The sequence below is a fragment of the Vogesella oryzae genome, assembly GCF_902829295.1.
GTDB lineage: Bacteria > Pseudomonadota > Gammaproteobacteria > Burkholderiales > Chromobacteriaceae > Vogesella > Vogesella oryzae.
The window spans coordinates 53371-108262 of the sequence record NZ_CADEPL010000010.1; the positions used below are offsets into that span (position 1 = coordinate 53371).

General features: G+C 64.7%; 58 protein-coding genes (2 of these 58 running past the window's edge). 41 read left to right on the forward strand and 17 right to left on the reverse strand.

Features of this window, described 5'->3' with window-relative positions:
• From HU218_RS03950 to HU218_RS04060, 23 genes are all read left to right on the forward strand, one after another.
• A protein-coding gene (locus tag HU218_RS03950) for a pteridine reductase (RefSeq protein WP_174873637.1) crosses the window boundary here: on the forward strand, window positions 1–166 show its final stretch. Its footprint begins 587 nt before the window's first position; 166 of the gene's 753 nt are visible here — the last part of the coding sequence; its start codon lies off the left edge, out of view; its stop codon occupies window positions 164–166.
• A gap of 122 nt (window positions 167–288) precedes the next feature.
• A complete protein-coding gene (ttcA, locus tag HU218_RS03955) occupies window positions 289–1275 on the forward strand; it encodes a tRNA 2-thiocytidine(32) synthetase TtcA (RefSeq protein ID WP_174873638.1) in 987 nt (328 codons plus the stop codon).
• Window positions 1276–1321: 46 nt separating this feature from the next.
• Window positions 1322–2065 (forward strand): polyamine aminopropyltransferase, encoded by a 744-nt coding sequence (locus HU218_RS03960; protein ID WP_246210716.1) that lies wholly within the window; start codon window positions 1322–1324, stop codon window positions 2063–2065.
• A 110-nt stretch (window positions 2066–2175) separates the two neighbouring features.
• Window positions 2176–3234 (forward strand): Gfo/Idh/MocA family protein, encoded by a 1059-nt coding sequence (locus tag HU218_RS03965; protein ID WP_174873640.1) that lies wholly within the window; start codon window positions 2176–2178, stop codon window positions 3232–3234.
• A 1-nt stretch (window position 3235) separates the two neighbouring features.
• Window positions 3236–3805, forward strand: coding sequence for an acyltransferase (locus tag HU218_RS03970; protein WP_174873641.1), 570 nt, complete (start codon window positions 3236–3238; stop codon window positions 3803–3805).
• 35 nt (window positions 3806–3840) lie between these two features.
• The gene (locus HU218_RS03975; RefSeq protein ID WP_174873642.1) at window positions 3841–4938 is read left to right on the forward strand and encodes a DegT/DnrJ/EryC1/StrS family aminotransferase; all 1098 of its coding nucleotides are present in this window, start codon (window positions 3841–3843) and stop codon (window positions 4936–4938) included.
• A complete protein-coding gene (locus tag HU218_RS03980; protein WP_174873643.1) occupies window positions 4939–5286 on the forward strand; it encodes a DUF3147 family protein in 348 nt (115 codons plus the stop codon).
• A complete protein-coding gene (locus tag HU218_RS03985) occupies window positions 5283–6575 on the forward strand; it encodes a lipopolysaccharide biosynthesis protein (RefSeq protein WP_174873644.1) in 1293 nt (430 codons plus the stop codon). The genes HU218_RS03980 and HU218_RS03985 overlap by 4 nt, the downstream gene beginning before the upstream one ends.
• Complete coding sequence (locus HU218_RS03990; protein WP_174873645.1) at window positions 6568–7086, forward strand: acyltransferase; 519 nt, start codon at window positions 6568–6570, stop codon at window positions 7084–7086. The genes HU218_RS03985 and HU218_RS03990 overlap by 8 nt, the downstream gene beginning before the upstream one ends.
• Window positions 7080–8306, forward strand: a complete 1227-nt coding sequence (locus HU218_RS03995) for a DegT/DnrJ/EryC1/StrS family aminotransferase (protein WP_174873646.1) — start codon at window positions 7080–7082, stop codon at window positions 8304–8306. Before HU218_RS03990 ends, HU218_RS03995 begins: the two co-directional genes overlap by 7 nt.
• Window positions 8303–9382, forward strand: a complete 1080-nt coding sequence (locus tag HU218_RS04000) for a glycosyltransferase (RefSeq protein ID WP_174873647.1) — start codon at window positions 8303–8305, stop codon at window positions 9380–9382. The genes HU218_RS03995 and HU218_RS04000 overlap by 4 nt, the downstream gene beginning before the upstream one ends.
• Before the next feature lie 17 nt (window positions 9383–9399).
• Window positions 9400–10503 carry a glycosyltransferase family 4 protein gene (locus HU218_RS04005; protein ID WP_174873648.1) on the forward strand — a complete coding sequence of 368 codons (1104 nt, stop codon included), beginning with the start codon at window positions 9400–9402 and terminating at the stop codon, window positions 10501–10503.
• A gap of 10 nt (window positions 10504–10513) precedes the next feature.
• Complete coding sequence (locus tag HU218_RS04010; protein WP_174873649.1) at window positions 10514–11209, forward strand: DUF1345 domain-containing protein; 696 nt, start codon at window positions 10514–10516, stop codon at window positions 11207–11209.
• Window positions 11210–11249: 40 nt separating this feature from the next.
• Window positions 11250–12476 (forward strand): glycosyltransferase family 4 protein, encoded by a 1227-nt coding sequence (locus HU218_RS04015; protein WP_174873650.1) that lies wholly within the window; start codon window positions 11250–11252, stop codon window positions 12474–12476.
• Between the two features lie 39 nt (window positions 12477–12515).
• On the forward strand, window positions 12516–13556 hold the full coding sequence (locus HU218_RS04020; protein WP_174873651.1) for an acyltransferase family protein: 1041 nt from the start codon (window positions 12516–12518) through the stop codon (window positions 13554–13556).
• 73 nt (window positions 13557–13629) lie between these two features.
• Window positions 13630–14793: a DegT/DnrJ/EryC1/StrS family aminotransferase gene (locus HU218_RS04025; protein WP_174873652.1), complete on the forward strand. Its 1164-nt coding sequence runs from the start codon at window positions 13630–13632 to the stop codon at window positions 14791–14793.
• Window positions 14793–15443, forward strand: coding sequence for a sugar transferase (locus tag HU218_RS04030; protein WP_281357109.1), 651 nt, complete (start codon window positions 14793–14795; stop codon window positions 15441–15443). The genes HU218_RS04025 and HU218_RS04030 overlap by 1 nt, the downstream gene beginning before the upstream one ends.
• Window positions 15444–15462: 19 nt before the next feature.
• On the forward strand, window positions 15463–17349 hold the full coding sequence (locus tag HU218_RS04035; protein WP_174873653.1) for a polysaccharide biosynthesis protein: 1887 nt from the start codon (window positions 15463–15465) through the stop codon (window positions 17347–17349).
• A 239-nt stretch (window positions 17350–17588) separates the two neighbouring features.
• Window positions 17589–18902: a dicarboxylate/amino acid:cation symporter gene (locus tag HU218_RS04040; protein ID WP_174873654.1), complete on the forward strand. Its 1314-nt coding sequence runs from the start codon at window positions 17589–17591 to the stop codon at window positions 18900–18902.
• Between the two features lie 100 nt (window positions 18903–19002).
• Window positions 19003–19914 (forward strand): LysR substrate-binding domain-containing protein, encoded by a 912-nt coding sequence (locus HU218_RS04045; RefSeq protein ID WP_174873655.1) that lies wholly within the window; start codon window positions 19003–19005, stop codon window positions 19912–19914.
• Window positions 19915–20083: 169 nt separating this feature from the next.
• On the forward strand, window positions 20084–21487 hold the full coding sequence (aspA, locus tag HU218_RS04050; RefSeq protein ID WP_174873656.1) for an aspartate ammonia-lyase: 1404 nt from the start codon (window positions 20084–20086) through the stop codon (window positions 21485–21487).
• A 157-nt stretch (window positions 21488–21644) separates the two neighbouring features.
• Complete coding sequence (locus HU218_RS04055; RefSeq protein WP_174873657.1) at window positions 21645–22127, forward strand: GNAT family N-acetyltransferase; 483 nt, start codon at window positions 21645–21647, stop codon at window positions 22125–22127.
• A gap of 53 nt (window positions 22128–22180) precedes the next feature.
• The gene (locus tag HU218_RS04060; protein WP_174873658.1) at window positions 22181–22549 is read left to right on the forward strand and encodes a hypothetical protein; all 369 of its coding nucleotides are present in this window, start codon (window positions 22181–22183) and stop codon (window positions 22547–22549) included.
• A gap of 64 nt (window positions 22550–22613) precedes the next feature.
• Here HU218_RS04060 and HU218_RS04065 read toward each other — a convergent pair whose 3' ends face one another.
• Both HU218_RS04065 and ubiD read right to left on the reverse strand, forming a co-directional pair.
• The gene (locus HU218_RS04065) at window positions 22614–22967 is read right to left on the reverse strand and encodes a YggL family protein (RefSeq protein WP_174873659.1); all 354 of its coding nucleotides are present in this window, start codon (window positions 22965–22967) and stop codon (window positions 22614–22616) included.
• Window positions 22968–23045: 78 nt separating this feature from the next.
• Window positions 23046–24521, reverse strand: a complete 1476-nt coding sequence (gene ubiD / locus HU218_RS04070) for a 4-hydroxy-3-polyprenylbenzoate decarboxylase (RefSeq protein ID WP_174873660.1) — start codon at window positions 24519–24521, stop codon at window positions 23046–23048.
• Window positions 24522–24671: 150 nt separating this feature from the next.
• On the opposite strand from ubiD, the gene HU218_RS04075 reads away from it, so the two are divergent.
• Together HU218_RS04075 and HU218_RS04080 are read left to right on the forward strand one after the other, a co-directional pair.
• Window positions 24672–25274 (forward strand): OmpW/AlkL family protein, encoded by a 603-nt coding sequence (locus tag HU218_RS04075; protein ID WP_174873661.1) that lies wholly within the window; start codon window positions 24672–24674, stop codon window positions 25272–25274.
• Window positions 25275–25397: 123 nt separating this feature from the next.
• Entirely contained in the window at window positions 25398–26492 is a 1095-nt protein-coding gene (locus tag HU218_RS04080; RefSeq protein WP_174873662.1) for a VanZ family protein, read from the forward strand.
• On the opposite strand, the gene HU218_RS04085 is transcribed toward HU218_RS04080, so the two are convergent.
• Complete coding sequence (locus tag HU218_RS04085; RefSeq protein ID WP_174873663.1) at window positions 26466–27095, reverse strand: pyrimidine 5'-nucleotidase; 630 nt, start codon at window positions 27093–27095, stop codon at window positions 26466–26468. The two genes, HU218_RS04080 and HU218_RS04085, sit on opposite strands and share 27 nt — an antisense overlap.
• 117 nt (window positions 27096–27212) lie before the next feature.
• Here HU218_RS04085 and HU218_RS04090 point away from each other — a divergent pair, with 117 nt between their 5' ends.
• Complete coding sequence (locus HU218_RS04090; protein ID WP_281357110.1) at window positions 27213–27755, forward strand: type 2 periplasmic-binding domain-containing protein; 543 nt, start codon at window positions 27213–27215, stop codon at window positions 27753–27755.
• Window positions 27756–27860: 105 nt separating this feature from the next.
• Here HU218_RS04090 and HU218_RS04095 read toward each other — a convergent pair whose 3' ends face one another.
• Window positions 27861–28775: a LysR family transcriptional regulator gene (locus HU218_RS04095; RefSeq protein ID WP_174873665.1), complete on the reverse strand. Its 915-nt coding sequence runs from the start codon at window positions 28773–28775 to the stop codon at window positions 27861–27863.
• An 86-nt stretch (window positions 28776–28861) separates the two neighbouring features.
• Here HU218_RS04095 and HU218_RS04100 point away from each other — a divergent pair, with 86 nt between their 5' ends.
• The 3 genes from HU218_RS04100 to HU218_RS04110 all read left to right on the forward strand — a co-directional run bounded on the left by HU218_RS04100 (window position 28862) and on the right by HU218_RS04110 (window position 30720).
• A complete protein-coding gene (locus HU218_RS04100; RefSeq protein ID WP_217450707.1) occupies window positions 28862–29212 on the forward strand; it encodes a protocatechuate 4,5-dioxygenase subunit alpha in 351 nt (116 codons plus the stop codon).
• A gap of 2 nt (window positions 29213–29214) precedes the next feature.
• Window positions 29215–30054, forward strand: coding sequence for a class III extradiol dioxygenase family protein (locus HU218_RS04105; RefSeq protein ID WP_174873667.1), 840 nt, complete (start codon window positions 29215–29217; stop codon window positions 30052–30054).
• A 177-nt stretch (window positions 30055–30231) separates the two neighbouring features.
• Window positions 30232–30720, forward strand: coding sequence for a universal stress protein (locus HU218_RS04110; RefSeq protein WP_174873668.1), 489 nt, complete (start codon window positions 30232–30234; stop codon window positions 30718–30720).
• A gap of 36 nt (window positions 30721–30756) precedes the next feature.
• On the opposite strand, the gene HU218_RS04115 is transcribed toward HU218_RS04110, so the two are convergent.
• Window positions 30757–31506, reverse strand: coding sequence for a TlyA family RNA methyltransferase (locus HU218_RS04115; RefSeq protein ID WP_174873669.1), 750 nt, complete (start codon window positions 31504–31506; stop codon window positions 30757–30759).
• A 112-nt stretch (window positions 31507–31618) separates the two neighbouring features.
• On the opposite strand from HU218_RS04115, the gene HU218_RS04120 reads away from it, so the two are divergent.
• Together HU218_RS04120 and HU218_RS04125 are read left to right on the forward strand one after the other, a co-directional pair.
• Window positions 31619–32251 carry a YceH family protein gene (locus HU218_RS04120; protein ID WP_174873670.1) on the forward strand — a complete coding sequence of 211 codons (633 nt, stop codon included), beginning with the start codon at window positions 31619–31621 and terminating at the stop codon, window positions 32249–32251.
• Between the two features lie 33 nt (window positions 32252–32284).
• Complete coding sequence (locus HU218_RS04125) at window positions 32285–32998, forward strand: S4 domain-containing protein (protein ID WP_174873671.1); 714 nt, start codon at window positions 32285–32287, stop codon at window positions 32996–32998.
• 77 nt (window positions 32999–33075) lie between these two features.
• Here the strand turns inward: HU218_RS04125 and HU218_RS04130 are convergent, their stop codons facing one another.
• The 3 genes from HU218_RS04130 to HU218_RS04140 all read right to left on the reverse strand — a co-directional run bounded on the left by HU218_RS04130 (window position 33076) and on the right by HU218_RS04140 (window position 37609).
• On the reverse strand, window positions 33076–33456 hold the full coding sequence (locus tag HU218_RS04130; protein ID WP_174873672.1) for a cupin domain-containing protein: 381 nt from the start codon (window positions 33454–33456) through the stop codon (window positions 33076–33078).
• A gap of 124 nt (window positions 33457–33580) precedes the next feature.
• On the reverse strand, window positions 33581–35461 hold the full coding sequence (locus HU218_RS04135) for an MFS transporter (RefSeq protein WP_174873673.1): 1881 nt from the start codon (window positions 35459–35461) through the stop codon (window positions 33581–33583).
• 93 nt (window positions 35462–35554) lie between these two features.
• Complete coding sequence (locus tag HU218_RS04140) at window positions 35555–37609, reverse strand: prolyl oligopeptidase family serine peptidase (RefSeq protein WP_174873674.1); 2055 nt, start codon at window positions 37607–37609, stop codon at window positions 35555–35557.
• Between the two features lie 151 nt (window positions 37610–37760).
• Here HU218_RS04140 and HU218_RS04145 point away from each other — a divergent pair, with 151 nt between their 5' ends.
• On the forward strand, window positions 37761–38261 hold the full coding sequence (locus tag HU218_RS04145) for an Ivy family c-type lysozyme inhibitor (RefSeq protein WP_174873675.1): 501 nt from the start codon (window positions 37761–37763) through the stop codon (window positions 38259–38261).
• A gap of 27 nt (window positions 38262–38288) precedes the next feature.
• On the opposite strand, the gene HU218_RS04150 is transcribed toward HU218_RS04145, so the two are convergent.
• The gene (locus HU218_RS04150) at window positions 38289–39200 is read right to left on the reverse strand and encodes a LysR family transcriptional regulator (protein WP_174873676.1); all 912 of its coding nucleotides are present in this window, start codon (window positions 39198–39200) and stop codon (window positions 38289–38291) included.
• Window positions 39201–39321: 121 nt separating this feature from the next.
• Between HU218_RS04150 and HU218_RS04155 the strand changes: the two genes are divergently transcribed.
• Complete coding sequence (locus HU218_RS04155) at window positions 39322–40014, forward strand: carboxymuconolactone decarboxylase family protein (protein ID WP_174873677.1); 693 nt, start codon at window positions 39322–39324, stop codon at window positions 40012–40014.
• A 59-nt stretch (window positions 40015–40073) separates the two neighbouring features.
• Here HU218_RS04155 and HU218_RS04160 read toward each other — a convergent pair whose 3' ends face one another.
• The gene (locus HU218_RS04160) at window positions 40074–41255 is read right to left on the reverse strand and encodes an FAD-dependent oxidoreductase (protein ID WP_174873678.1); all 1182 of its coding nucleotides are present in this window, start codon (window positions 41253–41255) and stop codon (window positions 40074–40076) included.
• Between HU218_RS04160 and sigJ the strand changes: the two genes are divergently transcribed.
• Window positions 41254–42303 carry an RNA polymerase sigma factor SigJ gene (gene sigJ, locus HU218_RS04165; RefSeq protein WP_174873679.1) on the forward strand — a complete coding sequence of 350 codons (1050 nt, stop codon included), beginning with the start codon at window positions 41254–41256 and terminating at the stop codon, window positions 42301–42303. The two genes, HU218_RS04160 and sigJ, sit on opposite strands and share 2 nt — an antisense overlap.
• A gap of 21 nt (window positions 42304–42324) precedes the next feature.
• Here the strand turns inward: sigJ and HU218_RS04170 are convergent, their stop codons facing one another.
• The 5 genes from HU218_RS04170 to HU218_RS17000 all read right to left on the reverse strand — a co-directional run bounded on the left by HU218_RS04170 (window position 42325) and on the right by HU218_RS17000 (window position 45967).
• Window positions 42325–43083 carry a sulfite exporter TauE/SafE family protein gene (locus HU218_RS04170; protein ID WP_174873680.1) on the reverse strand — a complete coding sequence of 253 codons (759 nt, stop codon included), beginning with the start codon at window positions 43081–43083 and terminating at the stop codon, window positions 42325–42327.
• Complete coding sequence (ltaE, locus tag HU218_RS04175; RefSeq protein WP_174873681.1) at window positions 43080–44108, reverse strand: low-specificity L-threonine aldolase; 1029 nt, start codon at window positions 44106–44108, stop codon at window positions 43080–43082. The genes HU218_RS04170 and ltaE overlap by 4 nt, the downstream gene beginning before the upstream one ends.
• Before the next feature lie 172 nt (window positions 44109–44280).
• Window positions 44281–44505 carry a hypothetical protein gene (locus tag HU218_RS04180; RefSeq protein WP_174873682.1) on the reverse strand — a complete coding sequence of 75 codons (225 nt, stop codon included), beginning with the start codon at window positions 44503–44505 and terminating at the stop codon, window positions 44281–44283.
• Window positions 44506–44603: 98 nt separating this feature from the next.
• On the reverse strand, window positions 44604–45362 hold the full coding sequence (locus HU218_RS04185) for an oxygen-binding di-iron domain-containing protein (protein WP_174873683.1): 759 nt from the start codon (window positions 45360–45362) through the stop codon (window positions 44604–44606).
• Entirely contained in the window at window positions 45359–45967 is a 609-nt protein-coding gene (locus HU218_RS17000; RefSeq protein ID WP_281357111.1) for a methyl-accepting chemotaxis protein, read from the reverse strand. The genes HU218_RS04185 and HU218_RS17000 overlap by 4 nt, the downstream gene beginning before the upstream one ends.
• Window positions 45968–46154: 187 nt before the next feature.
• Here HU218_RS17000 and HU218_RS04195 point away from each other — a divergent pair, with 187 nt between their 5' ends.
• Entirely contained in the window at window positions 46155–46940 is a 786-nt protein-coding gene (locus HU218_RS04195; RefSeq protein WP_174873684.1) for a tRNA threonylcarbamoyladenosine dehydratase, read from the forward strand.
• A gap of 7 nt (window positions 46941–46947) precedes the next feature.
• Here the strand turns inward: HU218_RS04195 and HU218_RS04200 are convergent, their stop codons facing one another.
• Both HU218_RS04200 and HU218_RS04205 read right to left on the reverse strand, forming a co-directional pair.
• On the reverse strand, window positions 46948–47691 hold the full coding sequence (locus HU218_RS04200) for a substrate-binding periplasmic protein (RefSeq protein WP_174873685.1): 744 nt from the start codon (window positions 47689–47691) through the stop codon (window positions 46948–46950).
• 40 nt (window positions 47692–47731) lie between these two features.
• On the reverse strand, window positions 47732–49366 hold the full coding sequence (locus HU218_RS04205) for a methyl-accepting chemotaxis protein (RefSeq protein WP_174873686.1): 1635 nt from the start codon (window positions 49364–49366) through the stop codon (window positions 47732–47734).
• 174 nt (window positions 49367–49540) lie between these two features.
• Between HU218_RS04205 and HU218_RS04210 the strand changes: the two genes are divergently transcribed.
• The 6 genes from HU218_RS04210 to HU218_RS04240 form a co-directional block, all read left to right on the forward strand.
• A complete protein-coding gene (locus HU218_RS04210; RefSeq protein ID WP_174873687.1) occupies window positions 49541–50323 on the forward strand; it encodes a 3-hydroxybutyrate dehydrogenase in 783 nt (260 codons plus the stop codon).
• A gap of 121 nt (window positions 50324–50444) precedes the next feature.
• The gene (locus HU218_RS04215) at window positions 50445–51041 is read left to right on the forward strand and encodes a Maf family protein (RefSeq protein ID WP_174873688.1); all 597 of its coding nucleotides are present in this window, start codon (window positions 50445–50447) and stop codon (window positions 51039–51041) included.
• Window positions 51042–51064: 23 nt separating this feature from the next.
• Window positions 51065–52561 carry a ribonuclease G gene (rng, locus tag HU218_RS04220; RefSeq protein ID WP_174873689.1) on the forward strand — a complete coding sequence of 499 codons (1497 nt, stop codon included), beginning with the start codon at window positions 51065–51067 and terminating at the stop codon, window positions 52559–52561.
• A gap of 136 nt (window positions 52562–52697) precedes the next feature.
• Entirely contained in the window at window positions 52698–53480 is a 783-nt protein-coding gene (gene cysE / locus HU218_RS04225) for a serine O-acetyltransferase (RefSeq protein ID WP_174873690.1), read from the forward strand.
• Window positions 53481–53838: 358 nt separating this feature from the next.
• Window positions 53839–54681, forward strand: coding sequence for an isopenicillin N synthase family dioxygenase (locus HU218_RS04235; RefSeq protein WP_174873692.1), 843 nt, complete (start codon window positions 53839–53841; stop codon window positions 54679–54681).
• A gap of 177 nt (window positions 54682–54858) precedes the next feature.
• Window positions 54859–54892, forward strand: the 5' portion of a protein-coding gene (locus HU218_RS04240) for an acyltransferase family protein (protein ID WP_174873693.1). Its footprint extends 2042 nt past the window's final position; the window shows 34 of its 2076 coding nt (coding positions 1–34); it begins with the start codon at window positions 54859–54861; the stop codon falls past the right edge of the window.

Sequence of the window (54892 nt, forward strand, 5' to 3'; positions counted from 1 at the left end):
GTCGTTCGATGCCGGCGAGCGTGCCGCCATCGAAGCCTCCATTCCGCTGGCGCGCAGCGGCCAGCCGGAAGATATCGCCCGCGCGGTGGCGTTCCTGCTGTTCGACACCGACTACGTCAACGGCCAGATTCTGGCGGTGGATGGCGGCCGCAGCGTCGTGCTGTAGCCGTGAGCTGGCCGCCGCTTGCGGCCAACCTTTGCTGCCGTGCAAAAAATTGGCGGCCACATGGCAAAAACCGTTCCGATCGGACTAAAATAGCCGGTTTTTCAATTTCTTAGCCGTACCTCATGTCCGAACAACTCCGCGATGCCGATGCCAAGGCCAAAAAGGCCAGCTTCGAAGGCAACAAACTCACCAAGCGTCTGCGTCACCACGTAGGCGATGCCATCAACGACTTCAACATGATCGAAGAGGGCGACCGCGTGATGGTGTGCCTGTCCGGCGGCAAGGACAGCTACACCTTGCTGGACATCCTGCTCGGGCTGCAGAAGTCGGCACCGATCAACTTCTCCATCGTGGCGGTGAACCTGGACCAGAAGCAGCCGGGCTTCCCCGAGCATGTGCTGCCGGATTACCTGCAGTCCATCGGCGTGGAGTATCGCATCGTCGAGGAAGACACCTACAGCATCGTCAAACGGCTGGTGCCGGAAGGCAAGACCACCTGCAGCCTGTGCTCGCGCCTGCGCCGTGGCATCCTGTACCGCGTGGCCGACGAGCTGGGCGCCACCAAGATCGCGCTGGGCCACCATCGTGACGACATCCTGCACACCTTCTTCCTGAACATGTTCTACGGCGGCAAGCTTAAGGCCATGCCGCCCAAGCTGGTGTCGGACGACGGCCGCCATATGGTGATCCGCCCGCTGGCCTACTGCCGCGAAAAGGACATCGAGCGTTACGCCACGTTACGCGAGTTCCCGATCATCCCGTGTAATCTGTGCGGCTCGCAGCCCAACCTGCAGCGCCAGGTGGTGAAGGAGATGGTCAACGACTGGGACAAGCGCTTCCCGGGGCGCGTGGAGAGCATGTTCCGCGCCATGCAGAACGTGGTGCCGTCGCACCTGGCCGATACCGGCCTGTTCGACTTTGCCGGCCTGCAGACCGGCGATGTCCCGTTCGAAGGCGGCGATACCGCCTTCGACAAGGAAGAATTCCGCGACACGCTGGCGCTGGCCGAGGACGATGGCGACGACGTTGCCGCCGAGAAGCCGCGGCGCACCATCAGCATTCTGGATTCGCGGCCGAAGGCGAGTACGGGAGACGGTTGTGGCGCATAGAGCCCTGCATCCGTTCCGCCGCCGCGTGCGCAAGGGCGTGGATGCCATGCCGGAGGTGGAAATCTCCGAAGCCGACAACATCCGCTCGCTGCACCTGGGCTCGGAAACCATCCAGAGTTCGATGAACCTGGATGATCCGCCGGATCTGGTGCTGAGCTACAGCCGCGCCATGATGGCCTTCCTGCTATGGTACGACGATCCGCGCCACATCCTGCAGATCGGTCTCGGTGGTGGCTCCTTCGCCCGCTGGATCGACGAATATCTGCCGGACGCGGTCAGCGTGGCGGTGGACATCAACCCGCAGGTGATCGCGGTGGCGCGTTCGTTTTTCCAGCTGCCGGAAGAAGGAGACTTCTTCGAGATCGTCGAGGCCGACGGCGCCGAATACGTGAAGGTGTTCCGCGAATCCACCGACGTGATCATGGTGGATGGCTTCGACGGTTTGCAGATCGTCGACGAGCTGACCACCGAGGCCTTCTTCGAGGACTGCTATCGCGCGCTGACGCCGAATGGTGTGTTTGTGACCAACTGGTGGAGTGGCGACAAGCGCTACCAGCAGTTTGTCGAACGGCTGCTGGCGGTGTTCGAAGGTCGCGTCATCGAGCTGCCAGCGGTCAGCCACGGCAATATGGCGGTCATGGCGGTCAAGCAGACTCCGTCGCCGCTGGATCTGGACGCGCTGGAGAAAAAGGCGGATGAACTGGAAGGCCGCTTCGGCCTGGAGTTCTGCGACTTCGTCAGCCGCATGAAAGATGTGAATCTGCACAGCAATAATCGCCTGCTGCTGTAAGCGCAGCAGGCAACAAGCTGGCCGCCGCGTGCGGCCAATGATATTGTTGTCAGTTTTCATGACGACTGGCTGGCTGGTAGGCTACGGGCCGGCCAAGCAAGGAAAGCACAATGATCAGCTACGAAACCATTACCGACCGCAAGATACGCTTCGCGCTGGTCGGCTGCGGCCGCATTGCGGCCAACCATTTTGGCGCCATCGAACAGCACGCCGAGCGCTGCGAGCTGGTGGACGTGTGCGATACCGACCCGGCAGCACTGGCCGCCGCGGTGGCGCGTACCGGCGCCCGCGGCCACGCCAGCTTGCGCGAGCTGCTGGCCAGCAGCGATGCCGACGTGGTGATTCTCACCACCCCGTCCGGGCTGCATCCGCAACAGGCGATCGACTGCTTCGCCGCCGGTTTCCACGTGATGACCGAGAGGCCGATGGCTCCCCGCGGGCACGAGGGCGTGACGATGGTGAAAGCCGCCGCCCAGGCCGGCAAGCGCCTGTTCGTGGTAAAGCAGAACCGCCGCAACGCCACCCTGCAGCTGCTCAAGCGCGCGGTGCAGGAAAAGCGCTTCGGCCGCATCTACATGGTGAACATCAACGTGTTCTGGACCCGTCCGCAGTCCTACTACGACCAGGCCGACTGGCGTGGCACCTGGGAGTACGATGGCGGCGCCTTCATGAACCAGGCCAGCCACTACGTCGATCTGATCGACTGGCTGATCGGCCCGGTGGAAAGCATGCAGGCCTACACCGCCACGCTGGAGCGTGACATCGAGGTGGAAGACAGCGGCGTGGTCAGCCTGCGCTGGCGCTCCGGTGCGCTGGGCAGCATGAACGTGACCATGCTCACCTATCCGAAAAACCTGGAAGGTTCGATCACCATCCTCGGCGAGAAGGGCAGCGTGCGTGTCGGCGGCGTGGCGGTAAACGAGATCCAGCACTGGGAGTTTGCCGAGCCGCACGCCATGGACGCCGAGATCCAGGGCGCCAGCTACGCCACCACCAGCGTGTACGGCTTCGGCCACCCGCTGTACTACGACAACGTGATCAACGTGATGCGCGGTGAAGCCGAGCCGGAAACCGACGGTCGCGAAGGCCTGAAGTCGCTGGAACTGCTGATCGGCATGTATCTGTCGGCCCGCGACGGCAAGCGCATCAGCCTGCCGCTGGAGTACTGAGATGGCAGCCTACACCGTGCATCCCACCGCCATCGTTGACGATGGCGCCGTGATCGGCGACGACACCCGCGTCTGGCACTGGGTGCATATCTGCAGCCAGGCGCGCATCGGGGCGCGCTGCTCCTTCGGCCAGAACGTGTTCGTCGGCAACGATGTGATCATCGGCGACAACGTCAAGGTGCAGAACAACGTGTCGATCTACGATGCGGTGACGCTGGAAGACGATGTGTTCTGCGGCCCGTCGATGGTGTTCACCAATGTCAACAACCCGCGCAGCCATGTCAGTCGCAAGCACGAATACCGCCGCACGGTGGTGAAACGTGGCGCCACCATCGGTGCCAACGCCACCATCGTCTGCGGTCATACCGTCGGCGAGTACGCCTTCATCGGTGCCGGTGCCGTGGTGACCCGCGATGTGAAACCGTATGCGCTGATGGTCGGCACCCCGGCACGACGCATCGGCTGGATGTGCCAGTGCGGCGAACGCCTGCCGGACAGCATCGACCAGCACGCCTGCATCGTCTGCGGCCAACGTTACGACATCGGCGGCAATCACTGCGCGCCTATCTGATCCCGTCATCCCGAATACCGCCCCAAGGCCATACCATGTCCATCCAGTTCATTGATCTGAAAGCGCAGTACCAGCACCTGAAAGCCGATATCGACGCCCGCATCCATGCGGTGCTGGATCATGGCCAGTACATCATGGGGCCGGAAGTGAAGCAGCTGGAAGAACAGCTGGCGGCCTATACCGGCGCCAAACACGCCATCGGCGTCTGCGACGGCACCAAGGCGCTGCTGATCGCGCTGATGGCGCTGGGCATCAAGGCCGGCGACGAGGTGATCACCACCCCGTTCACCTTTATCGCTACCGGCGAGATGATCGCGCTGCTCGGCGCCAAGCCGGTGTTCGTCGACATCGACCCGGTCAGCTACAACCTCGATCCGGCCAAGCTGGAAGCGGCGATCACGCCGCGTACCCGCGCCATCATGCCGGTAAGCCTGTACGGGCAGTGTGCCGACTTCACTGCCATCAACGCGATTGCGGAGAAGCACGGCCTGCCGGTGATCGAAGACGGCGCGCAGAGCTTCGGCGCCAGCCAGCACGGCAAGCGCTCCGGCAACCTGTGCACCATCGGTACCACCAGCTTCTTCCCGTCCAAACCGCTAGGTTGCTACGGTGACGGTGGTGCGGTGTTTACCAACGACGACGAGCTGGCGAAGAAAATGCGCGAAATCCGCATCCACGGGCAGGACCGTCGCTACCACCATCCGGTAATCGGCCTCAACGGTCGCCTCGATACCATCCAGGCCGCGGTACTGCTGGCCAAGCTGCCGAGCTTCCCGGACGAAGTGGCTGCCCGCGAACGCATCGGTGCCCGTTACAGCGAGTTGCTGCAGGATGTGGCACGGGTGCCGGTGATTGCCGCCGGCAATACTCACGTCTACGCGCAGTACACCATCGAGGTGGACAACCGCGAGGCGGTACAGAAGGCGCTGCAGGAGCTGGGCATCCCTACTGCGGTGCATTACCCGATTCCGCTGCACCTGCAGCCGGCGTTCGCCGCGCTGGGGCAGGGCGAGGGCAGCTTCCCGCTGGCCGAGGCGGCCGGCAAACGGGTGATGAGCCTGCCGATGCATCCGTTCCTCGATGACGCCACCCAGGACGCCATCGTCGCCGCGGTGAAGAAGGCGCTGGGCTAAGTGTTCCTGGTCGTCAAATACCTGGTGTCCGCTGCGCTGGTGGTGCTGGTGTCGGAACTGGCCAAGCGCAGCGACAAGCTGGGCGCGCTGGTGGCATCGCTGCCACTGGTGACGGTGCTGACGCTGATCTGGCTGCACCTGGAGCGGCAGTCGGCGCTCCAGGTCGGCAACCATGCCTGGTATACCTTCTGGTACGTAATGCCGACCTTGCCGATGTTTCTGGTCTTTCCCTGGCTGCAGGACAAGCTGGGTTTCTGGCTGGCGCTGGGCGCCAGCGCGCTGCTGACCATGCTGCTGTTTGCCGCCTTTGCCTGGCTGTTGCGGCCATTCGGAATCCAGCTGTTATGAAGCTGCAGACCCTGTTCCGCCGGCTGAGTGCCGGCGGTTTTGCCCGTAACGTGGCCACCCTGGCCAGCGGGGCGGCGCTGGCGCAGGCGCTGCCCTTGCTGTTTGCGCCGCTGCTCACCCGCTTGTATACCCCGGCCGATTTCGGCTTGCTGGCGGTGTTCGTCGCCTGGTTGTCCAATCTGGCGGTAATCGCCACCGCCCGCTTCGACATGGCGGTGGTGTTGCCGAAAACCGATACCGAAGCGGCGAGGCTGATGCGGCTGTCGCTGCTGATCAACACCGCCTTGCTGTTGCTGTGCCTGTTGCTGTTCTGGCCGTGGCATCAGGCCATTGCCGGCTTGCTGCACGCACCGGCCCTGGCGCCGTGGCTGCCGCTGCTGCCGCTCGGCGTCTGGCTGGCCGGCTGCGTGGCGGCGTGGACGGCGTGGAACAACCGCCTGCGCCGCTATGCGGCCAACGCCCAGGGGCGGGTGGCGCAGTCGCTGGGCGTGTCGTTGCTGCAGCTGGCGGCGGGCTGGTCCGGTCTGGCGGCGGCTGGCCTGATCGTGTCGCAACTGGCCGGGCAGGCCATCGCGCTGCTGGCGCTGGCGCGTAGCGATATCGCGGCGCGTTTTGCCAGCCTGCGCGGGCATGATCGGCAACAGCTGCTGGCGGTGGCACGGCGTTACCGCGAGTTTCCGCTGGTGAACACGCCGCATGCCTTCGTGGTGGCGTTTCAGGATTCGCTGATGCTGGCGCTGCTCACCGCGCTGTCCGGTGCCGGCATTGTCGGCCAGTATGCGCTGGTGCTGCGGGTGCTCAAGTTGCCGGCGGCGCTGGTGGGGCAGGCGGTGGCGCAAGTGGTGTTCCGCGATCTGGCCGAAGCCGCCGCCGCCGGGCGCGCGCTGTCCGGCCTGCTCAAGCGGGCGTTATTGATTCTGGCGGCGTTGTCGCTGCTGCCGTTCGGCCTGTTGGCCGCCTGCGGCGGCCCGCTGTTCGCGCTGGTGTTCGGCGCCGGCTGGCACGGCGCCGGGCAGATTGCCGCGGTGCTGGCGCCGTATTTTGCCGCCTCATTCATTGCCGGCCCGGCGTTCATGGTGCCGATGGTGATCGGCAAGCAGCGGGCATCGTTTGTGTTTGTGCTGTTCGGTGTGATCATCAATCTGGCGGTATTCGCCGCGGTGTATCTGCTCGGTCGCGATGCAATGCAGGCGTTCGCGGTGATGTCGGCGGTGATGACAATCTATTTTGCGGCCTATGTGGCGTGGGTGTTCCGCCTGCTGGGCCGCCGGGAATCGGCTCATGCTTAATCGCATCATGTTGCTGCTATGGCGCTGCTGGTTGCAGCTGCGCGGGGCAAGGTTGGCCGCATCGGCGCGGGTCAATCCGTCGGTGCAGGTTCGTGCGGCCGCGCTGCAAATGGGCGCGGACTCGCGCCTGTACTGGGGTGGCGACGTGCTGGGCAGCGGCCGGCTGCTGATTGGCGCCCACAGCCATCTGGCCCCCTATTTCTATTGCCTGCTGGGCACGCATGACTTGCGCTTCGGCGACCACGTCGCCGTCGGGCCGCGCTGCATGTTTTTCTGCCGCAGCAATGGCATCCCGGCCGATGCGCCGGCCACGCCGTTTACCGATTGCTATGTCGGCGGCGATATCACGGTCGGCAACAATGTGTTCATCGGTGCCGGCAGCATCGTGCTGCCGGGCAGCCGCATCGGCGACAACGTGGTGGTGGCCGCCGGCAGTGTGGTCAAGGGCGAGCTGGACAGTGGCTGGCTGTATGCCGGGCAGCCGGCACGCAAGGTGAAGCCGCTATGCTGACCGCCAACTCGCTGACTTTCAGCCGTTTCCTGCTGTCCTTGCCCGGCATGCTGGCCGGCCGCCGTTACCAGCGCCGCAAGCTGGGCCGTGAACTGGCCACGCTGCTGCAGGTGGAAGAAAGCCGCATCATGCTGTACGACAGCGGCCGCGCCGCCTTTGCCGCGCTGCTGCAGCTGCATGGCGTCGGCCCGGGCGACGAAGTGATCGTGCCTGCCTTCACCTGCGTGGTGGTACCCAACCAGGTGCCGCCGAGCGGCGCCACGCTGCGCTTTGTCGATATCGAGCGCGGCAGCCTGGGCTACGACTGGCAGCTGCTGGATATGCACATCCGCCGCCATACCCGCGTGGTGGTGGTGCCGCACAATTTCGGCATCGCCTGCGAGGTGCCGACCTGGCTGCGCGAGAAGCACCGCCAGGTGCGCTTTGTCGATGATGCCGCCCACGGCTTTGCCTCGCGCTGTGCCGGGCAGTGGCTGGGCAGCTACCACGACGGCGCGTTTTTCAGCTTCGAATACTCCAAGAATCTCACCGGCGGCATTGGCGGCTTTGCGCTGCTGCCGGCTGGCGCCTACCTGCCGCAACCGGCGCTGCCGGAAGCGTCCTGTCTCGACCAGTGGCGGCTGCTGGCGACGCTGAAAGCGCACATCCTGTCGGCGCGCTGGCCGCTGCCGGGCCGTATCGCCATGGCGGCGGTGCGGCGGCTGGGACTGGTGTACCGCTCCGGTGATCACGAGGTGGTGGACGGCGCGCCGCATCCGGCACGCGAGCTGCCGTTGTTGTCGGCGGTGCTGCTGCGCGCGCAGCTGGCGCGGCTGCCGGCGACGCTGGCGCACAAGCAGCGGCTGGTGGCGCGCTACCAGCAGGCACTGGCGGCGGTGCCGGGCATCCGCCAGTGGCATGCCGACACCGATTGCCACTGGGTGCGCTACCCGTTCGCGCTGCCGTTCCACGTGGTGGACAAGGCCAGGCTGGCGCGCGAATTGGGCGCCGCCTGCGGCCTGAACATCGGCGTGTGGTTCGATGACGTGATCCATCCGGCCGGCTCCTTCCGCCACGGTTACCACACCGGTGCGGCGCCGCATGCCGAGGAACTGGCGGCCACGGTGTTCAACCTGCCGGTGAATATCAATCTGGCGGTGGATGCCGCGCTGGAGCGCAAGCTGCAACGCTTGCAGCAGGCGCTGCACAGCCTGTTGCAGCAGCAGGAGGCCGCCCGATGAAACTGCTGCTGATCGGCTCGGCGTCGGTGCACACCTTCCGCTACCTGGCCGGCATCGCCGCGCATGTGGCCGAGGTGCATCTGGTGACCAGCGGCCCGCTGCCGGAGCGCTACCATGCGGCCAACCTTGGCCGCGTACTGCAAGTGGATTTCAGCCTGCGCGCGCTGGGCACCGCCCGCCGCCTCGCGGCGCTGATCGACGAGTTGCAGCCGGATATGGTGCACGTGCATCAGGCCAATAGCGTGGCCTGGCATGCGCGCCGCGCCCTGGCCGGCAAGCGGCTGCCGTGGCTGCTCACCACCTGGGGGTCGGATGTGTTGCTGCTGCCGCAGCAGAGCCGGCTGATGAAAAACATGGTGGCGGCCAACCTGGCGGCCGCCAGCGCGGTGAGCAGCGATTCGCTGCACATGGCGGCAGTGTGTCGCCAGCTGGCGACCATCCGCCGCATGGACGTGCTGAATTTCGGCATGGACGCGCTGCCGCCGCTGCCGGATATCGCCGCCAAGCCGCTGCAGGTACTGTCCTGCCGCCTGCACAAGCCGCTATACCGTATCGATGCCATCGTGCGCGCTTGGGCACAGGTGGAGGCTGATGTCCGTTTTGCCGGCTGGTCGCTGACCGTGGCCGCCAGCGGCAGCGAGACCGAGGCGCTGCTGCAGCTGGCCAGATCGCTGCAGCTGCAGCGCATCCACTTCACCGGCTTCGTGACGCCGGACGTGCTGGCCGGACTGTATCGCGATGCGCGCCTGTTTGTCAGCGTGCCGGAGAGCGACGCCACCAGCATCAGCCTGCTGGAAGCCATGGGTCACGGCTGCCTGCCGGTACTGTCCAACCTGCCGGCCAACCTGGAATGGGTGCTGGACGGGGTCAACGGCGCCATCGTCGAGGACGTTGGCCGCCTCGGCGACGCGCTGCAAGCTCAGTTGCTGCGCGCCGCCGATGATACGCAGCTGGCGGACGCCGCCGCGCTCAATCGCCGGCTGGTGGCGGACAAGGGCCTGCAGCAGGCCAATATGGCGCGCTTTGCCGCCATCTACCAAGATTTGCTGGCGCGCGGCACTGATAGCGCGCGCTGAAGCAGGAAAGCATAGACATGAAAATCGCCCATCTCACCAGCGCCCACCCGCGCCACGACATCCGTATCTTCGTGAAGGAGTGTGCCAGTCTGGCCGCTGCCGGCCACGAGGTACACCTGATCGTGGCCGATGGCCTGGGCGAGGAAATCAACCGCGGCGTGCGTTTTCACGATGTCGGCCCCAAGTCCGGCGGCCGGCTGTCGCGCATGACCGGTACCGTGAAGCGGGTCTATGAAAAGGCGCTGGCGCTGATGCCGGAGGTGGCGCACTTTCACGATCCGGAGCTGATCCCGGCCGCACTGCGGCTGCAGCAGGCCGGCATCAAGGTGGTGTACGACGTGCACGAGGATGTGCCGCGCCAGGTGCTGGCCAAGCACTGGATTCCCGGCCTGGCCCGCCCGCTGGTGTCGCGCGGGGTAGAGACGCTGGAGGACTACGCCGCGCGCCGCTTTGACGCCATCGTCGCCGCCACGCCGGTGATCCGCCAGCGCTTCGAGCGCGCTGGCGCGCGCCACTGCATCGACGTGTGCAACTACCCGATTCTGGAAGAGCTGGTGCGCGATACGCCGTGGGCCAGCCGCCGCAACGAGGTGTGCTACCTCGGCGGCATCAGCCGTACCCGCGGCATCGAGCCGATTATTGCCGCGCTGCCGGATACCGATACCCGCCTCAATCTCGCCGGCATCTGGAGCGAGCCGGACCTGAAGGCCGCGCTGCAGCGCGAAGCCGGCTGGAACCGGGTGAATGACCTGGGCGTGCTGGACCGTGCCGGTGTGGCCAGCGTGCTGGCGCAGAGCAAGGTCGGGCTGGTGACGCTGCTGCCGACGCCCAGTTATGTCGAGTCGTTGCCGATCAAGCTGTTCGAATACATGGCCGCCGGCATGCCGGTAATTGCCAGCGATTTCCCGCTGTGGCGCGACATCGTCGAGGATGCCGGCTGCGGCTTGCTGGTCGATCCGCAGGACCCGCAGGCGATTGCCGCCGCCATTGCCGAGCTGTTGTCGGACGACGGTCGCGCACAGGCAATGGGCGATGCCGGCAAGCGCGCGGTGCTGGCGAAATACAGCTGGGCGGCCGAGGCCGACAAGCTGGTGGCGCTGTACCGGCAGCTGGCAGCGTAGGCCCCGCACCATGACTGCGGCCAAGCCCAAACCCCATCGTCCGCACGCGGCGCTGCCACTGCACATGCTGCTGGCACGGCCACGGCTGCTGTCGGCCAGCCTGTTCGGCGCGATGGTTGGTGGCTTGGCGCAGGGCTTGTGGGCGCTGCGCGGCATGACCGCCTTCATGCTGGGCTGGAATGCCGGTGCCTTGCTGTACCTGCTGTTGGCCGCACACATGATGTATGGCGCCAGCGAGGCGAGCATCCGCCGCCGCGCGCTGCAGGAGGATGTCGGCCAGCGCAGCATCATGGCGCTGGTGGTGATGTCGTCGATTACCTGCCTGCTGGCCATCGCGCTGGAGCTGTCGGCCGCGCGCGAGCTGCACGGCGCACTGCGTGCCGGTCATGCCGCGCTGGCGGCGCTCACCATCCTCAGTTCGTGGCTGTTTACCCAGACCATGTTCGCGCTGCATTACGCCCACACCTACTTTGTCGGCCTGCAGCAGGGCGGGGCGCCCGGGCTGATCTTTCCGGGTGACGCTACCCCGGACTACGCCGATTTTTTCTATTTTTCCGCCGTGATCGGAACCTCGGCCCAGACTGCCGACGTCAGCCTGGCCAGCCGCCAGATGCGTCGCATCGGTACCGTTCACTGCATCCTGTCCTTCCTGTTCAACACCACGGTACTGGCGCTGATGATCAACATCCTCGCCGGCCTGTTGTAGCGGCGGGGCAGGCAACAAGCAGATACCTCAGGAAAGCAGCGTGCGCATTCTCTACATCAACCATTACGCCGGCAGCCCGCAGCACGGCATGGAATTCCGCCCCTACTACCTGGCGCGCGAATGGGTCAAGGCCGGGCACGAAGTGCACATGTTGGCCGCAGATTATTCCCACCTGCGCCAGCACAACCCGGTGCTGAGCAGCAACTACGCCGACCAGGACATCGACGGCATCCGCTACACCTGGTGCAAGACGCCGAAGTACGAGGGCAACGGCCTGAAGCGGGTGATCAACATCTTCCGTTTCCTCGGCCGGGTGATGGGGCTGTCCGGGCGCTATCTCAAACAGTGGCGGCCGGATGTGGTGATCGCCTCCTCCACCTATCCGCTGGATACCGTGCCGGCGGCGTTCATCGCCGGCAAGACCGGGGCCAAGCTGGTGTACGAGGTGCACGACCTGTGGCCGCTGACGCCGGTGGAAGTGGGCGGCATGAGCCCGAAGCATCCGTTCATCCGCCTGCTGCAGTGGGCGGAGGACTTCGGCTACAAGAAAGCCGATACCGTGGTGTCCATGCTGCCGTGCGCGAAGGACTACATGATGGCGCACGGCATGGCGCCGGAAAAATACGTGGTGATTCCCAACGGCGTGGACGTGGCCGAATGGCAGGGCGCCAGCGAGCCGCTGCCGGCCGAACACCGCATGCGGCTGGCGGAACTGAAGGCCGACCGGCGCTTTATTGTCGGCTACGCCGGTGGCCATGGCCTGGCCAATGCGCTGGATTTCCTGCTGCTGGCGGCCAGCCAGCTGCAGGGCGACAAACTGCACATCGTGCTGGTGGGTGATGGCCCGGACAAGGCGGCGTTGGTGGCGCAGGCACAGCAGCTGGGGCTGACCAATGTCAGCTTCCTGCCGTCCATCCCCAAGCGCGCGGTACCGGCCTTCCTCGCCGAGTGCGATGCGTTGTACATCGGCTGGCGCAAGTTGCCGATCTACCGCTTCGGCATCAATCCCAACAAGCTGTTCGACTACCTGATGGCCGCCAAGCCGGTGGTGCATTCGGTGGAAGCTGGCAACGACATGGTGGCCGAGGCTGGCGCCGGCATCAGTGTCGGCGCGGAAGACCCGGCCGCCATCGCCGGCGCCCTGCGCCGCATCATGAACACCACCGCCAACGAGCGTGGCCGCATGGGGGCCGCCGGCAAATCCTACGTGCTGGCAAAACACGATTACGCAGTGCTGGCGCGGCGCTTTTTGCAGGGCATTCGCTAAGCGTGCGGCCAACGTTGGCCGCAGCAGACAAGGACAGGCATGAGCCAGCAACCACATATCCGCTTCGACTTCGCCGACGGCCTGCGCGGGCTGGCCATGCTGGCCGTGGTGCTGTTCCATTACACCCAGATTTTCTGGCAGCGCCGCGACCGCATCGCCGAGGTGATGCACCTGCCGCCGCTCGACGGCTACCACGGCGCCTCCTTCGTGCTGCCGTTCAACCTCGGCGCGGTGGGGGTGGGGCTGTTCCTGCTGATCTCCGGGCTGCTGATCCCGCTGTCGCTGACCCGCATGGGGGCGGCGCGCTTCGCGGTGTCGCGGCTGTTCCGCATCTACCCCACCTACTGGGCGGGGCTGGCGCTGAGCGTGCTGGCGCTGTGGCTGGCCGCGCGCTTGCCGGGCGGCGCGTTCGATGTCACCCGCGCCGACGTACTCGGCCACGTCAGCATCGCGTTCCAGGACTGGCTGGGCGGGCGCAACATCGACCCGGTGATGTGGACGCTGAAGGTGGAGCTGTGGTTCTACGCCATGCTCGGCACGGTGTTCGCGCTCACCGGCCGCCGCATCAAGTGGGCGATCTGGCTGCTGCTGCCGCTGGTGGCGTGGCTGACGCGCTTTGCGCCGGTCAACAACCTGCAGACCATCGTCTGCTACTTCCCGCTGATGTTCGCCGGCTGCTGGCTGTACTTCTACCGCACCGGCCAGGCCGGCCGGCTGGAGACGGTGGCGCACTTCATCGCGCTGCTGGCGCTGTTCGTGTGGGTCACCAACTGGGGCAGCATCGAGCTGTACGCCAGTTACGGCATCGGCATCGCGCTGTTCATCGCCGGCGCGCTGTGGCCGCGGCTGGTGGCCGCGCCGCTGCTGACACGGGTAGCCAGTGTCAGCTACGCCTGGTACGTGTGCCACTCGCTGGCCGGTTACGCAATCCTGTTCGCGCTGGCACAATACGGCACCCCGTGGTGGCTGATGGTGGCCATCGCGCTGGCGGCGACCTGGTACCTGGCGGTGGCGATCAACCGTCTGGTGGAGCTGCCGACGCAAAAGATCGGCAAGCGGCTGGCGGATAAATTGAAATAAGACGGCCAAGGTTGGCCGCAAGCATGTTTACCCGGTGGCAGCGTGCCACCGGCTGGTAATGAAAGACAACATAATGGCTGAACAGAAATTTTTACCTTTCGCCCTGCCGGACATCGGCGAAGACGAAATCAATGAAGTGGTCGACGCGCTGCGTTCCGGCTGGGTGACCACCGGCCCCAAGACCAAGCAGTTCGAGGCTGATTTTGCGGCCTTTATCGGTGACGGCGTGGAAGCGATTGCGGTCAACTCCGCCACGGCCGGCCTGCATCTGGCACTGGAAGCGGTGGGGGTGGGCGAGGGCGATGAGGTGATCGTGCCGTCTTACACCTTTACTGCCACCGCCGAGGTGGTGCGCTATCTCGGCGCGCATCCGGTGATCGTGGATGTCGATCCGCTCACCTTCAATATCCGCCCGGAGGCGATCCGTGCCGCGATCACCGCCAAGACCAAGGCGATCATGCCGGTGCATTTTGCCGGCCTCGCCTGCGATATGGACGCCATCATCGCCATCGCCCGCGAGCACGGGCTGAAGATCGTCGAAGACGCCGCCCACGCGATGCCCACCTGGTACAAGGGCAAGCTGATCGGTACGCTGGATTCCGACGTGACCGTGTTCAGCTTCTACGCAAACAAGACCATGACCACCGGCGAAGGCGGCATGGTGGTGTCCAAGAACAAGGACATCATCGCCCGCTGCAAGGTGATGCGCCTGCACGGTATCAGCCGCGATGCCTTCGACCGCTACACCTCGAAGACGCCGGCCTGGTATTACGAGGTGGTCGCGCCCGGCTTCAAGTACAACATGCCGGACACCGCCGCGGCGATGGGCATTCACCAGCTGAAGAAGATCAACGCCTTCCTGCAGAAACGCGAAAGGTTGGCCGCACGCTTTGATGCCGAACTGGCCGACCTGCCGCTGATCCTGCCGGCGCGTCCGGTGGACGCTGGCAGCAACCACGCCTGGCATCTGTATCCGGTGCGCCTCAAGCCGGAAGCCGGTATCAGCCGCGACGATTTCATCGTGCAGATGGCGGAGAAGGGCATCGGTTGCTCGGTGCACTTCATTCCGCTGCACCGCCAGCCGGTATGGCGCGACGGTTACGGCCTGAAGTGCGAGGACTTCCCGGTGGCCGACGCCGCGTTCGAAGCCGAAGTGACGCTGCCGCTGTATACCCGCATGACGGATGACGACCAGAGCCGCGTCATCGCTGCCGTACGCCAGTTGCTGGGCAAGTGATGGCGCAGGCGCCTGATACTCTGCGGCCAACGTTGGCCGCATCCCACGGCTCGCCAGTGCTGAAGCGGCTGTTCGACCTGCTGGCAGTGCTGGCCGGGCTGGCGCTGCTGTGGCCGCTGCTAGTGCTGATCGCGCTGTGGGTGAAGCTGGATTCGCCAGGACCAGTGTTTTTCCGTCAGCTGCGGGTTGGCCGCGGCGGGCAGCTGTTCCGCATCCACAAGTTCCGCACCATGAAGATCGGCGCCGAGGCTGCCGGCCAGCTGACGGTGGGCGCGGACAGCCGCGTTACCCGCGCTGGCCATATCCTGCGCAAGACCAAGCTCGACGAGCTGCCGCAGTTGCTGGACGTGCTGTTCGGCGATATGAGCCTGGTCGGCCCGCGCCCGGAAGTGCCCAAGTACGTGGCACATTACCCGGACGGGGTGAAGGAGCTGGTGCTGTCGGTGCGGCCGGGCATTACCGACTGGGCGTCGATCAGGATGATCGACGAGAACGAGATTCTGGGTAAGGCCGCCGATCCGGAGCGCGCCTATATCGAGCAGGTGCTGCCGGAAAAACTGGCGTACTACCAGCGTTATGCGCGGAGTTACACCCTGGCCGGGGATGTGAAGATCATCCTGGCTACCCTGCTGAAGATTGTGACGCGCTGATGCGTCGGTAAAACGAGCCATGCTGGAAAAAATGCTTTCCTTCTCGCGTCATCACAAGATGGCGCTGTTGATGCTGCTGGATGCGCTGCTGCTGCCGCTGGCGCTGTGGAGCGCGGTGTTGCTGCGCCTGGGCGGCAACTGGGATCCGAAGCTGGACCCGTATTTGTGGATTTTCGCGGTGCCGCCGCTGTGGGTGCTGCCGATCTTCATCAAGCTGGGGCTGTACCGCGCGGTGCTGAAGTTCCTTGACGACCGTATCGTCTACACCGTGTTCATCGGCGTGTCGCTGTCGGTGCTGGTGTTGATGGCGGTGGTGCTGATGGCCGGCATCGGCCCGATGCCGCGTACCGCCATCATCATCTTCTGGGTGTTCGCCATGGCCTATATCGGTGGCAGCCGCTTCCTGCTGCGCGGGGTGGTGCGCCGTATCGACGCGCTGGATGCGCCGCGGCGGCCGGTCATCATCTACGGCGCCGGCCGTGCCGGCCTGCAGCTGATGGTGGCATTGCAGGAAGGCCGCGAATACCGGCCGATGGCGTTTGTCGACGATAACCCGCAGCTGTGGGGTCGTACCTACCGCGGCTTGATGGTGCATGACCCGAAAACGCTGGCCGAGCTGGTGGACGATACCGATGCGCAGCTGCTCCTGCTGGCGCTGCCGTCGGCCAGTCGTGGTCGCCACCGCCAGATACTGGAGCAGCTGGAAAGGCTGCACGTGCCGATCAAGCGGCTGCCGGGCATGGCCGACCTGGTGTCCGGCGAGGTGCGGGTGGACGAGCTGCGCGAGGTGGAGATCGAAGACCTGCTGGGCCGCGACCCGGTGCCGCCGCGTGGCGAGCTGCTGGCGGCTAACATCCGCGGCAAGGTGGTGATGGTTACCGGTGCCGGCGGCTCCATCGGCTCCGAGCTGTGCCGGCAGATCGTCAAGCAGCAGCCGGCGCGCATCGTGTTGTTCGAGCTGACCGAATTCGCGCTGTACAGCATCGACCAGGAGCTGGCGCGGCTGGCGCCGGCGGTGGAGCGGGTGCCGGTGCTGGGCACGGTTACCGACCTGTCACGGCTCACTTCGGTACTGCAGGTGTTCGCGGTGGAAACGGTGTACCACGCCGCCGCCTACAAGCATGTGCCGCTGGTGGAGCACAATCCGCTGGCCGGCATCGTCAACAATGCTTTCGGTACCGATACCTGCGCGCGGGCGGCGGAAGCGGCCGGGGTGGCGACTTTTGTGCTGATTTCCACCGACAAGGCGGTGCGGCCAACCAATGTGATGGGCGCCACCAAGCGGCTGGCGGAGCTGGCGCTGCAGGCGCGCCATGCCGCCGGCAGCCGCACCCGTTTTGTGATGGTGCGCTTTGGCAATGTGCTGGGCAGCTCCGGCTCGGTGGTGCCGCTGTTCAAGCGCCAGATTGCCGCCGGCGGCCCGGTGACGCTGACCCATCCGGACATCACCCGTTACTTCATGACCATCCCCGAGGCGGCGCAACTGGTGATCCAGGCCGGCGCGATGGGCGAGGGCGGCGACGTGTTCGTGCTGGACATGGGCGAGCCGGTGAAGATCGCCGACCTGGCGCGACGCATGGTGCATCTGTCCGGGCTGGAAGTGCGCGACGAGCACAATCCGCATGGCGATATCGAGATTCGCTGCACCGGCCTGCGTCCGGGCGAGAAGCTGTACGAGGAGCTGCTGATCGGCGACGGCGTGCTGGCCACCGACCACCCGCGCATCATGCGTGCGCAGGAGTACCACCTGCCGGCCGCCGAGCTGGATCAATACCTGGCGCAGCTGGCGAGCGCCTGTGAACAGCTGGACGCGCCGCGGGCGTTTGCCCTGCTGCAGGAGGTGGTGCACGAGTTCAAGGCGGCCGAGCGCACTGTGGACTGGATCAGTCTGGCCCGCCAGGGCTGAGTACCATCGCTACAACACCCCGCCCATGCCGGCGGGGTTTTTTGCGCCATCAGGGAAAGCGATAGCTGGCAAGCTCCGCATTTTCTGCTTTAATCCCACCCCTTCACGACGGGAGGCCGCAGTTTCCCGCGATGAAGACCGGTCCCCGCCGGTTTTTTCAGGCCCCGCAGAGGGCCGAAGACACAACGACTTCACACTACAAAGGGGGTTTTTCGTGATGACAGCACAGGGAAACCACCGTGAAAATCAACCGACTTACCGCCATGATTCTGGCAGCCATGCTGCTGGGTATCGTCGCCGGCTATGGCTGGCGTGAATATGCCGGCAGCCCGGAGGCCATCAACGCCTTCGCTGACCAGCTTTCCATTCTGACCGACATCTTCCTGCGCCTGATCAAGATGATCATCGCGCCGCTGGTGTTCTCCACCCTGGTGGTAGGCATCGCGCGCATGGGCGACTCCGCCACCGTTGGCCGCATCGGCGCCAAAACCATGGGCTGGTTCGTGACCGCGTCTTTCGTGTCGCTGTCGCTGGGCCTGATCATGGTCAATCTGCTCAAGCCGGGCGTAGGGCTGGGCCTGCCGCTGCCGGACGTGGCCGCCAGTTCCGGTATCGAGAAGGGCGCGCTGACGCTGAAGGACTTCATCGGTCACCTGATTCCGAAGAGCGTGTTCGATGCGCTGGCCAAGAACGAGATCCTGTCCATCGTGGTGTTCTCGGTATTCTTCGGCACCGCCGCTGCCGCCGTCGGCGACAAGGCCAAGGGGCTGATCGACGCCATCGATGCCGTGGCGCACATCATGCTGAAAGTCACCGGCTATGTGATGAACTTCGCGCCGTTCGCGGTGTTCGCGGCGATTGCCAGCATGGTGGCCAAGGAAGGCTTGGGCATCCTGTCGACCTACGGCAGCTTCATGGCGCAGTTCTATCTGACGCTGGGCATGCTGTGGCTGTGCCTGCTGCTGATGGGCAGCGTGTTCCTCAAGCGCCGCGTGTTCGAACTGCTGGTGGCGGTACGTGAACCGGCACTGCTGGCGTTCTCCACCGCCAGCTCCGAAGCCGCCTACCCGAAGACCCTCGATCGCCTGAAGCGTTTCGGTTGCAGCGACCGCATCGCCAGCTTCGTGCTGCCGATGGGCTACTCGTTCAACCTCGATGGCTCGATGATCTACTGCACTTTTGCCAGTATCTTCATTGCCCAGGCCTATGGCATCAACCTGTCGCTGTCGCAGGAAATCACCATGATGCTGATCCTGATGGTGACCTCCAAGGGCATGGCCGGCGTGCCGCGCGCCTCGCTGGTGGTGATTGCCGCCACCCTGGCACAGTTCAATATTCCGGAAGCCGGCCTGCTGCTGCTGCTGGGCGTGGATCACTTCCTCGACATGGGCCGTTCCGCTACCAACGTGCTGGGTAACGCGCTGGCTGCCAGCGTGGTGGCCAAGAGCGAGAACGCGCTGGGTGCCGCCCAGCCGGAGCTGGACGAAGACGACGATATCGATCCGGAACCGCGTCAGGAACTGGAGCCGGCATTCGCCAAACAGCAGGCCTGATCGCCGCTGTTACGCTGTGCCGACAAGCCGCCTGCGGGCGGCTTTTTTGCGTCTGGCGCGCAGTGGTGTAGCATGCGGCCAACTTGTGCTGGAGTCCCCGATGGATACCCGCTGGCTGGAAGATTTTCTGCTGTTGGCCGAGACCGGCAGCTTCACCCGTTCGGCCGAGCTGCGCCACCTGACGCAGCCGGCGTTCTCGCGCCGCATCAAGTCGCTGGAAAGCTGGCTGGGGGCCGACCTGATCGACCGCACCACCTGGCCGACGCAGCTGACGCCGGCCGGCGAGATGCTGCGCGAGAAGGCGCGCGTGCTGGTGGGCGAGCTGAGCAGCACCCGCAGCCAGTTGCGCGCGCTGCAGGCGGCCGATGCCGCCACACTGACGCTGGCGGTGCCGCATACTTTGTCGTTCGGTTTCGTGCCGCGCTGGCTGGCCGAGGAGCACGAGGCGGTCAGCGAGATATCCTGGCGGCTGCTGGCGCACAACGTCCACGACGCGGTAGTGGCACTGGCCGAAGGCAACGCCGACCTGATGCTGTGCTACCACCATCCGCGCCATCCGGTGGAATTGCCCGCCGAGCGCTACCAGGCGCTGGTGCTGGGCAGCGAGACGCTGCGGCCGTTCACCCGCCAGCTGCCGGACGGTACGGCGGAGTGGCAACTGCCGGGCGAGGAACGCTTGCCGATTCCGTTTCTGGCCTACGGCCCGAACGCCTATTTCCACCGCATGGTCGAGCTGATCCTGGAACGGGCGGCCACGCCGGCGGCGCTGCAGCGCTGCTTCGAAACCGATATGGCCGAAGGGCTGAAAGCCATGGTGCTGGAAGGGCACGGCATGGCGTTCCTGCCGCAGAGTGCCGTCAAGCGCGAGCTGGATGGCGGGCAGTTGACGCTGGCCGGCGACGATGACTGGTCGCTGCAGATGGAAATCCGCGTTTATCGCGACGCGCGCCGCGAGTTGCCGGCGCTGGATGCCTTGTGGCAACGCCTGGCCGCGCGGTACCCGGCGGTGTAAACCGCACGGAGGCAGCAGGTTGGCCGCAGATGCGGCCTTTTTTGCGTCTGGCACCATGTTTTTGCCGATGATGCAAATCCTGCATGGGTCGATCGGCATTCGGAATTGGCGGTGATCTGGTGGCTGGCGCTACATTGCGCAGCACCCAACACCACCAAGAACACACACCATGGCTACCCGTCTGGAACACGATCTGCTCGGCGACCGCGAAGTGCCGGCGCATGCTTACTGGGGCGTGCATACCCTGCGTGCCATCGAGAACTTCCCCATCACCGGCCAGACTATCGGCAGCCAGGCTGATCTGATCCGCGCGCTGGCGGTGATCAAGCAGGCGGCGGCGCAGGCCAACCACCAGCTGGGGCTGCTGGCCACGCATCACAAGGACGCCATTGTGCTGGCGTGCGAGGAAATCCGCGCCGGCAAGCTGCACGACCAGTTTGTGGTCGACGTGATCCAGGGTGGTGCCGGCACTTCCACCAACATGAACGCCAACGAGGTGATCGCCAACCGCGCGCTGGAACTGCTGGGCCACGGCAAGGGCGAGTATCAGCACCTGCACCCCAACGAGCACGTCAACATGGGGCAGAGCACCAACGACGTGTACCCGACGGCGCTGCGACTGGCGACGTTCTGGGGCGTGCAGCGGCTGCTGGCAGCGATGGCGCGGCTGCGCGATGCCTTCGACGACAAGGCCGACGAATTTGCCGACGTGCTGAAAATGGGCCGCACCCAATTGCAGGACGCGGTGCCAATGACGCTGGGGCAGGAGTTCCGCACCTATGCAGTGATGCTGGGTGAGGACGAGCAGCGGTTGTATGAAGCCAGCGCACTGATGCTGGAAATCAACCTTGGCGCCACCGCCATCGGCACCGGCATTACCGCCCACCCGGACTACACCCCGCTGGTGTGCGAGAAGCTGTCGGCGCTGACCGGCCTGGCGCTGGAGACCGCGCCCAACCTGATCGAAGCCACCCAGGATTGCGGCGCCTTCGTGCAGCTGTCCGGCGTGCTCAAGCGCGTGGCAGTCAAGCTGTCGAAGAGCTGCAACGACCTGCGGCTGTTGTCGTCCGGCCCGCGTGCTGGCCTCGGCGAAATCAATCTGCCGGCACGGCAGGCCGGTTCGTCGATTATGCCGGGCAAGGTCAATCCGGTGATTCCGGAAGTGGTAACCCAGGTAGCTTACGAAGTGATCGGCAACGACATGACGGTGACCATGGCGGCGGAAGCCGGCCAGTTGCAGCTCAATGCCTTCGAACCGGTGATCGCCTACAGCCTGTCGCGCAGCATCGGCCATCTGGCCAATGCCTGCGACACGCTGCGCGAAAACTGCGTGGTCGGTATCACCGCCAACCGCGATTACCTGCTGGACACCGTGCATCGCTCGGTAGGGCTGGTGACCGCGCTTAACCCCTATATCGGCTATGCCGCTGCCACCGAAGTGGCGCTGGAAGCCCACCAGACCGGCGGCAGCGTGTACGACATCGTGCTGCGTCGCGGTCTGCTCACCCAGGCGCAGCTGGATACCGTGCTGCAACCGGCGGCGCTGACCAGCCCGCGCTGGGTGGAAATCTGAGTTTGTCCCCCTCCTTGTAGTGTGAAGCCGCCTGCGCATCTGCTTTTACGGTCTCGGAAAGTATGTGAACAGGCGATAAGAAGGGTTGGCCGCAACGTCGCAAGGCGTTGCGGCATTTTTTTGCTTCTGTCAGGCTGGGGCGCAATCAGGAGGGGATATGGACAAGCTGGTATGCCGCCTGGCCGGCGAGGCCGATGTCGAGGCCATCCGTAGCGTGTTGCAGGGCGCGTTTGCGCCGCTGCTGGCGGTGGTTTCCAGCCGTCCGACGGCGCTGGATGAAGATGCCGCCACCCTGCGGCAGCGGCTGCAACAGGGCCAGCAGTTTGCACTTGGCGAGCAGGCGGGGCGAGCCGTGGCGACCGCTTGCCTGTTGCCGACGCCGCAAGCCGGGGTGGCGGAGATCAAGCGCGTGGCGGTGCTGCCGGAGATGCAGGGGCAGGGTTGCGGCCAACAGCTGCTGGCATGGCTGGAGCCACAGGCGCGGGCGCTGGGTTATGTGCGGCTGCGCTTGTCGATCCGCCGCAAGCTGCCGGGCAATCTGGCGTTCTACCTGCGTTGCGGCTATGTGCCAATCGGCGAGGAGCCGCACCCGCGGGCGCCGGATTATGGCATCGTGTGGCTGGAAAAAGACTTGTTATAGGCCGGACGGCTGGGCTATACCGTTATTGTTGCAATGCACAATAGGAGGCGGCTATGGCTGCCCTGCTGCGGGGAAAGGTATCGGCGCTAGCGGATGCCTGGCTGTGTTGCCAGCGGGCGCAGCGGCAGAGCTGGCAGGCATGGCATCGCGCCAACGGTTTGAGCTGTGCGCATCTGTGGCTGGATGCCGCCAGCGGTAACGAGCAGTGGCCGCGCTGGCAACAACAGCTGCGCCGCCACTGGCTGGCGCTGGGGTACGATTGCTTCGATGCCGGTATGCATTACTGGGCGCAGTTGCTGGCGGCGCCGCGTCCCGCCCGTCCCTTGCGGCCACTGTGGCGTTGCGGCCAACGCTGTGTCAGCGCCTGCCATCGCCACGGCAATGACGGCCTGCTGGCCTATGCGCGGCAAGCCTTGCGCTAAATAGCCATCCGCAATGAAAAACGGCTCCCGCGGGAGCCGTTCCTGATGTTACTGGCCGCCGGGCTTACCAGTGGCTATGCCATACATCCATCAGTTCACCAGCCTGCAGCTGGGAGATTTCCTTGCGGCCTTGCAGCCAGGCCACCAGGCCGGCGCGCAGTTCGGCGCTGATCTTGCTGGCGCCAACCGGGAACACGATACCGTCCAGTTCGCCCTGGTTGTAGTGGCCGCCAAAGCTCACGCCCTGGGCATCCACGGCTTCCAGCCAGTCGTTCAGGAACGCGTCGCTGGCAGCTTCGTCGCAGCTCAGGGTGGCGACCACGGTAAAGCCCAGTTCCTGGAATTCACCGACGCGCAGTTTCTTGCGCTGGCGGCTGTTCAGACGTTTCAGGCGGTTACGGGAGTTGGCGTTGGTCATGATGTGAAACTCTTTCAGAAATCAGAAGCGGCATGATAACAGCGGCGACCAGGGTTGGCCGCTGCATTTGCGTGCAGTTTACAGCCCCAATTGTTGCCACAGCGTGTCCACCCGCTGGCGGGTGGCGGCATCCATCACGATCGGGGTGCCCCATTCGCGGCTGGTTTCACCCGGCAGCTTGTTGGTGGCATCCAGCCCCATCTTGCCGCCGAGGCCGGAAATTGGACTGGCGAAGTCCAGATAGTCGATCGGTGTATTGTCGATCAGCGTGGTGTCGCGCACCGGGTCCATGCGGGTGGTAATCGCCCAGATCACTTCTTTCCAGTCGCGGGTGTTGACGTCGTCGTCCACCACCACGATGAACTTGGTGTACATGAACTGACGCAAGAAGCTCCAGCAGCCCATCATCACGCGCTTGGCGTGGCCCGGGTACTGTTTCTTGATGCTGATCACCGCCATGCGGTAGCTGCAGCCTTCCGGCGGCAGGTAGAAATCCACAATCTCCGGAAACTGCTTCTGCAGGATAGGCACGAACACCTCGTTCAGCGCCACGCCCAGCACTGCCGGCTCATCCGGCGGTTTACCGGTGTAGGTGCTGTGGTAGATCGGGTTCTCGCGCATGGTGATGCGGTCGATGGTGAATACCGGAAAGCTGTCCTGCTCGTTGTAGTAGCCGGTGTGATCGCCGTACGGACCTTCCATTGCCATGTCGTCCGGATGGATGTGGCCTTCCAGTACGATTTCGGCGCTGGCCGGTACCTGCAAGTCCGAGCCGATACATTGCACCAGTTCCGTCCGGCTGCCACGCAGCAGGCCGGCGAACTGGTATTCGGACAGCGTGTCCGGTACCGGGGTCACCGCGCCGAGGATTGTCGCCGGGTCGCAGCCCAGCACCACCGCTACCGGATAGGGCTTGTCCGGGTTGGCCGCACGGAATTCACGGTAGTCCAGCGCGCCGCCACGGTGCGCCAGCCAGCGCATGATCACGCGATTGCGGCCGATCACCTGCTGGCGGTAGATACCGAGATTCTGGCGTTTCTTGTGCGGGCCGCGCGTCACGGTCAGGCCCCAGGTGATAAGTGGAGCCACATCGCCCGGCCAGCAATGCTGGATCGGCAGGCGGGCGAGATCGACTTCGTTGCCTTCCCACACGATCTGCTGGCATGGCGCCTTTTTCACTTCTTTCGGCGCCATCGACAGCACCTGCTTCAGTAGCGGCAGTTTGTCCCAGGCATCGCGCAGCCCCTTCGGCGGTTCCGGCTCTTTCAGGTAGGCCAGGGTCTTGCCGATATCGCGCAGCTGCATCACGTCAGATGCGCCCATGCCCATCGCCACCCGCTTGGGGGTGCCGAACAGATTGGCCAGCACCGGGATGTCGTAGCGCTTGTCGCCTTGTTGTGGCTGTTCGAACAGCAGCGCCGGGCCGCCGGCTTTCAGTACACGGTCGCCGATTTCGGTCATTTCCAGGTGCGGGGACACCGGCACCGCAATGCGCTTGAGTTCGCCTTGCGACTCAAGCTGGGACATGAAGTCCCGCAGGTCGTTGTATTTCATGTTGCTTTCATGATCTAGCGCAAAAAGCCCTTTTCAGCGCAGGGATAAGCTTTCTTCAACGTCGCAAGCTACTGTCGGCTTTACGCCAAGTCAACCGCTGGCAGTGGCTGCGCAAGGTTCTAGTGTCAGGTAAATGTTTGGAGATCAAAGATGAAAAAGTTTGCTGTTGCTGCCCTGGTTGCCGCGCTGTCCACTTCTGCCTTTGCTGCGCAAGGCGATATTCTGGCCCGCTTCCGTATTGCTAACGTGAACCCGGAGACTTCGGTAAGTGGCTTGATTGATAGCACTTACCATGTGGATGTGAAGGACGACACCATTCCGGAACTGGATTTTACCTACATGTTCACCGACAACATCGGTGCCGAACTGATTCTGGGTACTTCCAAGCATGACATTACTTCCAGTGGCAGCAATATCGGCTCCGTTAAAGTGCTGCCGCCGACACTGACCGTACAGTATCACTTCGCACCGGAAGGGCAGTTCCGCCCGTACGTGGGTGCCGGTATCAACTACACCCGTTTCTACGGTCTGAGCGATAATTCCGGTTTGGGGTTGTCGGTCAAAAAGAACAGCTTTGGCCCGGCGCTGCAGGTAGGTATGGATATTCCGGTCACCAAGAATGTTTTCATCAACTTTGATGTGAAGAAAATCTGGATCAAGACCGATGTACACTCCAGCGTTGCTGGTAGCGATGTTGGTACTCTTGAGATCAACCCGCTGGTTACCAGCGTGGGTATCGGCACCAAGTTCTAATCCGGACTGGATGGTCTTTACTCGAAAGGGGCGCTGCGGCGCCTCTTTTTATTGCTTGTTTCTTGTGCCCGTACAGGGCGCTGGGTATCCTTGCCCGGTTATTTCTCCGGAATGTATCTGGCGATGGCCGCCTTTCCCGCTCGCGCTTCTCGTAGTCATGTCGTGCTGTATGCAGCACTGATCAACGCGGTCATCATCATTTTTCTGAGTTTGTATCCCTTTTCCGGTTGGAGCTATAGCGGGCGGCCGCTGTTCGAGTTTCTGTTCTATCCTCTGCCGTATTACAGCAGGCCGTTTGATAATGCGGCCAACCTGCTGATCTATATCCCCTACGGCTTCAGTCTGGCGTTGCTGCTGCTGCCTCGCTGGTTTTCGCTGCTGGTTGCCATGCTGGTTGCGGCGGTAACCAGTATCGGTGCAGAGTTCATGCAGGAATTCCTGCCGACGCGGATCGCTTCCAATCTGGATGTGTTGTGCAACCTGGCTGGGGCATTAATCGGCGCAACACTGGCGATTTCCCCGTGGGTGCGTAAGCGCTGGCACCATCTGCGGCAATGGCGTCGTCGCCATTTTGTTGCCGACAGCGCTGCCGATTACGCCTTGCTGGCCACCGGATTGTGGTTTCTTACCCAGCTCAATCCGGCGTTGCCGTTGTTCGGCGTGGTGGCTTACCCGCAAGGCTTGCCGCAGCCCTATCTGTCGCCGCTGGAAAATCCGCGACTATTCCTGTTCTTGCTGGAAGCCGGCGGAGCCGCCAGCAATATGGTGGCGGTTTGCCTGTTTGTAACCTGCTTTATCGTGGCCAAGGCCGAGCGTGGCCAAGCCATCTTCCTGATATTGCTGTCTGCCTGGCTGCTGAAACTGCTGGCGGCGGGTGTCCTGCTTAAGCCGATCGCCTTCTTTCAGTGGGTTAACCCGCATCTGGTCACCGGCTGGGCCGCTGGTTTCCTGCTCTGCTGGCTATTGAGCCGATGCAATCGCACGGTGCAAACCCTTTGTGCGATGGTTGCGCTGGCGATTGCCCAGATGGCCGCGGTGCTGTGGCCGTTAGGGGGGATGCAAGCTGACTTTATGTCGCTATTCCGCTGGCCATATGGCCATCTGCACAATATGAGCGCCCTGGTGGACTTTTTGTCCGACCTGTGGCCGGTAACGGCATTATTGTGTTTGATGCTCGGTTTGTGGCAGCAGTTAGCCCCGCAACGGTATCGAGGTTAATTGCTGCAGTTTGGTAATGCGCCAGTCAACCCAGGCTGGTTTGAACTGTTTCTGGTTGATCCACACTGTTTGCATTCCGAGGCGTTTCGCGGTTCTAAGGTTGGCCGCAGTGTCTTCTATCATGACACACTGTCCTGCCGTCAGGCCGGCATCGCGTAGCACATGTAAATAGCCGTAGCTGCGCGGTTTGGGTTTGTAGCCCAGCGCTTCTATGCCATAGCAACGGCTGATCAGGTGACCGATACCAAGATGGGCGGTGATGGCCTCTACATAATGTTGTGGACCATTCGAAAAAACCCACTTGCGGCCAGGCAGGGCGCGTAGCAATTGCGGCAAGCGATTGCTGTAATTGATCCAGGGCAGCAACTCATCCATATCATGGGTGAAGCGCAGGAAATGATCGGCCGAGACTTGGTGGTGGCGGACCAGTCCGCCAAGTGTTGCGCCATAGCGGCGCCAGTAGTGCGTGCGCAGTTGGTTGGCCGCATGTTGGTCATAGCCAAGATGCTGCACGATATAGTCGGTCATACGCTGGCTGATCCGCGGAAATACCGCATGGCCGGCATGATGCAGGGTTTCGTCTAGGTCAAATAGCCAGTTCATCTGCACTATTCATCGCGTGAAAATATGAGCTGGCAGTGTAGCGCGGCAAAATTGAAAGTGTATCGCTGTTTTTGTAATTATTTAAATCAATAGCTTATCGATTTTGTCGGTGTTTTTGTGTGGCGGGGTGTTGACGGGTTTGGGTCGGGTGGGTATAGTTCGACCCTGGCCGCGCTGGGCGCGGTGCCGGTGGGCATGCCGGTGACGCAGATGGCGGAAAGCATTTCCAAGGGTGTGATCGACGGCACGCTGGTGCCGTGGGAAGTGGTGCCGGCCACCAAGCTGCACGAGCTGGTGAAATTCCATGCCGAGTATCCGGCCGACAACGCGCTGTCCACCGCCACCATGATCTTCGTGATGAACAAGGCCAAGTACGACAGCCTGTCGCCGGCGCAGAAGAAAGTGCTCGACGACAACAGCGGCCGCGAGACGTCTGCCGCCTTTGCCAAGGTGATCAACGATGGCGATGCCGAGGGCCGCAAGGCGGCACTGGCGCGCGGCAACACTGTGTACCAGATCGCACCGGCCGAAGTGGCATTGTGGCGCAAGGCCACCGCGCCGGTGACCCGGGAATGGATCAGGGAGGTCAGCGCCAACGGCATGAACGGCCAGCAACTGCATGACCAGGCCGCGGCGCTGGTGAAACAGTACAACCCGTAATCCGTGTGGCCCCGCCCGCCGTGAGGTACGGTGCGCGGGGTATTTGCTGGCCGGATGCTGCCTGGCCGCGCTGCCCCCGTCCGCGGTTGCCGGACGGGGGTTCTTTTATGTTGTCGTGCCGGCCAGCACGCTGGCCACCACCTGTTCCAGCTCGGCACGCAGCCAGCTGTGCGCCGGATCGTGGCGGTAGCGCAGGTGCCAGATCATGTACATCGGCATGCGGCCAACCCTGGCCGGTAGCGGGCAGCTGGCAAACGCCTGCATCAGCCCGCGCCCGAGCAGGCCGGGCAGGGTGGCCAGCATGTCGCTGCCGTGCAGGAAGGCCGGGATGCCGGCAAAGCTGGGCACGCTGACGGCAAAGCGCCGCTCGATGCCGCGTGCCGCCAGTTGCTGGTCCACGTCCAGCGTGCGCCGCGGGTTGTACAGCACGGTGATGTGCTCGGCGGCCTGGTAATCGGACAGCCGCTGCGGCGCCTCGCGCACCGCGGCATCGTAGAACACCCGGTATTCATCCTCGAACAGCCGCTTGTGCAGCACGTCGCTGGCGTCCGGCGGTCGCGGCGAGATCACCAGCTGGCAGTCGTCGTCGCGCAGCAGCTCGGCGCGCGGCACATCGGACGGAATCACCCGCAGCCGTACCCCCGGTGCCTGGGCGCGCAGCCGCTGCAACAGCGGCGGCAGCAGCAGGTCGCGCTGGAAATCGTTGGCCGCAATGGTGAAGGTGGTGTGCAGCGTGGCCGGATGGAACTCGTCGCCGGCGGCGAAGCGACGCATATCGTCCAGCAGCAGCCGCGCGTGCAGCGCCAGCGCCTCGGCGCGGGCGGTGGGCACGATGCCGCGGCCGCATTTGACAAACAGCGGGTCGCCGGTGATCTGCCGCAGTTTGCCCAGCAGGTGCGACACCGCCGACTGCGTCACCCCCAGCCGCTGCGCCGCTCCGGTAACCGATTGCGCCTCGATGATGGCCAGCAGCAGTTGCAGCAGCTTGCCATCGAGGTGCGAATAATCGAAATCGCTCATGAATGCTATCAATGTCCCTGTGTTTATCCCGGGTATTGCTTTGCCGATACTACGCATCACCCCGCGGGGCAACAAGGAGAAACACAGTGCAAGAGACCAGCAAATTCAACGTGCCCGGCACCTATCTGTTCGATGGTGATCTGGCGATGAAGGGCTACGCCCTCAACAAGATGTGCTTTTCGTTCAACGTTGCGGCCAACCGTCAGGCCTTTGCCGCCGACGAAGCCGGCTACTGTCGCCAGTACGGCCTGAACGACGAGCAGACCCGCGTCATCCGCGAGCGCGATGTGCTGGGCCTGTTGGCCGCCGGTGGCAATGTCTACTACCTGGCCAAGTTCGCCGGCATCCTCGGGCTGGATGTGCAGGACCTGGGGGCCGCACAGACCGGCATGAGCAAGGAAGCGTTCAAACAGATGCTGGTAGCAGCGGGGAAATAATCATGGCAAAGATCGTAGGCGGTATTACCACTTCGCACGTGCCGGCCATTGGCCGCGCCATCGCGCAGAACCTGCAGCAGGACGCGTACTGGAAACCGTTTTTTGACGGCTTTACCCCGGTGCAGCAATGGCTGGACGAAGTCAAACCGGACGTGGCCATCGTGCTGTACAACGACCACGGGCTGAATTTCTTCCTCGACAAGATGCCGACCTTTGCCGTCGGCGCCGCCGGGCAGTACTGCAATGCCGACGAAGGCTGGGGCATTCCGACACTGCCGCCGTTTGCCGGTGACGCCGCGCTGTCGTGGCAGCTGATCAACAGCCTGGTGGCCGACGAATTCGACATCACCACCTGCCAGGAAATGCTGGTCGATCATGCTTTCTCGCTGCCGATGAAGCTGCTGTGGCCGCAGCACGAGACCCCGCCGGTGCGTACCATCCCGGTGTGTATCAACACCGTGCAGTACCCGCTGCCGTCCGCCACCCGCTGCTACAAGCTGGGCCAGGCCATTGGCCGTGCCATCGCCAAGCTGCCGGACGACCTGAAGGTGGTGATCATCGGTACCGGCGGCCTGTCGCACCAGCTGGATGGCGAGCGCGCCGGCTTCATCAACAAGGAGTTCGACCTGCGTTTCATGGACAGCCTGGCGGCCAACCCGCAATGGGCGACGCAGTACAGCAACGAACAGCTGGTGGAGTACACCGGCACCCAGGGCGTGGAAATGCTGATGTGGGTGGCCACCCGCGCCGCGCTGACCGGCGAAGTGCGCGAGCTGCACCGCAACTACCACATCCCGATCTCCAACACCGCCGCCGGGCTGATGCTGTTCGATAACCACTAGCGCGGCAGCGCAGGCAGCGGCTTGCTACAGTAAAGACAGCTGCCGACTGCCGGGCAGCAGGCGCAGCGGGATTCGCTGCCGGTTTGCAGCAGATCAAACCGGCGGCGGATCCCGCTTCGCCGTTGCAGAGGCAGCGGAGCATAATGACAACTTCCTAACCCACCCAAGGAATACACCATGTACCGTCATCTGACCGTGGCACTCGATGGCAGCCACAACGCCCGTCCGGCCCTGATCGAGGCTGTGCGCCTGGCGGCGGCATCCAAGGCGCGTCTGTCGCTGGTGCATGTCGTCAGCGTGCAGGATTTCGCGGTAGACAGCGTCGGGCTGCTGGATGTGCAGGCACTGCAGGAAGAAGCGCGCGGCCAGGGCCAGCGCGTGCTGGACGAAGCCCGGGCTTATGCCGAGCACCACGGCGTCAGCGACATCGGCACCCACCTGCTGGAAGCGCCGCAAGGTGGTGCCGAGGCGGCGGTATTGCTGATCGACTTTGCCACCGGTGCCGCTTCCGACCTGCTGGTGATCGGTACTCACGGCCACCGCGGCTGGAAGCACCTGCTGCTGGGCAGCTTTGCCGAGACGGTATTGCGCCGTGCCACCCTGCCGCTGCTGGTGGTGCGCAATCCGGAAGACGACGACAGCCCGGCCGCCACGCCGAGCGCTTAACTGCACTGCGGCCAACCTTGCCGGTTGGCCGCATGGCTAGCGGCGGCGCGCCAGAATGAAGAATTCGCGGTTGCCGTCGCCGCCCTTGATCGGGCTGTCGAACCAGCCCAGCCGCTCGAAGCCCAGCTCGGCAATCGCCTGGCTGATCTTGTCTTCCACCCCCTGGTACAGCGACTCGTCGCGCACGATGCCGCCGTGGCCCAGACCGTCGCGGCCAACCTCGAACTGCGGTTTCACCAGACTCAGCAGATAGCCGCCCGGACGGATCAGCGGCAGCGCCGACGGGTAGATCAGCGTCACTGAAATAAACGACACATCGCACACCATCAGGTCGAACGGCTGGCCATCGTTGGCCGCCAGCAGCGCGGCGTGATCCAGCGCCCGCGCATTGACCCCTTCGAAATAACGCACCCGCTCGTCGGCGGCGATGCGCGCCGCCAGCTGGTCGTGGCCGACATCCACCCCCACCACGCGCACGGCGCCGTGCTGCAGCAGGCAGTCGGTAAAGCCGCCGGTGGACTGGCCCACGTCCAGCGCGCGCCAGCCGCGGATGTCAGTGAGCCCCGCCGCCGCCAGCGCGCCGGCCATCTTCAGCCCGCCGCGCGACACGTAGCGGTCGGCCTCGTCCGGCACGATGTCGAACACGGTATCGTCCGCCAGCTTCTGGCTGGCCTTGCCCAGCGGCCGTCCGGCCACGCTGACGCGCCCGGCCTCGATCAGCGCCTGCGCCGCGGTGCGCGACGCGGCAAGCCCTTGTTCCACCAGCAAAACATCCACCCGTTTCATATCCTGCATCCATCAGCGAGCCAAAATCCGCGCAAGGGTAGTCGCAGACAAGGTTGGCCGCAAGCGGGCGGCAGTGCGATGATGGCGGCCGGAATCACCACAGGGGACAAGCATGGATGACAGACTGACACTGGAGCCGCACGCGGTACGCGTGCTGGGCGCCCTGATCGAAAAACAGGCACTGACCCCCGACAACTACCCGCTGACGCTGAATTCGCTGCAGTCGGCGTGCAACCAGCTCACCAGCCGCGAGCCGGTGCTGAGCCTGTCCGAAGGCGACATCAGCGCCGCGCTGGACAGCCTGCTGGCGCAGAAACTGGTGGCCGAGCGCCTGCCGGCCGGCAGCCGCGTCGCCAAGTACGAACACCGCCTCAACTACGCGTGGAACATCGACGGCGCCCGCCTGGCGGTGCTGGGCCTGCTGTTGCTGCGCGGGGCGCAGACCAGTGCCGAGCTGCGCAGCCGCGCCGGCCGCATGTACAGTTTCAGCGGGGTGGAAGAAGTGGAAACCGCGCTCAACGCGCTGGCCGACAAATACCCGCCGCTGGTGGAAAAACTGCCGCGCCAGCCGGGCGCGCGCGAGGCGCGCTGGGTACACACCCTGCTGCCGTACGATGCCAGCCTGGCGGCAATGCCGGCCGAAGCGGCCGATCCGTCGCTGGCGGCCCGGGTGGCCGAGCTGGAACAGCAAGTGGCGCAACTGCTGCAGCGCATCGAGCAGCTGGAGCAGGGCGGCGGGCAGTAAGCCGCCGTGTCTCCCGAATCAGGAAAGGTAGTCATGACAGAGCAGCAAAGCATCCGACTCTCCAAGCGCATGGCCGAACTGGGGCTGTGCTCGCGCGGCGAGGCGGATGATTACATCGCCCAGGGGCTGGTGCGCGTCGATGGCGTGGTAGTGGACGTGCTGGGTAGCCGCGTGACGCCAGCGCAGCGCATCGAGCTGGTGGCCGGCGGCAATCGCGAGCAGCCGGAGCGTGTCAGCCTGCTGCTGCACAAGCCGGCGCCGCTGGACGAGACGCAACTGCTGGCGCAACTGGTGCCGGCGCAACGCGCGGCGGACGACAACTCCGGGCTGGTGTACATGCGCAAGCATCAGCAGCGGCTGCAGCTGTTCGGCGCGGTGCAGGCCGGTGACAGCGGGCTGCTGGTGGCGACGCAGGACGGCAAGACCGCCCGCCAGATGCAGGCCGGCGATTTCGAGCAGGAATGGCTGGTCAACCTGACGCAGCCCTTGTCCGATGCCGCCCTCAAGCAGCTGCAGGACGGGGTGGAGCTGGATGGCAAACGCTTGCGCGCCGGCCGCGTCAGTCGCCAGAGCGAGCGCCAGCTGTGCGTGGTGCTGAAAAAACCGGCGCCGGGGATGATCGCCGCGATGTTGGCCGCGGCCAACGTGGTGGCTGCCGGCCGGCACTGCATCCGCATCGGCCGGGTGCGGCTGGCCAAGCTGCCGGCCGGGCAGTGGCGCTATCTCAGTGCGCTGGAAAAATTCTGACGCGACAGCGACAGGCATGAAAAAAGCTGGCGACGGGTTAACCGTCGCCAGCTTTTTTATTGTGCTACCCGCGAGGCTCAGTCCTTGCGTGCCAGACGGTCTTCCTCGAACACGGCAAAGGTCTTCTTGGCCGGTTCCAGTACTTCCCACACGCCTTCGAAGCCGGCCGGAATCACGAAGTGCTGGCCGGCGCGGATCTCGACCACGCTGCCATCGTCGCCATGCAGGCGCACCAGGCCTTCCAGCAGGGTGCAGAACTCGCACTCGGTGTACTTCACCCGCCAGGCGCCGACACCGCCGGACCACAGCCCGGCATGGAACTGGCCGGTCGGGTCGCTGTAATGCATTTCCACGGATTGAAGGCAGGGGCCGCTCAACTGACGCTCGGCCGGTGCCGCGAAAGAATCGGGCGTGATGTCCTGTTGGTGGAACAGCACGATATCGTTTGCGCTAGACACGAAACGCTCCTTTGTAGTGCTACTTTATTTAAACTTGATCAAATCTGCGGCTGCCACTCTGGCACAAGCCGGCAATGGCGGCAAGCCGTGGCCGGCAAATTAGCCGGCGGGCATGCCGCGCGGCCTAGCGCCATTCGCCGCGCAACTCGCTGACTTGCTGCTGCAGCAGCGCCGCCTGTACCTGGCTGGCTGGCAGCGGGGCGCTGGCCTTCAGCGCGATCTGCGCCCAGAAGCGGCGCGGCCAACTCAACATCGCCGGGCCATAGCGACGGGAAAAGAAACTGCCCCACATGCCGCACAGCGCCATCGGCACCACCGGCACCGGCGTGCGTGCCACGATCTCCTCGATACCGCTCTTGAACGGGTTGATATTGCCATCATAGGTGATCTTGCCTTCCGGGAAGATGCAAACCACCTCGCCGTCGGCCAGTGCTGCGGCCACCGCCTCGAAGGCGCGGGCCTTGGCCTGCGGGTCTTCCTTCGCCGGCGCGATGGGAATGGCGCGCGCGGTGCGGAAGATGAAGTTCAGCAGCGGCACCTTGAAGATATGGTGATCCATCACGAAGCGGATCGGGCGCCGCACCGCCCCGGCCAGGATCAGGGCATCCATGAAGCTGACATGGTTGCACACCAGTACACAGGGGCCTTCCTCCGGAATGTGCTCCAGCCCTTCGTGGCGGATGCGGTACAGGGTGTGGGTGGCGATCCACACCAGGAAGCGCATCAGGAATTCCGGCAGCAGGCTGTAGATGTACAGCGCTACCAGCAGGTTGAGCAGCGCGGCGATCAGCAGCACATGCGGGATGCTCACGCCGTTAGCCGCCAGCACCGCGGCAAAGGCGGCGGACACCACCATGAACAGCGAGTTGAGGATGTTGTTGGCGGCAATGGCGCGCGAGCGGAAGGCCGGCGCGGCGCGCGATTGCACCAGCGCATACAGCGGCACGATGTAGAAGCCGCCGAACACGCCGATGAGGGTGAAATCGGCTACCAGCCGCCAGTAGGCGTGGTCGCCAAGCACGGTGAGCCAGGTCAGCGTGCCGCCGGCATGCGCCGGGGTGGCAAAGAACAGGTCGATGCCGAACAGGCACAAGCCCAGCGAACCGAACGGCACCAGCCCCAGCTCCACTTTGCGGCCGGACAGCTTCTCGCACAGCATCGAGCCCAGCCCCACGCCCAGCGAAAACAGCGTCATCAGCAGGGTGTAGACGCTGGCATCGCCGCCCAGCACGTCGGAGGCATAGGTCGGCAGCTTGGACAGGTACAGCGCGCCGAGGAACCAGAACCAGGAAATACCCAGCAGCGACAACCACACCGGGCGGCTTTCCTTCGCCTGCTTGATGATGGCCCAGGTCTGGCGCGGCATGTGCCAGTCGATAGCCAGCTCTGCCGACGAGGGCGGTGCCGGTGGCATGCGTCGCGCGGCGGCCAGGCCGGCCAGCGCGCAGGCCAGCAGCGCCACGATGATGGTGAAGCGTTGCGGGTCGGCGTTCACCAGCACGGTACCGGCCACCTGGCCGAGGATGATGGACACGAAGGTGCCCATTTCGATCAGACCGTTGCCGCCCACCAGCTCTTTCGGCCGCAGGTATTGCGGCAGCACGCTGAATTTCAGCGGCCCGAACAGCGTGGAATGCACCCCCATCAGAAAGATGGTGGACATCAGGATGGCGCCGTTATGCAGCCAGAAGCCCAGCGCCGCCACCAGCATGATGGCGATCTCCATCTGCTTGACGAAGCGCGCCACCGCCGCCTTGTCGTACTTCTCGCACAGCTGGCCGGCGGTGGCGGAAAACAGGAAAAACGGCAGGATGAACAGCGCCGCCGCCAGCTGGATCATCAGCTCCGGCGCCAGCCCCAGCAGCTGCATGCCGTGGAAGTTGATCAGCACCACCACCGCGTTCTTCAGCAGGTTGTCGTTGAAGGCGCCGAAAAACTGGGTGATGAACAGCGGCAGGAAGCGCCGCGTCTTGAACAGGTCGAACTGGTTAGGGTGGTGGGACATGCTGCCGCCATGAAGGAGTCGGTCGATGGCGGCATGGTATGTCAGTCACGCGTTGCGGCCAACCTTGGCAACGTTGGCCGCAAGCGTCGCGGTTTAATCCATCAGCTGGCGATACAGGTAGACCAGCACCCGCGCCAGTTCCTCGGCGGTCTGTTCCTGGCCGGTATTGCCGCCGTGGCCGCCGCCTTCGGTCTCGATGAACAGCACGTCGTGGCCGTGGTGCTGCATGCGCGCCACCATCTTGCGGGCATGGGCCGGATGCACGCGGTCATCCTTGCTGCTGGTGGTGAACAGCGCCAGCGGGTAGCGGGCATCGGCGCTGGCATGGTGATACGGCGAATACGCCGCCAGCGCGGCGCGCTCGGCCGGATCGGCCGGGTCGCCGTATTCGTCGATCCAGCTGGCGCCGGCCAGCAGCTCGGTGTAGCGCAGCATGTCCAACAGCGGCACCTCGCACACCACGGCATTGAACAGCTCCGGGCGCTGTACCAGGCAGGCGCCCACCAGCAGGCCGCCGTTGCTGCCGCCTTCGATGCCCAGCCGGCGCGCAGTGGTGTAGCCGCGGGCGATCAGGTCTTCCGCCACCGCGATAAAGTCGTCGAAGCTGACCTGACGCTTGACGCCCTGCGCCGCCTGGTGCCAGCCCGGGCCGAACTCGCCGCCGCCACGGATGTTGGCCACCACGAACACGCCGCCTTTTTCCAGCCACTGCGGGCCGAAGTTGTCCATGTAGTAGGGCATCATCGGCACTTCGAAGCCGCCGTAGCCGTACAGCAGCGTCGGCGCCTTGCCATCCAGTACCAGATCGCGGCGATGCACCACGAAATAGGGAATGGCGGTGCCGTCCGGTGCAGTGGCCTGCAACTGTTCGGCAACAAAGCCGCTGGCCTCGAACGCCGCCGGCTGCTGGCGCAGCACTTCCGGCTCGCCGCCGGCCAGCAGGTCCAGCCGGTACAGCCCGGCTGGGGTCAGAAAGTCGCTGTAGCTGTAGTACAAGAGGTCGCTGTGCCACGGCTGGTCGGCAAACTCGATCACGCCGCCAGTGGGCAGCGGGTTGGCGTGCGGCTGCCAGCCGCCATCCGCCCAGCGCAGGGTCAGCAGGCGGCTTTTGACGTTGTCGATGACGATGATGGCCAGCAGGTTCAGCGTCGCTTCCACCATCTCCACCGATTGCTGTTCATTCGGCACGAACAGCTCGGCGATGCGGCCAACTTTGCCGCTGCCGGCGGTGCAGGCTACCGCCAGCAGGCTGCCGGCGCTGTAGTGCTGGCCGCCGAACTGCCAGTCTTCCGCCAGCTTCACGATCAGGTCGCCGTGGCTATAGGCCTCGATCTCGGCGCGTGGAGGCAGCGGCAGCGCAATCAGGCTATCGCCGGCCAGGTGGTAATAGGTTTTGCTGTAGAAGCTGTCCGAGGCCTCGATGATGTCGAAGGCGGTGATGGCATCCGGCGCCGCCGGGTTGGCCGCATCCAGAAAGCGCCACGCCGCCACCATCATCGCGTCCTGGTCCAGCTGCAGCAGTGGCTGCGCCTGCTCCCAGCGTTGGCCGCGCTGCAGCAGCCACACCTCGCGCGGGTAGCCGGCACGGGTCAGCTGTTCCTCGTCCCACGCCGGGCACACGAACACGCTGTCCAGATCGCGCCAGGCGATGTGGTTCTTGCCGTAGGGAAAGGCAAAACCGCCGGCGACAAAGGCCTGCGCCTCCAGATCGTACTCGCGGCTGACGGTGGCGTCGGAGCCGCCGGGTGTCAGGCTGAGCATCACGTGCTGCGGCTGCTCGGTGTAGTGCGACACGCCATCCAGATACCAGTCCACTTCCTCGGCGGCGGCCAACGCATCGATGTCCAGCACCGTCTGCCACGCCTGGCTATTGGCGCGGTAAGCGTCCAGCGTGCAGCGGCGGTAGATGCCGCGCGGGTGTGCCTCGTCCTGGTGGAAGTTGTACAGCCAGCCGGCATGCTCGGCAAAAAACGGGATCTGCCGCGTGTCGCGCAGATTGTCGAGGATGGATTGCTTCAGCCCGGCAAAACGCGGGTCGCTGTCCAGCCGCGCGCGGGTGGTCTCATTCTGTTCAGCCACCCAGGCAAGGGCGGCGGGGTCGTCCAGGCTTTCCAGCCACTGGAAGTCATCGGAGGTGTGCTTGGTCATCGGGTAGGCGCAAAGGTTGGCCGCAAGGCGGAATGGGCGGATTGTGCGGCAGGCCGGCGCCGCTGCAAAGCGCTGGCGGCAATTGTGTTGCCGGGCGGCGCGGCGCGCGCCGGCGTGGCATGATGCAGACATTGCCCGGGAGGAAAACACCATGCCGAAACGCTGGATGCTGTACTGGCTGGCCGCGCTGCTGGCCGGCGGCGCGCAGGCGGCAGACAAGCACACCGCCAAGCAGGCGCTGCAGTGCCAGCAGCAACTGCAATGCGCCTACTTCACCGATGTCTACGCCGCCGATCGCGGCTTCCGCAACGCGGTGCTGTCATCGTTCCGCGGCAGCGGCAGCAAGGCGCCGGCGTGGGTGGCGGACGGCGTCAGCACGCCGCTGTTGCCGCTGAAGGTTGGCCGCGAGGATTACCTGCTGGGCAGCGTGTGCCAGCCGCACAACTGCCCGCACCAGCTGCGAGTGCTGTACGCGCCCAGGCGCCAGCAGCTGTTTGGCCGCTACAGCCGCGACGACGGCAGCGTGCACTGGCTGGGGCGTCCCAATAGCAGCCAGAAAGCGTTGCTGCTGGACGAGGCCGCCCCCGCCTCGCCGCTGTACGGCAAGCTTGGCGACAGCACACCGCTGCCGCTGCAGTTGCCCGGCAAGTGATTGCTGCGGCCAACGTTGGCCGCCGTATCAGCCGGAAGGGTGCTCCGCAGCCGCCAGTGCCGCCTTGAGATGATCGATCCATAACCGCATCGCCAGCGGCAGGTGGCGGCCGCTGGGGTAATACAGGTGCAGGCCGGGCATGGCCGGACACCAGTCGGCCAGAATGCGCGTTACCCGGCCAGCGGCCAAGGCCTGCGCGGCGTAGCCTTCAAACACCAGGGCAATACCCAGCCCGGCGGCGGCGGCCTCCACCATCAGCGGCTGTTCGCCCAGCGTCAGCTGGCCGGTGGGTTGCACCTGTAACGCCTCGCCGTCTTTTTCCAGTTCCCACGCATACGGTGCGCCATTGCCGAAGCGCTGGCGGATGCAGTTGTGCTGCGCCAGCTCACTCGGGTGCTGCGCCGTGCCGTGCGCGGCCAGATAGCCGGGGCTGGCGATGATGGCAAAGCGCATCGGCGGGCCGACGCGTACCGCCACCATGTCGGCGGCCAGGGTTTCGCCAAAGCGCATGCCTGCGTCGTAGCCGGCGCCGACGATGTCCACCAGCTTGTCATCGCAGACCAGCTCCAGGCTGATCTGCGGATAACGCCGCAGGAAGGCGGGCAGCAGCGGCATCAGCAGCAGATAGGCGGCGGTGCGCGGCACGTTGAGGCGCAACTGTCCCTGTGGCTGGGCGCGGTAGTCGTTGACCGATTCCAGCGCGCCGCCGATCTGGCTTAGCGCGGGTGTCAGCCGCGCCAGCAGCGCCTCGCCGGCTTCGGTGGTGGTGACGCTGCGCGTGGTGCGGTGTAGCAGCCGGACCTGCAGCCGGCTTTCCAGCTGGCGCAGGCTATGGCTGAGGGCGGATGGTGTCACGCCCAGCTCCTGTGCCGCGGCGCGAAAACTGCGGTGGCGTGCCACGCAGGCAAAGGCATACAGCTCGGTCAGCGGTGGTGTCATTGCTGAGTAAGGCTCATCAAAGCATGAAAGACAGTATGGATTGTTGCATGTAATGCTGCGCCGTAGGCTGTGGCTTTCCGCTGCTGCAAGGCAGCTTGAGCCATTGCCAAGGAGTATCGAGATGTCGCCACTTGCCTACCATGTCATCGCCCAGCTGGAAACCAGTCCGGGCGTCGCCCCGCAAGACGCACTGCAGGCGCTGCAGCAGCTGTGCTGGCTTACGCGGAGCGAGCCAGGTTGTTTGCGCGTCGAACTGCAGCAGGATCGCGAGCGGCCGCAGTGTTTCTTGCTGATCGAGTGCTTTCGCGACGAGGCCGCCTTTACTGCCCATCACGCCGCCGAACACAGCCGTGCTTATCAGGCGCGGGAGCTGACGCGGCTGGTACAGCATTGGGTGACACATGCGGCACCGCCGATGCCACCTGCCGTGGATGCGGATTCGGCGTACCGGCGCGGTTGGGCGCGGCTGTCGCAGGTGGATGGTATGGCTGGGGAGCGGGTGATCGCCGCGCTGCAGGATGTCGCCCCTGATCTGGCGCGCTATACCATCGCCTTCCCGTTTGGCGAGGTGTACCAGGATGAAGTACTGACGCTGAAAGAGCGCGAGATCGCCACCGTGGCGGCGCTGGCCGCGTTGGGCAATGCCACGCCGCAGCTGAAAGTGCACCTGCATGGCGCGCTGAATGTGGGCTGCAGCCGCGAGGAGGTCATCGCCATCCTGACGCAGATGGCGGTGTATGCCGGCTTCCCCGCTGCCATCAACGGCGTGCTGGCGGCCAAGGAGGTGTTTGCGGAACGCGAAGCGACGACGTGACTGCTGCGGCCAACGTTGGCCGCAGCTGCACGAGGAGCTTGGCGCGGTGCTGACGGTGCTCAGCCGTACAACTGGCGGCTGCGCCACAGGCGGGGCAGCAGCGTCAGCGGTGGCAGGTCGGGCAGCGACGGTGCCTTGGCCAGGCCCAGCGTGGCCAGCGTGCTGCGGCAGATAAACTCTTTCCAGCGCGCGGCCCTGGCGCCAGTCCAGATCTGCGACAGTGGATGATCGTCGGCATCGACGAACTGGATCAGCCCGTCGTGCCGCCCCAGGCCCAGGCAGCGGAACAGGTAGGAGAAGGCCGGTGCCGGGGGGATGCTGCGTTCCAGCCTGGCGGCCAGATTCTGGGCCGCCTGCAGGGCCGTGGGCAGCGCGGTGGCGCAGCCCATACGTAACGGTGCTGCCGCCGCGTTGCTGCAATCGCCCGCCAGCAAGATATTGTCGTAATCGATGCTGTAACGGTCGACGTGTACCAGCGCGCGGCCGTCACCATCCACGCTGAGACCGCTTGCCCGGGGCAGCGCGGACGGCCGCAGGCCGCGGCAATCCACGACCAAGTCGTAATCGAGCCGCTGACCGTCGCTCAACACGGCCGCCGCCGTCTGCCACTGCACCACCTTGGCTTCGTGCACGGCGATTTGGCGATTGAGCAGTGCCTGCCGCAGATAAACCACGGCATCGGCGTGCAACGCCCCCGGCGCCGTGCCCGCCTGCAACGGCCCAGCCAGCGCAATACTGGCGTGCGGATAGCACGCCGCCAGCTCGCTGGCGGCCTCCACGCCGGTTGCGCCGCAGCCGATCACGAGTACGCGCGCCGCCGGCCGTTGGCGCATGTCCCGTAGCAGCCGCTCGGCCTGGTGGGCACTGTCGAGGCGATAGTGCTTGTGGTCGGCATGGTCTGGGGCCTCGCTACCCAGACTCAATAACAAATAGTCATAATTGAGCGACATCACGTGGCCATCGACCAGGCGGCAATCCAGACGCTGTTGCTGCGGGGCCAGCCCCAGAATCTCGGCCTGGATAAAGCGCACCCCCAACCTGGCCAGCCACGGCGCGTAGTCGTGGCGTGCCAGCGTCTGGCCGCAGGCCAGTTGGTGCAGGCGGATGCGCTCGACCCATTGCCGGTGACGGTCCAGCAGGCAGATGTCGGCGTGTGGCAGCAAGCGGGCAAGGCGGGTGGCAGCGGCCAGGCCGGCGTAGCCGCCACCGGCGATCAAAATACGAGGAACAGGTGAAGTCATGACATCGCTCCAGCAGCAGGTAGATGACCGGCATAAGCACCGGGACCCTGCAAGACGAGATAGCGTCGCCGTCTGTGACCAAGAGGTGCAGGCCGATGACGCGCACCTGGCGCTGTTCCTGCCGCAGCGGCAGCGCCTGCTGGTCCTGGCCTATCGCATGCTCGGCTCGCGCAGCGACGCCGAAGACGTGGTGCAGGACGCCTGGTTGCGCTGGCGTGATTGCCGGCTGGCCGATATTCAGCAGCCGCAGGCTTGGCTGCTGCGCAGCGTGGCAAGGCTGTGTCTGGACTGGCTCAAATCGGCACGCCACCGGCGCGAGCAATACACCGGCGTCTGGCTGCCTGAGCCGCTGCCGGATAGCGAAGACGCGTGGCAGCATGACCCGGCCTGGCTCTGCGAGCGTGCTGTCGATGTTTCCTATGCCGGCATGGTGGCGCTGGAGCGCCTATCGGCGGCGGAACGGGCCGTGTTCGTGCTGCGCGAGCTGTTCGACATGGACTACGCCGAACTGGCGAGCCTGCTGTCGCGAAGCGAGGCCGCATGCCGACAACTGCTGCGCCGGGCGCGGCGGGCGTTGGCGGAGGCCGCAGACAGTCCACGCGCGTTGTCTTCGGCAACGCAGCCGCTGCTGCTGGCATTGCTGCGGGCGGTACAAAGTGGTGATAGCGACGTGCTGGCCGCCATGTTGGCCGCAGACGTGCGTTATCTGGCCGACGGCGGCGGTAAGGTACGCGCGCTGGTGCGGCCGCTGCAAGGTCGGCGCCCGGTGGCGCGCCTGTTGTGTGGCCTGTACCGCCGCTGGGGACAGCCGGGTCTGTATTGGCAGGCGCTGGCGCTCAATGGCGGCCCCGGCATGGTGCTATGCCATCCTGAACAAGGCGTATTGCTGAGTCTGATCCTGGCTTGCGATATCAATGGGGAGGTCGCCGTCTGCTACGTGGTGGCCAACCCGGACAAGCTGCTTGCCATGCAATCAGCGTTGGCGTCGCCCGTCGGCACCGCTGCCGTACGGCAGGTAGGTGCCGAGCGCGACGCGGCAGGGGCGTGACGGCTGCGGCCGGCCGCAGCCTCAGCCGTACACCTTCCAGAAAAACGCCAGCGTCAGCACGCTGCCCAGCGCCACCACCACGCGCTTGAGCCAGACGGCCGGCAGGCGCCGGGCGAGGCGGGCGCCGGCGACGCCGCCGGCGATGGTGCCGGCCAGCATCACGAGCGCCGCCGGCCAGTCGACGATGCCGGCGACGATGAAGGTCACCACCGCCACGCCGGAGATCACTACCGACAGCCAGGTTTTCAGCGCATTCATCCGCGTCAGCGTGTCCAGCGCGAACAGGCTGTACAGCGCCAGCATCATGATGCCCATGCCGCCGCCGAAAAAGGCGCCATACACCGCCACCAAGAACTGCCCGCCCAGCAGGCTGGCGCGGCTGCCGTGCATGGCGCTGGCGTGGCGGCCCATCCAGCGGGTGAGTTGACCGCTGAAGGCGAACATGGCGGTGGCGAGCAGGATCAGCCACGGGATCAGCACGTCGAACAGCCGTGGTGACACCACCGTCACCAGCCAGCCGCCGAGCAGGCCGCCGCCCAGACTGACCACGCTCATGGCGCGGATGGCGCGCTGGGCGCTGAGTTCGCGGCGGAAGGCGAGGCTGCTGGCGACGTAGCCCGGCCACTGCGACACCGAGCTGGTGGCATTGGCGACGATGGGCGGCAAGCCGGCGGCGACCAGTGCCGGGAAGGTGAGCAGCGTGCCGCCACCGGCCACCGCGTTGAGCGCGCCGGCGGCAAACGCCGCCGCGAACAGCGCCAGCGCGAGGGTCAGCGTCATGCCGCCAGTACGCCGGCGAACACGGCGACAATGCGGTCGATGTCGGCGCGGCCAACCTGCCAGTGGGTCACCAGCCGCATCAGGCCGCCTTCCGGTCCGTTGGCCTTGATGCCGGCAGCCGCCAGTGCCGCCATCAGCTTGCCGCTATCGAGGCTGTCCGGCAGGCGGAACCACACCATGTTGATGTGCACATCGTCCAGATTGACGCTGATGCCGGGCAGGGCGGCGAGCTTGTCGGCCAGGTAGCGCGCGTTGGCGTGGTCTTCCGGCAAGCGTGCCACCATGTCGGTGAGTGCCAGCATGCCAGGCGCGGCCAGTACGCCAGCCTGACGCAGACCGCCGCCCAGCAGTTTGCGGTTCTTGCGGGCGCGGGCGATGAAGGCGGCCGGGCCGGCGAGGATGGAGCCGACCGGTGCGGCCAGACCTTTGGACAGGCAGCACATCACGGTGTCGCAATACCGGGTGATGTCGCGCACGTCGCAGCCCAGGTGCACGGCGGCGTTGAACACGCGGGCGCCATCCAGATGCACCGGCACGCCGTGCTGCTGCGCCACGTCCCACACTGCCGCCATATCGGCCAGCGGAATGACGCGACCGTTGCTGTGCGCATTTTCCACACAGATCAGCCCGGTGCGCGGCCAGTGGATGTCTTCGCCGTCGCGGATGCGTTTTTTCACCTCGTCGGCGCGCAGCACGCCGTCGGAGCTGGCGATGGTGCGCAGCTGCACGCCGGCAATCACCGCCGCGCCGCCGGTTTCGTGCCACACGATGTGGCAGTCGTCGCCGAGGATCACTTCGTCGCCGCGCTGGCAGTGCGTGTACAGCGCCAGCTGGTTGCCGAAGTTGCCGGATGGCACGAACAGCGCGGCTTCCTTGCCCAGAATCTTGGCGGCCAACGTTTCCAGTTCGCGCACGGTGGGATCGTCGCCGTAGACGTCGTCGCCGACCACGGCATCGAACATGGCCTGACGCATGGCCGGGGTGGGGTGGGTCACGGTGTCGCTGCGTACGTCGATGCTGTGCATGGTGGTCCTCTGTGTGGGCTGGTGTTTGGCCAGGCGGCAATAAAAACGGCGACCCGCGGGTCGCCGTGATGGCCTGGAATCTGTATCGGGATGAACCGATTATCTCCGTCGCATCGACGGATGGATAGTTGGGCGACAGAACAGTCAGTTTCCGGCGCCGGCAGAAGACGGTTTAGTGCACGCGATAGGAGGCCTTGAGTGCATCGGTGCGGCGCTGGGCCAGGTCCAGTGCGGCCGCCGGCATGGTGATGTCGGCACCGCAGGCGCAACGCAGCGGCTTGTCGGGGTGCAGGCTACCCAGGTGGTGGCGGTTTTCATGCCCGCAGTCGCAGGCAATGACTACGGTGGCGTTGTAGTGCTTGTCCAGGTCGATATCGAAACGCGGTGACTTTATCATCGGAACATCTCCCGTTAAGAAACAAACACCCCCGCGTGGCGGAGGTGTTTTCAGGGTAGATGATGAGAATTTTATTGCAAGTAATACAAACACTTGCCTCAGCTGTGGCGGCGGTGGCGGAAGGTGGACAGCCCTACCGGCAGCTCGGCAAACCAGTTGATGAAGCGCATCACGTCATCGCCCTGGAAGATGGCGCCATGTTGCGGGCACATCATGTCGATTTTCAGCCGGCTGGCGCGCTCGCACCAGTCCAGCTTGGCTTCGTTGGAGCCCATCCAGCGGCGGTGGAAGCCTTCGGCATGGCGGATGTGCTGGTCGAAGTCGCGCACGAACAGCTCGTTGTGGTCATCCGGTAGCAGTGCGGCGCCGACGTCGCCGGAAAACAGGATGCGTGCATCCGGGTCGTACAGGTGGAAGTTGCCGGAGGAGTGCAGGTAGTGGGCGGGAATCGCTTCCAGCTGCCCCAGCCCCAGCGGGATGTGCTGGCCTTCGTCCGGAATCGCCTGCAGCGAGTGATCGTCACCGCCGAAGTGTGGAATGAAACTGTCCCACAGCCGGCTGACGTGGCAGCGGATCTGCGGGTTGCAGTCCAGCCACAGCCCCAGCGAGGAGATGATGTCCGGATCCTGGTGCGAGGCAAACAGCCGGCTGATGCTCATCGGGTCGACCACGGTGGCAAGCGCGGCGAACACCGCCGGAAAGATTTCGCTGCCGCCGGGGTCGGTGAGCAGATTGTCGCCATCGCGGCTGATCAGGTACTCGTTGGTGTCGATGACGAAGCCGGGTTTGGCCTGGTCACGGGCAATCACCACCCAGCGGTGGCTGCCTTCCTGGTAAATGGTGGTGGCTGATTTCATATTCTTTGCATTCCGGCGCACAGCGTTTCGATGGAGGGCAGGATGGCCTGGATTTTCTGGTCGAAATCCTGGCTGACTTCGGCCAGCGCACGGCCGTATTCGCGGCCATAGGCGGCCTCGATCTTGGCCGAGCGCGAAATGGCGGTGCCGAACTGGCACAGTTTGCGCGCCTCTTCCAGCCGGTCCAGCAGCCGCAGGCGGACTTCCCGCACCTGCAGCGCCCGGTTCTGGAATACCTGCAGCCTTTCGGCCAGTATCGTATCCAGTGCCGGCAGCGGGGCGGCCAGTTGGCCGCGGGTTGCTTCCAGCAGGCGTTGGCGGCGCTCGCGGCGCAGCAGGTCGGAGATCAGGTTCACGGCCTGGTAGGCATCGCTGGACAGGGCCTGCATCAGTGCGGTCAGTTCCACCGACAGCGTGCGCAGTTCCTTGGAAATCACGCCGAAGCCCAGCGCTACTTCTCCGGCGCGATGGGCCAGCAGGATGGCGTTCAGCGCCATGATGTTGATCTGGAACGCGATCAGTACCACGCCCTTGATGCCCTCGTTCAGGCGCACGAAGCTCGCCAGTTGCTGCGATGACGAATGTTGCAAAGCCTGGGTACTCACACGGGTCTCCTGTTGGCTGCTGCCGTGATCGGCAGTCTAGCAAAGCCCTATGCTGCTTGCCTGCCTTCTTGCGCCGCTGGCATGACAATGCTGGATCCGGCATGCACTCGGGTTGCGGCGTTGCTTGTGGCTGGAGAATGTGGCGGCGGGCGGTTATGCTTGGCCGTTTTTGCCGTGGGAGCATGTGATGGAAGCCGATTTGCAACGCCGTTTCGGCGGTATTGCCCGCCTGTACGGCAATGAAGCGCTGCAGCGGTTTGCTGCGGCCAACGTGTGCATCATCGGCGTCGGCGGCGTGGGTAGCTGGGTGGTGGAAGCGCTGGCGCGCAGCGGCGTCGGCCGGCTGACGCTGATCGACCTGGACAACATCGCCGAATCCAACACCAACCGTCAGCTGCCGGCACTGGACCCGTACTACGGCATGGCCAAGGTTACCGCGCTGGCCGAGCGGGTGCGCGCCATCAATCCGGCATGCGTGGTGAGCGAGGTCGAGGACTTCGTGACCGAGGAAAACCTGGCGGCAATGCTGGGCCAGGGCTTCGACTATATCGTCGATTGCATCGACAGCCTGCGGGTGAAGACGGCGATTGCCGCCTGGTGCGTGCGCCGCCGGCAGAAGCTGATCGTGTCCGGTGGTGCCGGTGGCCAGATGGACCCGTCGCGTATCGCCATTGCCGATCTGTCGGCGGTTACCGATGACCCGTTGCTGTCCAAGCTGCGCTACAACCTGCGCCGCCACCACGGCTTTGCCCGCGAGCCGGGCAAGAAGCTGGGCGTGCAGTGCGTGTTTTCCACCGAGCAGCTGGTGTATCCCCAGGCCGAAGCCTGCGACGTGGACGCGGCGCGCGGGCCGCAAGGGCTGTCCTGTGCCGGCTTTGGCGCCAGCATGGTGGTCACCGCCAGTTTCGGCCTGTTTGCCGCCGGCCGGGTGCTGGAAGACCTGGCGGGCAAGCGCCGCAAGAAGGGCGCCTGACGCCGCGTTAGCGGTCTTTGTCCGGTAGCTGGTACTTGTCGCGGTAGAACTGCAGGATGCGCTCGTATTCGCCGCTGCTTTTCAGCTTCAGCAATGCGCTATCGAACTCGCGGCGGTACTGGTCGCTGCGGAAGCCGACATGGCGCGGCGAGTTGCCGAACAGCGCATAGGCGATCACGGCCTGGCGGCGTCCGGCCAGGTCCTGCTGGCTGTGGTTGGCGCGGAAGATCAGTTCATCGCTGACGACAACATCGACACGATGGTTCAGCAGCAGCCGGTTGAGGGTGTCCTGATCGGCATGCTCGCTGTAGCCGGGTGACATCATCACCGCCTTGCTGTACTCGCTGCCGAACAGCAGGCGGGCATTCTGGAAACTGGCCACACTGTAGCGTGCCAGATCGGCCGGCTGGCGCAGCACGATGCCGCTGTGCAGCAGCACGATGGCGCGGTTGCGGTAGTACAGCAGCGGTTGCGAGTAGAACAGCTTGCTGTCGGCGCCGGGGATCAGTGTGATCATGGCATCCACCGCGCCCTCCTGCAGCATCGCCAGTCCGCGTGCCTGCGGAACCTGCACGATCTGCGGCTGGTGGCCGGCCAGCTGCAGGGTACGCACCGCCAGCTCCACTTCCATGCCGCTGTTGCCGCCTTCTTCCACATACGGCGGCTTGGCCAGGCCGACTGCCAGCCGCAGCACGGCGGCAGCTGCCGGGCCGGGCAGCAGGCAGCACAACAGCAGCAGGCGCAATAGCATAGACAGGTACCAGTGGGTGGCGGCAGGGCTTGCAGGGCGATTATAGCTTGAAGCTGCTCAGGCTCTGGTTCAGTAAACGCGAAGTATCTTCCAGCCCGACGGCTTCTGCCGACAGCCGGTCGGCTTCCTCATGCTGCTGGTTGACCTGCTGCTCGATAACACCGATATCGTCGTGCATGGCGGCAATATCGGTGCGGATGGTCTGGCCGGCCTCCAGTACCTGGCCAAATTGCTGCTGCAGACGCGCCAGCAGCGCGCGCAGCGTCTCCATTGCGGTGTGGGCGCCATTGGAGGCACCAGACAGCTGCTCGGCTTCGTCGGCATGCTGGTCGATGATGCCGGCCGTCTCGCGGATGGTGGCCAGCAGCTTGTCGACAAAGCTGTCGGTTTCCGCCAGCGTGTTCTGCGTCTGGCCGGCGAGCTTGCGTACCTCGTCCGCCACCACGGCAAAGCCGCGACCGGCTTCGCCGGCGCGTGCGGCCTCGATGGCGGCATTCAGCGCCAGCAGGTTGGTCTGTTCGGAAATGCCGGAGATGCGCTGCAGGATGCCGGTGATGTTCTGCACATCCTGCGACAGAGCCTGGAAGCGCTGCGCCAGGTGACGGTTGGCCGCAACGTGGCCGGCCATGCCCTCTGCCATGCCGGCGACTGCCTGGCGCGACTGCCCCAGTTCGCTATCCACTTCCCCCAGCTGGCCGGCAACGCTGCCGAGCAAGTCGCCGCTGCGTTCGCTCAACTGCTGGATATGGTCGGCGCGCTGGCGGCTGCCGTGCAGCAGCCGTTTGCCGTGACTGGCGGCTTCCTGCAATTGCAGCGCGCTCTGGCGCACGTTCTCGGCGCTGTGGAAGGTGTGGCGGGCGTTGTCGGCCACCTCCAGCAGGGTCGTGTTCACCGTGTTGCACAGCGCGTTGAAGCTGCGCGCCATCTCGGCAATTTCATCCTGCCCCTTGGGTTGCAGCCGCGAACGCAGGTCGTGCTCGCGGGCCTGGTGGGCAATGTGGCCGGCGATGCGGGCGATGGAAGCGGCCAGCCAGCTGGCCAGCAGCCAGGAAATGGCGGTGCCGGCAAGCAGCAGGATGCCACCGATCAGCAGCGATTCGCGCAGGGCGGCCAGCTTGCGGTCCTGTGCTTCCTGCAGCGGCACGTCGGCGGCCAGCACCACATGCTGGCCGTTGACCGTGGTTGGCAGGAAGATGGAGCGGAAAGTACCGTATTCGTCGCTGTACTCGTCATAATGAACCTGCTGCTCGGCAAAGGCGGCCAACAAGCCGGCGCTGGCATCGTAGGCCTGCAGGTGATGGCCGAACTTGTCGGCCTTCAGCTCGTCCTCGCCGGCACCATCGGCCAGATAGACCACCTTGCCGTCCTGTTGCCCCAGCAGGTACAGGTATTTCACGCCGAACTGGCGGGCGTAGCCATCCAGGCGGCGGGCATTGTCCAGCATCTGTTCGCGGTTGACGCTGCCGGCGGTAAACATGGTGGCCAGAAAGCGTTCGTCCAGCAGCGCGGGAATCGCCCGCGCCGCCGCGTTCAGGCGGGTGTCGATGACGGCGATGGCCTGCTCGCTGCTGCGCAGGTAGCCATGAACGGTAAACGCGGTGACGGTAAGCAGGTTCAGCGCCAGAAACAGGCAGACGAGCTTGGTGCGTATGCTCAGACGATGCAGCCAGGGCATGCGGGAGGTCCTTTGATCGTGTGGTCGGGGGGGCTGCCGGTTATGCCGCCGGCAAAGGGTTTATTGTAATGTGCTTGCATATTGCATTCTGTAACACGTTTTTGAAATCAAAATGACTGGCGCGCCAGCGGGCGGCATTGGCCGCTGTGGCGACCACCACCAAGGAGAACGGTTATGACTACGACCCGTACTGTGCTGGTAACCGGCGCCGACCGCGGCATCGGGCTGGCGATTGCCTGCCGGCTGGCGCGCGAGGGCTGGCGACTGGCGGTACACGGGCTGGCGGATAGTGCCGGCCAGGCCGAGGTACTGGCGCGGGTGCGCGCCGCCGGCGCCAGCGAAGCCGCCTATTTCAGTGCCGACCTGCGCGACGGTGACGCCACGCGGGCGTTGGCCGAGGCGGTGCTGGCGCGCTTTGGCCGGGTCGATATCCTGGTCAACAACGCCGGCATGCAGTTTGCCGCGCCGGTGACCGAGATGCCGGCGCAGAAGTGGGACGACATCATCGGCGTCAACCTGTCGGCCGCGTTCCATCTGCTGCAGCTGTGCCTGCCGGGCATGTTGGCAGCCGGCTGGGGACGGGTAATCAACATCGCCTCGGTGCATGGTCTGGTGGCGTCGAAAAACAAGCTGCCGTATGTGGCCAGCAAGTTCGGCATTGTCGGGCTGACCAAGGCGGCGGCGCTGGAGATGGCCGACACCGGGGTGACAGTCAACGCCATCTGTCCGGGCTGGGTGGAAACCGCGCTGATCGAGCCGCAGATCATGGCGCGCGCCGCGCAATTCGGTGGTGACCGCGCCGCCGGCCTGCGCGATCTGGTGCTGGAAAAGCAGCCGTCCGGCAAGATGAGCCAGCCGGAAGACATCGCCGAGGCGGTGATGATGTTGTGCGGAGCCTGGGCGCATAACCTCACCGGCGTGGCGCTGCCGGTGGATGGCGGCTGGACGGCGCAGTAAGCCGGCGCAGGTTGGCCGCAAGGCTGCGGCCAACCTTGTCCTGCCTCAAACCGCGGCATATCCGCCGCCGCCATGCTCTGGTAATCTGCTGGCGATCATTCAGTTTGCAGACCGTCCAACCATGAGCATTACAACCTCCCGTCTTTACCTTGCGTCCGGCAGTCCGCGCCGGCGCGAAATCCTGGAAGGCCTTGGCCTGAATCTGGAACGCATCCACGCCGACATCGACGAATCGGTTCTGCCGGGCGAGACCGCCGTGGCCTATACCGAGCGGCTGGCGCGCGAGAAAGCCGCCGCCGGCTGGCAGGTGGTGAGCAATTGCGGCCTGCCGCCGCATCCGCTGCTGGCCGCCGATACCACGGTGGTGCTGGATGGCGAAATCTTCGGCAAGCCGGCCGACGCCGCCGATGCACGCCGCATGCTGCAGGCGTTTTCCGGCCGCAGCCACCAGGTGGTAACCAGCGTGGCGGTGTGCCTGGGCGAGCAGCTGGAACTGGCGACCAGCATCACCGAGGTGAGCTTCAAGCCGCTGGGTGACGAAGAGATCGAGCGCTATATCGCCAGCCACGAGCCGTTCGACAAGGCCGGTGCCTATGGCATCCAGGGCAAGGCGGCGGTGTTCGTCGCCCGCATCGAGGGCAGCTACACCGGTGTGGTGGGTCTGCCCGTTTACGAAACCGCACAACTTCTCGGCAAGTTCGGTTACCAACTGCCCTGATTTCCCAGTTACCGGAGCTTGCCATGCTGCAACAACCGATTCCGTTGCCGCGCGATATACCGCGGCCTAAAGAGCAGATCCTCGTCAACATCACGCCGCAGGAAACGCGGGTGGCGGTGCTGGAGGACGCCATCGTGCAGGAGCTGCACATCGAGCGCTCCGCCAGTCGCGGCATCGTCGGCAACATCTATCTGGGCCAGGTCAAGCGCGTGCTGCCGGGGATGCAGAGCGCCTTCATCGAGATCGGCCTGGAGCGCGCCGCCTTCCTGCACATCGCCGACGTGCTGGAGCAGCGCCAGCATCCGTCCGAGCCGCAGCGCATCGAGAAGATGCTGTTCGAAGGCCAGACCGTGCTGGTGCAGGTGATCAAGGACCCGATCGGTACCAAGGGTGCCCGCTTGTCGACCCAGATCAGTCTGGCCGGTCGCTTTCTGGTGCATCTGCCGCAGGAAGAACACATCGGTATCTCGCAGAAGATCGAGCAGGAAGCCGACCGTCTCAGCCTGAAGTCGCGGCTGGAAAAACTGCTGCCGGATGGCGCGCCGCGCGGCTACATCATCCGCACCAGCGCCGAGACGGCGACGGATGACGAGCTGACCGCCGACATCGATTACCTGTCCAAACTGTGGGCCGATATCCGCCACAAGTCGCAGCATCTGCCGGCGCAAAGCCTGCTGTACGAAGACCTGCCGCTGGCGGTGCGCGTGCTGCGCGATATGGTCAGCGACTTTACCGAGAAGGTGATCGTCGACTCCACCGAGAACTACGGCAAGATGGTGGAGTTTGCCGAGGCGTATGTGCAATCGGCGGTGGCCAAGATCGAGCGCTACAGCGGCGAGCGCCCGCTGTTCGAGCTGCACGGCATCGAGACCGAGATCGACAAGGCACTATCGCGTCGCGTCAACCTGAAGTTCGGCGGCTACCTGATCATCGACCAGACCGAGGCGATGACCACTATCGACGTCAACACCGGCGGTTTTGTCGGCAACCGCAACTTCGACGAAACCATCTTCAAAACCAACCTGGAAGCCACGCTGTCGCTGGCGCGCCAGCTGCGGCTACGCAACCTCGGCGGCATCATCATCGTCGACTTCATCGACATGGACAGCGAGGAACACCGTAGCGCGGTGCTGGCCGAGCTGGCCAAGGCGCTGGCGCGCGACCGCACCCGTGTAACGCTGAACGGTTTCACCAGCCTGGGCTCAGTGGAAATCACCCGCAAGCGCACACGCGAGAGCCTGGCACACGTACTGTGCGAACCATGTCCTACCTGCCAGGGGCGTGGCGAGATTAAGACTGCGCAGACGGTGTGTTACGAGATCCAGCGCGAGATCGTGCGTGAGACACGCCGCTTCGACGCCAAGGGCTTCCGCATCCTCGGCTCGCAGAACGTGATCGACATGCTGCTGGACGAGGAGTCGCAGAGCCTGGCCATGCTGATCGACTTCATTGGCAAGCCGATTTCGCTGTCGGTGGAAAGCAGCTACAGCCAGGAACAGTTCGACGTGGTGCTGTTGTAGCGTTGGCCACCCGCCGCGCAATTGGCGGCGATGGCTGCTTGCCGTTGCCGGCCGGTGGCCCCAGATTAAAGGGTGGTGGCGGCGCCTTGCCGGTTCGGGCCGGCAAGGTTAGCCGCATGTATCAGGAGTAGCTTGTATGACCGAAGTAAACCGCGACCCGCTGTGGGAGTCCATTCGCCAGGAGGCGGAGCAGGCGGCACGTGACGAACCGCTGCTGGCCAGCTTCCTGCACATGACGGTGCTGCGTCACAGCACGCTGGAAGACGTGCTGGCCTTCCACCTGTCCAGCAAACTGGCCAGCCCGGTGATGGACGCGCGCGCGCTGCTGGAACTGTTCCGCGAGGCCTATGCGGCCAACGCCGGCATTATCGAGGCAGCGCGTGCCGACATTACCGCCTGCTTCGAGCGCGACCCGGCCTGCGACAGCTATTCCACTCCGTTGTTGTACTTCAAGGGTTTTCATGCCATCCAGAGCCAGCGCATCACCCACTGGCTGTGGCAGCAGGGCAGAAAGACGCTGGCGTATTTCTTGCAAAACCGCATTTCCGAGGTAATGAGTGCGGATATTCACCCGGCAGCCAAAATCGGCCACGGTGTCATGCTGGATCACGGTACCGGCGTGGTAGTGGGCGAGACCGCGGTGATCGGCAACAATGTGTCGATGCTGCATGGTGTCACCCTGGGCGGCTCCGGCAAGGAGCGCGGCGACCGTCACCCCAAGATCGGCGACGGCGTGATGCTGGGTGCCGGCGCCTCGGTGCTGGGCAACATCCATGTTGGCGAATGTGCCAAGGTGGGCGCCGGTAGCGTGGTGCTGGACGATGTGCCGGCGCATACCACGGTGGCGGGCGTACCGGCCAAGGTGGTGGCGCAGCTTTGTCCGGGTACCCCGGCACTAGACATGGACCAGCGCGTCTGAGCTGATGCGATGGACAACAAGCCGTGTGGCGCAAGCTGCACGGCTTTTTTATTGGCTAGCGTGTTACTGGCAATTACAACAAATGCTATTGGCGTTGCCTTTGGTATTGCTGGTGCGTATCGGCTGCCATCGGCACTTGCTGCGGTATTGCCGGTGGTTACCGACTAAATACCAGCAAAAACAGCCAGCTATGCCATATTGCTTAAATGTGGCGGTAGCCGTGAAGTGTCGCAATGAAAATGCCAATGGAAAGTCATATTGGGTGCTTTTCTTGCGCGCCGGCAGCGCGTAGAATCCGCCGCCTTTGCATGTGCCGCCACAAGGTTGGCCGCATGCCGCCCGACACAGGACAGACATCATGAACGTACGCGTTGTCGATTACCGTGCCGCCGACGCGGCCGAACAGTTCACCCGCTCGCTGCACGAAACCGGCTTCGGCGTGCTGGTCAACCATCCCATTCCGCAAGACTTGGTGGAAAAGATCTACCGCGACTGGCTGGCGTTCTTCGGCAGCGAACAGAAGCACGATTTCGCCTTCTCGGTAGAGAAGCAGGACGGCTACTTTTCGCCGGAGATCTCCGAAACCGCCAAGGGCCACACCCAGAAGGACATCAAGGAGTACTTCCACATCTACCCGTGGGGACGCATCCCGGCGCAGCTCAAAGACGACGCCATGCGTTACTACGACACCGCCAATACCCTGGCGCAGGAACTGCTGGGCTGGGTGGAGCAGTACACGCCGGCCGACATCGCCGCCCACTACAGCGAGCCGCTGTCCGGCATGATCAAGGGCAGTGACAAGACCCTGCTGCGCGTGCTGCGCTACCCGCCGCTGACCGGCAACGAGCCGGCCGGCTCGCTGCGCGCCGCCGCACACGGCGACATCAACCTGCTGACCATCCTGCCGGCGGCCAACGAGCCGGGCCTGCAGGTGCAGGACATGAATGGCAACTGGGTCGATGTGCCGTGCGATTTCGGCATGCTGATCATCAATATCGGCGACATGCTGTGCGAGGCCTCGCGTGGTTACTACCCGTCCACCCAGCATCGGGTGGTGAACCCCAGCGGCGAAGGCGCCAGCAAGAGCCGCGTGTCGCTGCCCTTGTTCCTGCACCCGCGCGATGAGGTGGTGCTGTCCGAGCGCTATACCGCCGGCGAATACCTGAACGAGCGCCTGCGCGAACTGGGCGTGAAAATGTAAGGTTGGCAGTATGGCTGTGGTCAGGGTTGGCCGCAGGCGATAGGGAAGCCAAAGGGCAGGCCGCATGGTCTGCCCTTTGTGCATTCCGGACGGCAGCACGGAATGTATCCGTATTGTGTAAAATCCGGTGCTTTCCAGATACCCAGTTCGCCGGCTTGTGGCTGGCGAAGACACCTCATGCCGCTGTTTCCCCGTCCTGCTGCTTCGCCCG

What these genes read in the sequence shown, in the direction of transcription:
- ttcA (WP_174873638.1), top strand. Translation starts at nt 289, where the DNA reads ATGTCCGAACAACTCCGCGATGCCGATGCCAAGGCCAAAAAGGCCAGC.
- HU218_RS03960 (WP_246210716.1), top strand. Translation starts at nt 1,322, where the DNA reads ATGCCGGAGGTGGAAATCTCCGAAGCCGACAACATCCGCTCGCTGCAC.
- HU218_RS03965 (WP_174873640.1), top strand. Translation starts at nt 2,176, where the DNA reads ATGATCAGCTACGAAACCATTACCGACCGCAAGATACGCTTCGCGCTG.
- HU218_RS03970 (WP_174873641.1), top strand. Translation starts at nt 3,236, where the DNA reads ATGGCAGCCTACACCGTGCATCCCACCGCCATCGTTGACGATGGCGCC.
- HU218_RS03975 (WP_174873642.1), top strand. Translation starts at nt 3,841, where the DNA reads ATGTCCATCCAGTTCATTGATCTGAAAGCGCAGTACCAGCACCTGAAA.
- HU218_RS03985 (WP_174873644.1), top strand. Translation starts at nt 5,283, where the DNA reads ATGAAGCTGCAGACCCTGTTCCGCCGGCTGAGTGCCGGCGGTTTTGCC.
- HU218_RS03990 (WP_174873645.1), top strand. Translation starts at nt 6,568, where the DNA reads ATGCTTAATCGCATCATGTTGCTGCTATGGCGCTGCTGGTTGCAGCTG.
- HU218_RS03995 (WP_174873646.1), top strand. Translation starts at nt 7,080, where the DNA reads ATGCTGACCGCCAACTCGCTGACTTTCAGCCGTTTCCTGCTGTCCTTG.
- HU218_RS04000 (WP_174873647.1), top strand. Translation starts at nt 8,303, where the DNA reads ATGAAACTGCTGCTGATCGGCTCGGCGTCGGTGCACACCTTCCGCTAC.
- HU218_RS04005 (WP_174873648.1), top strand. Translation starts at nt 9,400, where the DNA reads ATGAAAATCGCCCATCTCACCAGCGCCCACCCGCGCCACGACATCCGT.
- HU218_RS04010 (WP_174873649.1), top strand. Translation starts at nt 10,514, where the DNA reads ATGACTGCGGCCAAGCCCAAACCCCATCGTCCGCACGCGGCGCTGCCA.
- HU218_RS04020 (WP_174873651.1), top strand. Translation starts at nt 12,516, where the DNA reads ATGAGCCAGCAACCACATATCCGCTTCGACTTCGCCGACGGCCTGCGC.
- HU218_RS04025 (WP_174873652.1), top strand. Translation starts at nt 13,630, where the DNA reads ATGGCTGAACAGAAATTTTTACCTTTCGCCCTGCCGGACATCGGCGAA.
- HU218_RS04030 (WP_281357109.1), top strand. Translation starts at nt 14,793, where the DNA reads ATGGCGCAGGCGCCTGATACTCTGCGGCCAACGTTGGCCGCATCCCAC.
- HU218_RS04035 (WP_174873653.1), top strand. Translation starts at nt 15,463, where the DNA reads ATGCTGGAAAAAATGCTTTCCTTCTCGCGTCATCACAAGATGGCGCTG.
- HU218_RS04045 (WP_174873655.1), top strand. Translation starts at nt 19,003, where the DNA reads ATGGATACCCGCTGGCTGGAAGATTTTCTGCTGTTGGCCGAGACCGGC.
- aspA (WP_174873656.1), top strand. Translation starts at nt 20,084, where the DNA reads ATGGCTACCCGTCTGGAACACGATCTGCTCGGCGACCGCGAAGTGCCG.
- HU218_RS04055 (WP_174873657.1), top strand. Translation starts at nt 21,645, where the DNA reads ATGGACAAGCTGGTATGCCGCCTGGCCGGCGAGGCCGATGTCGAGGCC.
- HU218_RS04060 (WP_174873658.1), top strand. Translation starts at nt 22,181, where the DNA reads ATGGCTGCCCTGCTGCGGGGAAAGGTATCGGCGCTAGCGGATGCCTGG.
- HU218_RS04065 (WP_174873659.1), bottom strand. Translation starts at nt 22,967, where the DNA reads ATGACCAACGCCAACTCCCGTAACCGCCTGAAACGTCTGAACAGCCGC.
- ubiD (WP_174873660.1), bottom strand. Translation starts at nt 24,521, where the DNA reads ATGAAATACAACGACCTGCGGGACTTCATGTCCCAGCTTGAGTCGCAA.
- HU218_RS04075 (WP_174873661.1), top strand. Translation starts at nt 24,672, where the DNA reads ATGAAAAAGTTTGCTGTTGCTGCCCTGGTTGCCGCGCTGTCCACTTCT.
- HU218_RS04080 (WP_174873662.1), top strand. Translation starts at nt 25,398, where the DNA reads ATGGCCGCCTTTCCCGCTCGCGCTTCTCGTAGTCATGTCGTGCTGTAT.
- HU218_RS04085 (WP_174873663.1), bottom strand. Translation starts at nt 27,095, where the DNA reads ATGAACTGGCTATTTGACCTAGACGAAACCCTGCATCATGCCGGCCAT.
- HU218_RS04095 (WP_174873665.1), bottom strand. Translation starts at nt 28,775, where the DNA reads ATGAGCGATTTCGATTATTCGCACCTCGATGGCAAGCTGCTGCAACTG.
- HU218_RS04105 (WP_174873667.1), top strand. Translation starts at nt 29,215, where the DNA reads ATGGCAAAGATCGTAGGCGGTATTACCACTTCGCACGTGCCGGCCATT.
- HU218_RS04110 (WP_174873668.1), top strand. Translation starts at nt 30,232, where the DNA reads ATGTACCGTCATCTGACCGTGGCACTCGATGGCAGCCACAACGCCCGT.
- HU218_RS04115 (WP_174873669.1), bottom strand. Translation starts at nt 31,506, where the DNA reads ATGAAACGGGTGGATGTTTTGCTGGTGGAACAAGGGCTTGCCGCGTCG.
- HU218_RS04120 (WP_174873670.1), top strand. Translation starts at nt 31,619, where the DNA reads ATGGATGACAGACTGACACTGGAGCCGCACGCGGTACGCGTGCTGGGC.
- HU218_RS04125 (WP_174873671.1), top strand. Translation starts at nt 32,285, where the DNA reads ATGACAGAGCAGCAAAGCATCCGACTCTCCAAGCGCATGGCCGAACTG.
- HU218_RS04135 (WP_174873673.1), bottom strand. Translation starts at nt 35,461, where the DNA reads ATGTCCCACCACCCTAACCAGTTCGACCTGTTCAAGACGCGGCGCTTC.
- HU218_RS04140 (WP_174873674.1), bottom strand. Translation starts at nt 37,609, where the DNA reads ATGACCAAGCACACCTCCGATGACTTCCAGTGGCTGGAAAGCCTGGAC.
- HU218_RS04145 (WP_174873675.1), top strand. Translation starts at nt 37,761, where the DNA reads ATGCCGAAACGCTGGATGCTGTACTGGCTGGCCGCGCTGCTGGCCGGC.
- HU218_RS04150 (WP_174873676.1), bottom strand. Translation starts at nt 39,200, where the DNA reads ATGACACCACCGCTGACCGAGCTGTATGCCTTTGCCTGCGTGGCACGC.
- HU218_RS04155 (WP_174873677.1), top strand. Translation starts at nt 39,322, where the DNA reads ATGTCGCCACTTGCCTACCATGTCATCGCCCAGCTGGAAACCAGTCCG.
- sigJ (WP_174873679.1), top strand. Translation starts at nt 41,254, where the DNA reads ATGACATCGCTCCAGCAGCAGGTAGATGACCGGCATAAGCACCGGGAC.
- HU218_RS04160 (WP_174873678.1), bottom strand. Translation starts at nt 41,255, where the DNA reads ATGACTTCACCTGTTCCTCGTATTTTGATCGCCGGTGGCGGCTACGCC.
- HU218_RS04170 (WP_174873680.1), bottom strand. Translation starts at nt 43,083, where the DNA reads ATGACGCTGACCCTCGCGCTGGCGCTGTTCGCGGCGGCGTTTGCCGCC.
- ltaE (WP_174873681.1), bottom strand. Translation starts at nt 44,108, where the DNA reads ATGCACAGCATCGACGTACGCAGCGACACCGTGACCCACCCCACCCCG.
- HU218_RS04180 (WP_174873682.1), bottom strand. Translation starts at nt 44,505, where the DNA reads ATGATAAAGTCACCGCGTTTCGATATCGACCTGGACAAGCACTACAAC.
- HU218_RS04185 (WP_174873683.1), bottom strand. Translation starts at nt 45,362, where the DNA reads ATGAAATCAGCCACCACCATTTACCAGGAAGGCAGCCACCGCTGGGTG.
- HU218_RS04195 (WP_174873684.1), top strand. Translation starts at nt 46,155, where the DNA reads ATGGAAGCCGATTTGCAACGCCGTTTCGGCGGTATTGCCCGCCTGTAC.
- HU218_RS04200 (WP_174873685.1), bottom strand. Translation starts at nt 47,691, where the DNA reads ATGCTATTGCGCCTGCTGCTGTTGTGCTGCCTGCTGCCCGGCCCGGCA.
- HU218_RS04205 (WP_174873686.1), bottom strand. Translation starts at nt 49,366, where the DNA reads ATGCCCTGGCTGCATCGTCTGAGCATACGCACCAAGCTCGTCTGCCTG.
- HU218_RS04210 (WP_174873687.1), top strand. Translation starts at nt 49,541, where the DNA reads ATGACTACGACCCGTACTGTGCTGGTAACCGGCGCCGACCGCGGCATC.
- HU218_RS04215 (WP_174873688.1), top strand. Translation starts at nt 50,445, where the DNA reads ATGAGCATTACAACCTCCCGTCTTTACCTTGCGTCCGGCAGTCCGCGC.
- rng (WP_174873689.1), top strand. Translation starts at nt 51,065, where the DNA reads ATGCTGCAACAACCGATTCCGTTGCCGCGCGATATACCGCGGCCTAAA.
- cysE (WP_174873690.1), top strand. Translation starts at nt 52,698, where the DNA reads ATGACCGAAGTAAACCGCGACCCGCTGTGGGAGTCCATTCGCCAGGAG.
- HU218_RS04235 (WP_174873692.1), top strand. Translation starts at nt 53,839, where the DNA reads ATGAACGTACGCGTTGTCGATTACCGTGCCGCCGACGCGGCCGAACAG.